Origin of the sequence: Luteimonas abyssi (genome assembly GCF_001482195.1) — a bacterium.
In the GTDB taxonomy this organism is placed as follows: domain Bacteria; phylum Pseudomonadota; class Gammaproteobacteria; order Xanthomonadales; family Xanthomonadaceae; genus Luteimonas; species Luteimonas abyssi.
Genome location: NZ_KQ759763.1, coordinates 2,444,636 through 2,502,306 on the forward strand (window position 1 = coordinate 2,444,636; position 57,671 = coordinate 2,502,306).

The 57,671-nt window shown below is 68.3% G+C and carries 44 protein-coding genes and 9 tRNA genes (1 of these 53 cut by a window edge); 21 read left to right on the plus strand and 32 right to left on the minus strand.

From position 1 onward, the window contains the following. From RG19_RS17895 to tig, 9 genes are all read right to left on the minus strand, one after another. The coding region (locus RG19_RS17895) for a SurA N-terminal domain-containing protein (protein WP_162267067.1) at window positions 1–189 on the minus strand (189 nt) is incomplete at its 3' end. A gap of 113 nt (window positions 190–302) precedes the next feature. Further along, window positions 303–379: transfer RNA gene (locus tag RG19_RS10445), tRNA-Asp, on the minus strand. Between the two features lie 109 nt (window positions 380–488). Then, window positions 489–565, minus strand: a tRNA-Asp gene (locus tag RG19_RS10450). A gap of 26 nt (window positions 566–591) precedes the next feature. Further along, window positions 592–666, minus strand: a tRNA-Val gene (locus RG19_RS10455). 13 nt (window positions 667–679) lie between these two features. Further along, the gene (locus tag RG19_RS10460; RefSeq protein WP_058835220.1) at window positions 680–952 is read right to left on the minus strand and encodes an HU family DNA-binding protein; all 273 of its coding nucleotides are present in this window, start codon (window positions 950–952) and stop codon (window positions 680–682) included. A 216-nt stretch (window positions 953–1,168) separates the two neighbouring features. Then, window positions 1,169–3,601, minus strand: a complete 2,433-nt coding sequence (gene lon / locus RG19_RS10465) for an endopeptidase La (protein ID WP_058835221.1) — start codon at window positions 3,599–3,601, stop codon at window positions 1,169–1,171. A gap of 221 nt (window positions 3,602–3,822) precedes the next feature. Next, window positions 3,823–5,106 carry an ATP-dependent Clp protease ATP-binding subunit ClpX gene (gene clpX / locus RG19_RS10470; protein WP_058835222.1) on the minus strand — a complete coding sequence of 428 codons (1,284 nt, stop codon included), beginning with the start codon at window positions 5,104–5,106 and terminating at the stop codon, window positions 3,823–3,825. A 153-nt stretch (window positions 5,107–5,259) separates the two neighbouring features. Beyond that, window positions 5,260–5,886 carry an ATP-dependent Clp endopeptidase proteolytic subunit ClpP gene (clpP, locus tag RG19_RS10475; RefSeq protein ID WP_058835223.1) on the minus strand — a complete coding sequence of 209 codons (627 nt, stop codon included), beginning with the start codon at window positions 5,884–5,886 and terminating at the stop codon, window positions 5,260–5,262. 118 nt (window positions 5,887–6,004) lie between these two features. Further along, on the minus strand, window positions 6,005–7,309 hold the full coding sequence (tig, locus tag RG19_RS10480; protein ID WP_058835224.1) for a trigger factor: 1,305 nt from the start codon (window positions 7,307–7,309) through the stop codon (window positions 6,005–6,007). 291 nt (window positions 7,310–7,600) lie between these two features. Between tig and RG19_RS10485 the strand changes: the two genes are divergently transcribed. Then, window positions 7,601–7,685: transfer RNA gene (locus RG19_RS10485), tRNA-Leu, on the plus strand. 408 nt (window positions 7,686–8,093) lie between these two features. On the opposite strand, the gene RG19_RS10490 is transcribed toward RG19_RS10485, so the two are convergent. The 4 genes from RG19_RS10490 to RG19_RS10505 all read right to left on the minus strand — a co-directional run bounded on the left by RG19_RS10490 (window position 8,094) and on the right by RG19_RS10505 (window position 8,623). Beyond that, a tRNA-Lys gene (locus tag RG19_RS10490) sits at window positions 8,094–8,169 on the minus strand. An 80-nt stretch (window positions 8,170–8,249) separates the two neighbouring features. Next, a tRNA-His gene (locus RG19_RS10495) sits at window positions 8,250–8,326 on the minus strand. A 104-nt stretch (window positions 8,327–8,430) separates the two neighbouring features. After that, window positions 8,431–8,507, minus strand: a tRNA-Arg gene (locus RG19_RS10500). 39 nt (window positions 8,508–8,546) lie between these two features. Then, a tRNA-Pro gene (locus RG19_RS10505) sits at window positions 8,547–8,623 on the minus strand. A 302-nt stretch (window positions 8,624–8,925) separates the two neighbouring features. Between RG19_RS10505 and RG19_RS10510 the strand changes: the two genes are divergently transcribed. Continuing rightward, window positions 8,926–9,690, plus strand: a complete 765-nt coding sequence (locus RG19_RS10510; protein ID WP_082672607.1) for a Bax inhibitor-1/YccA family protein — start codon at window positions 8,926–8,928, stop codon at window positions 9,688–9,690. A gap of 106 nt (window positions 9,691–9,796) precedes the next feature. Here RG19_RS10510 and RG19_RS10515 read toward each other — a convergent pair whose 3' ends face one another. The 4 genes from RG19_RS10515 to grxC all read right to left on the minus strand — a co-directional run bounded on the left by RG19_RS10515 (window position 9,797) and on the right by grxC (window position 13,139). Further along, a complete protein-coding gene (locus RG19_RS10515) occupies window positions 9,797–11,146 on the minus strand; it encodes a Na+/H+ antiporter NhaC family protein (RefSeq protein WP_058835225.1) in 1,350 nt (449 codons plus the stop codon). Between the two features lie 179 nt (window positions 11,147–11,325). Next, entirely contained in the window at window positions 11,326–12,333 is a 1,008-nt protein-coding gene (locus RG19_RS10520; protein ID WP_058835226.1) for an isocitrate dehydrogenase, read from the minus strand. Window positions 12,334–12,459: 126 nt separating this feature from the next. Then, entirely contained in the window at window positions 12,460–12,873 is a 414-nt protein-coding gene (locus tag RG19_RS10525; RefSeq protein WP_058835227.1) for a carboxymuconolactone decarboxylase family protein, read from the minus strand. Then, the gene (gene grxC, locus RG19_RS10530) at window positions 12,870–13,139 is read right to left on the minus strand and encodes a glutaredoxin 3 (protein ID WP_058835228.1); all 270 of its coding nucleotides are present in this window, start codon (window positions 13,137–13,139) and stop codon (window positions 12,870–12,872) included. Before grxC ends, RG19_RS10525 begins: the two co-directional genes overlap by 4 nt. A gap of 202 nt (window positions 13,140–13,341) precedes the next feature. Here grxC and RG19_RS10535 point away from each other — a divergent pair, with 202 nt between their 5' ends. The 10 genes from RG19_RS10535 to dxs all read left to right on the plus strand — a co-directional run bounded on the left by RG19_RS10535 (window position 13,342) and on the right by dxs (window position 27,302). After that, the gene (locus RG19_RS10535) at window positions 13,342–14,991 is read left to right on the plus strand and encodes a M48 family metalloprotease (protein WP_058835229.1); all 1,650 of its coding nucleotides are present in this window, start codon (window positions 13,342–13,344) and stop codon (window positions 14,989–14,991) included. A gap of 83 nt (window positions 14,992–15,074) precedes the next feature. After that, window positions 15,075–15,764 (plus strand): phosphate regulon transcriptional regulator PhoB, encoded by a 690-nt coding sequence (gene phoB, locus RG19_RS10540; protein ID WP_058835230.1) that lies wholly within the window; start codon window positions 15,075–15,077, stop codon window positions 15,762–15,764. Between the two features lie 92 nt (window positions 15,765–15,856). Further along, window positions 15,857–17,218, plus strand: a complete 1,362-nt coding sequence (phoR, locus tag RG19_RS10545; RefSeq protein ID WP_058835231.1) for a phosphate regulon sensor histidine kinase PhoR — start codon at window positions 15,857–15,859, stop codon at window positions 17,216–17,218. A 40-nt stretch (window positions 17,219–17,258) separates the two neighbouring features. Then, window positions 17,259–19,322, plus strand: coding sequence for a polyphosphate kinase 1 (gene ppk1, locus RG19_RS10550; RefSeq protein WP_202905388.1), 2,064 nt, complete (start codon window positions 17,259–17,261; stop codon window positions 19,320–19,322). Window positions 19,323–19,413: 91 nt separating this feature from the next. Then, on the plus strand, window positions 19,414–20,922 hold the full coding sequence (gene ppx / locus RG19_RS10555; protein WP_058836550.1) for an exopolyphosphatase: 1,509 nt from the start codon (window positions 19,414–19,416) through the stop codon (window positions 20,920–20,922). Between the two features lie 57 nt (window positions 20,923–20,979). Further along, window positions 20,980–21,459 (plus strand): LEA/WHy family protein, encoded by a 480-nt coding sequence (locus RG19_RS10560; RefSeq protein WP_058835232.1) that lies wholly within the window; start codon window positions 20,980–20,982, stop codon window positions 21,457–21,459. A gap of 111 nt (window positions 21,460–21,570) precedes the next feature. Then, on the plus strand, window positions 21,571–23,361 hold the full coding sequence (locus RG19_RS10565; RefSeq protein WP_058835233.1) for an acyl-CoA dehydrogenase C-terminal domain-containing protein: 1,791 nt from the start codon (window positions 21,571–21,573) through the stop codon (window positions 23,359–23,361). A 116-nt stretch (window positions 23,362–23,477) separates the two neighbouring features. Beyond that, window positions 23,478–24,152 (plus strand): HNH endonuclease, encoded by a 675-nt coding sequence (locus RG19_RS10570; RefSeq protein WP_058835234.1) that lies wholly within the window; start codon window positions 23,478–23,480, stop codon window positions 24,150–24,152. Between the two features lie 89 nt (window positions 24,153–24,241). Further along, window positions 24,242–25,324, plus strand: a complete 1,083-nt coding sequence (locus tag RG19_RS10575) for a hypothetical protein (protein ID WP_157515237.1) — start codon at window positions 24,242–24,244, stop codon at window positions 25,322–25,324. Window positions 25,325–25,388: 64 nt separating this feature from the next. Beyond that, window positions 25,389–27,302: a 1-deoxy-D-xylulose-5-phosphate synthase gene (dxs, locus tag RG19_RS10580; RefSeq protein ID WP_058835236.1), complete on the plus strand. Its 1,914-nt coding sequence runs from the start codon at window positions 25,389–25,391 to the stop codon at window positions 27,300–27,302. 109 nt (window positions 27,303–27,411) lie between these two features. Here dxs and RG19_RS10585 read toward each other — a convergent pair whose 3' ends face one another. From RG19_RS10585 to thrS, 11 genes are all read right to left on the minus strand, one after another. Beyond that, window positions 27,412–28,512 (minus strand): TraB/GumN family protein, encoded by a 1,101-nt coding sequence (locus tag RG19_RS10585; protein WP_238376621.1) that lies wholly within the window; start codon window positions 28,510–28,512, stop codon window positions 27,412–27,414. Window positions 28,513–28,732: 220 nt separating this feature from the next. Then, window positions 28,733–29,095, minus strand: coding sequence for a hypothetical protein (locus RG19_RS10590; RefSeq protein ID WP_058835238.1), 363 nt, complete (start codon window positions 29,093–29,095; stop codon window positions 28,733–28,735). 163 nt (window positions 29,096–29,258) lie between these two features. Further along, window positions 29,259–29,335: transfer RNA gene (locus RG19_RS10595), tRNA-Pro, on the minus strand. Between the two features lie 130 nt (window positions 29,336–29,465). Further along, window positions 29,466–29,822, minus strand: a complete 357-nt coding sequence (locus tag RG19_RS10600; protein ID WP_058836551.1) for a MerR family transcriptional regulator — start codon at window positions 29,820–29,822, stop codon at window positions 29,466–29,468. After that, the gene (locus RG19_RS10605; protein WP_058835239.1) at window positions 29,815–30,114 is read right to left on the minus strand and encodes an integration host factor subunit alpha; all 300 of its coding nucleotides are present in this window, start codon (window positions 30,112–30,114) and stop codon (window positions 29,815–29,817) included. Before RG19_RS10605 ends, RG19_RS10600 begins: the two co-directional genes overlap by 8 nt. Window positions 30,115–30,127: 13 nt before the next feature. After that, window positions 30,128–32,506: a phenylalanine--tRNA ligase subunit beta gene (gene pheT / locus RG19_RS10610; protein ID WP_058835240.1), complete on the minus strand. Its 2,379-nt coding sequence runs from the start codon at window positions 32,504–32,506 to the stop codon at window positions 30,128–30,130. Window positions 32,507–32,621: 115 nt separating this feature from the next. After that, window positions 32,622–33,665 carry a phenylalanine--tRNA ligase subunit alpha gene (gene pheS, locus RG19_RS10615; RefSeq protein ID WP_058835241.1) on the minus strand — a complete coding sequence of 348 codons (1,044 nt, stop codon included), beginning with the start codon at window positions 33,663–33,665 and terminating at the stop codon, window positions 32,622–32,624. 238 nt (window positions 33,666–33,903) lie between these two features. Then, window positions 33,904–34,263: a 50S ribosomal protein L20 gene (gene rplT / locus RG19_RS10620; protein ID WP_058835242.1), complete on the minus strand. Its 360-nt coding sequence runs from the start codon at window positions 34,261–34,263 to the stop codon at window positions 33,904–33,906. 13 nt (window positions 34,264–34,276) lie between these two features. Beyond that, entirely contained in the window at window positions 34,277–34,474 is a 198-nt protein-coding gene (gene rpmI / locus RG19_RS10625; protein ID WP_055249161.1) for a 50S ribosomal protein L35, read from the minus strand. A gap of 444 nt (window positions 34,475–34,918) precedes the next feature. Beyond that, complete coding sequence (gene infC, locus RG19_RS10630) at window positions 34,919–35,440, minus strand: translation initiation factor IF-3 (protein WP_058836552.1); 522 nt, start codon at window positions 35,438–35,440, stop codon at window positions 34,919–34,921. Window positions 35,441–35,573: 133 nt separating this feature from the next. Beyond that, window positions 35,574–37,481 (minus strand): threonine--tRNA ligase, encoded by a 1,908-nt coding sequence (gene thrS, locus RG19_RS10635; RefSeq protein WP_058835243.1) that lies wholly within the window; start codon window positions 37,479–37,481, stop codon window positions 35,574–35,576. A gap of 387 nt (window positions 37,482–37,868) precedes the next feature. On the opposite strand from thrS, the gene RG19_RS10640 reads away from it, so the two are divergent. Then, a complete protein-coding gene (locus RG19_RS10640; RefSeq protein ID WP_058835244.1) occupies window positions 37,869–38,897 on the plus strand; it encodes a LacI family DNA-binding transcriptional regulator in 1,029 nt (342 codons plus the stop codon). Between the two features lie 188 nt (window positions 38,898–39,085). Then, on the plus strand, window positions 39,086–41,233 hold the full coding sequence (locus tag RG19_RS10645) for a TonB-dependent siderophore receptor (protein ID WP_058835245.1): 2,148 nt from the start codon (window positions 39,086–39,088) through the stop codon (window positions 41,231–41,233). 132 nt (window positions 41,234–41,365) lie between these two features. Here RG19_RS10645 and RG19_RS10650 read toward each other — a convergent pair whose 3' ends face one another. Both RG19_RS10650 and RG19_RS10655 read right to left on the minus strand, forming a co-directional pair. After that, the gene (locus RG19_RS10650; RefSeq protein ID WP_202905375.1) at window positions 41,366–43,147 is read right to left on the minus strand and encodes an alpha-amylase family glycosyl hydrolase; all 1,782 of its coding nucleotides are present in this window, start codon (window positions 43,145–43,147) and stop codon (window positions 41,366–41,368) included. A gap of 14 nt (window positions 43,148–43,161) precedes the next feature. Beyond that, entirely contained in the window at window positions 43,162–44,646 is a 1,485-nt protein-coding gene (locus RG19_RS10655; RefSeq protein ID WP_058835246.1) for an MFS transporter, read from the minus strand. A 213-nt stretch (window positions 44,647–44,859) separates the two neighbouring features. On the opposite strand from RG19_RS10655, the gene RG19_RS10660 reads away from it, so the two are divergent. Next, on the plus strand, window positions 44,860–46,485 hold the full coding sequence (locus RG19_RS10660) for an alpha-glucosidase family protein (RefSeq protein WP_058835247.1): 1,626 nt from the start codon (window positions 44,860–44,862) through the stop codon (window positions 46,483–46,485). Window positions 46,486–46,550: 65 nt separating this feature from the next. On the opposite strand, the gene RG19_RS10665 is transcribed toward RG19_RS10660, so the two are convergent. Continuing rightward, window positions 46,551–47,585 (minus strand): oxygenase MpaB family protein, encoded by a 1,035-nt coding sequence (locus RG19_RS10665; RefSeq protein WP_425599698.1) that lies wholly within the window; start codon window positions 47,583–47,585, stop codon window positions 46,551–46,553. Between the two features lie 313 nt (window positions 47,586–47,898). Between RG19_RS10665 and RG19_RS10670 the strand changes: the two genes are divergently transcribed. Then, window positions 47,899–50,670, plus strand: a complete 2,772-nt coding sequence (locus RG19_RS10670) for a TonB-dependent receptor (RefSeq protein ID WP_058835249.1) — start codon at window positions 47,899–47,901, stop codon at window positions 50,668–50,670. 797 nt (window positions 50,671–51,467) lie between these two features. On the opposite strand, the gene RG19_RS10675 is transcribed toward RG19_RS10670, so the two are convergent. Next, entirely contained in the window at window positions 51,468–52,781 is a 1,314-nt protein-coding gene (locus RG19_RS10675) for an MFS transporter (protein ID WP_058835250.1), read from the minus strand. Window positions 52,782–52,954: 173 nt separating this feature from the next. Between RG19_RS10675 and cyoA the strand changes: the two genes are divergently transcribed. The 5 genes in view from cyoA to RG19_RS10700 are tightly spaced (at most 42 nt apart) and all read left to right on the plus strand, a layout consistent with a single transcriptional unit that may run on beyond the window. After that, on the plus strand, window positions 52,955–54,013 hold the full coding sequence (cyoA, locus tag RG19_RS10680; RefSeq protein WP_058835251.1) for a ubiquinol oxidase subunit II: 1,059 nt from the start codon (window positions 52,955–52,957) through the stop codon (window positions 54,011–54,013). A 42-nt stretch (window positions 54,014–54,055) separates the two neighbouring features. Then, window positions 54,056–56,071 (plus strand): cytochrome o ubiquinol oxidase subunit I, encoded by a 2,016-nt coding sequence (cyoB, locus tag RG19_RS10685; protein ID WP_058835252.1) that lies wholly within the window; start codon window positions 54,056–54,058, stop codon window positions 56,069–56,071. Next, window positions 56,064–56,693, plus strand: coding sequence for a cytochrome o ubiquinol oxidase subunit III (gene cyoC / locus RG19_RS10690; RefSeq protein WP_058835253.1), 630 nt, complete (start codon window positions 56,064–56,066; stop codon window positions 56,691–56,693). The genes cyoB and cyoC overlap by 8 nt, the downstream gene beginning before the upstream one ends. Further along, window positions 56,690–57,121 carry a cytochrome o ubiquinol oxidase subunit IV gene (gene cyoD, locus RG19_RS10695; RefSeq protein ID WP_058835254.1) on the plus strand — a complete coding sequence of 144 codons (432 nt, stop codon included), beginning with the start codon at window positions 56,690–56,692 and terminating at the stop codon, window positions 57,119–57,121. Before cyoC ends, cyoD begins: the two co-directional genes overlap by 4 nt. Then, window positions 57,121–57,671, plus strand: the 5' portion of a protein-coding gene (locus RG19_RS10700) for an SURF1 family protein (RefSeq protein WP_058835255.1). 253 nt of this gene lie beyond the right edge of the window; 551 of the gene's 804 nt are visible here — the first part of the coding sequence; it begins with the start codon at window positions 57,121–57,123; the stop codon falls past the right edge of the window. The genes cyoD and RG19_RS10700 overlap by 1 nt, the downstream gene beginning before the upstream one ends.

A 57,671-nucleotide genomic window follows, 5' to 3' on the forward strand; every position in this document is an offset into this window, starting at 1 on the left:
GAATCTGCGCACCAGCCACCAGTCCGGCGCACCACGCCACCACGACGGCGGCGCCTCCACCCGTGCGACCTGGCTGCCGCCCTGGAACAGGAACTGCTCACTCCCGAAGAACGCGAACGGAATCGCCAGCAGGACCACGATGACCACCGCGATCCAACCGCTCGTTTTTTCTCTCAGGGCTTGCAGCATGGCGACGACCGACGTTTTGACGTAGCCGCGCAGTTTAACCGGATTGCGGCCCGGCGGCAGCGGCCGGCCCGGACAAAGAAAAAGGCGCCACGAGGGCGCCTTCTTCGGGACGATGGCGGAGCGGACGGGACTCGAACCCGCGACCTCCGGCGTGACAGGCCAGCATTCTAACCAACTGAACTACCGCTCCAATGTCCTTGCCCATGCAGCCTGGCCGCATGGCGGATTGGGTCACGGAACAACTGACCCGACCCTTTGCAGAAAAGAAGGGCACCGTTCCCGGTGCCCTTCAGAGTTCGTGGCGGAGCGGACGGGACTCGAACCCGCGACCTCCGGCGTGACAGGCCAGCATTCTAACCAACTGAACTACCGCTCCACGTGCAACTCTTCAAACCTGTGGCTTGGTGGGTGCTGAGGGTTTCGAACCCCCGACCCTCGCCTTGTAAGGGCGACGCTCTACCACTGAGCTAAGCACCCCCGAAGGAGCCGCTTAATTTACACCGTCCTTGAGCGCTTTGCCAGCCTTGAACGCAGGATTCTTGGTGGCCGGAATCTGGATCTCTTCGCCGGTGCGCGGGTTGCGACCGGTACGGGCGGCGCGCTCACGGACTTCGAAGGTACCGAAACCGGCGATGGCGACGTCCTCGCCCTGACGCAGACCGTCGGCGATGGCATCGAACACGGCGTCGACGGCGCACGTGGCCTGGGCCTTGGTGAGGTCGCACTTCTCGGCGACGACGGAGATCATGTCGGATTTCTTCATTGAGAGACGCTCCTGGGCGACGGATGTGTCGCGAAAAAAATGGCGGCCGGCCAAGCGCTCGAATTGATGTTCTGCCAGCCGGTCCGGAAGGCGCGATGTGCGACCGAGGTCGCGCATCGCGAGTGCGGGCTTTATACCAGCCGCGGCCCTGCACACGCAAGAAAAAGCGCATAAGGGCGCGGTTTTTCTGCCGTTAACGCAGTGACCGCGAGACTGTCAATGCTTGACGCCGGCCTGCGTGCCCGACTTGCGCGTGCGCGACTTCGGAACGACCTCGCCGACGTCCTTCTTCGCCGCCTTCGGGGCCAGGGGACGCTCGAGCGCGAGATCGAGAACCTCGTCGACCCACTTCACCGGCACGATCTTGATGTGCTGGGTCACGGTCTTCGGAATGTCGGTCAGGTCCTTGCGGTTCTCCTCCGGGATGATCACCGTGCGGATGCCGCCACGCATCGCCGCCAGCAGCTTCTCCTTCAGTCCGCCGATCGCGGTGACCCGTCCGCGCAGGGTGATCTCGCCGGTCATCGCCACATCGGCGCGCACCGGGATCTTGGTCAGCGTCGACACCAGCGCCGTGGTCATCGCGATGCCGGCGCTCGGACCGTCTTTCGGCGTGGCGCCATCGGGCACGTGGACATGGACGTCGTGCTTCTGCAGGAAGTCGATCTCCATGCCGAGGCGCTCCGCGCGCGCGCGCACCACCGACAGCGCCGCCGACGCCGACTCCTTCATCACGTCGCCGAGCTGGCCGGTCAGGATCAGCTGGCCCTTGCCGGGCACGAGGGTGGATTCGATCTGCAGCAGGTCGCCACCGACCTCGGTCCAGGCCAGCCCGGTGACCAGACCGATCTCGTTGTCCTCCTCGGCGCGACCGAAGTCGTAACGGCGCACGCCCAGATACTTGTCGAGATTCTTCTCGCCCACTGACACCGCCTTGGCCTTCTTGGCCTGCGGGCCGGCCAGCGCGATTTCCTTGACCACCTTGCGGCAGATCTTGGAGATCTCGCGCTCCAGGTTGCGCACGCCGGATTCGCGCGTGTAGAAGCGCACGATGTCACGGATCGCGGCCTCGGCGATCTTCAGTTCCTCGGGCTTGAGCCCGTTGGCCTTGAGCTGCTTGGGCACCAAGTAACGGGTGGCGATGTTGAGCTTCTCTTCCTCGGTGTAGCCGGGAATGCGGATGACCTCCATCCGGTCGAGCAGCGGCCCCGGGATGTTGAGCGAGTTGGACGTCGCCACGAACATCACCTCGGACAGGTCGAGGTCGACCTCGAGATAGTGATCGTTGAACGCGTTGTTCTGCTCCGGATCGAGTACCTCCAGCAACGCCGAGGACGGGTCGCCGCGGAAATCCATCGACATCTTGTCGATCTCGTCGAGCACGAACAGCGGATTCTTGGTGCCGGCCTTGTTGAGGTTCTGCACGATCCGCCCCGGCATCGAACCGACGTAGGTACGGCGATGGCCCCGGATCTCGGCCTCGTCGCGCACGCCACCCAGGCTCATGCGCACGAACTTGCGGTTGGTGGCCTTGGCGATCGACTGCCCCAGCGAGGTCTTGCCGACGCCGGGCGGCCCGACCAGACACAGGATCGGGCCGCGCAGTTGCTTCACCCGCGCCTGCACCGCGAGGTACTCGAGGATGCGTTCCTTGACCTTCTCCAGGCCGTAGTGATCGGCGTCCAGTGTTTCCTCGGCCACCTTCAGATCCTTGCGCACCTTGCTGCGCTTCTTCCACGGCACGCCGAGAATCCACTCCAGATAATTGCGCACGACCGCGGCCTCGGCCGACATCGGCGACATCTGCTTGAGCTTGCTGAACTCGCTCTTGGCCTTGGCCTCCACCGGCTTGGGCATCCCGGCCTCGGCGATCTTGCGCGCGACCTCCTCGATGTCGTTGGGCGCATCGTCCATCTCGCCCAGTTCTTTCTGGATCGCCTTCATCTGCTCGTTGAGGTAGTACTCGCGCTGCGACTTCTCCATCTGCGACTTGACCCGACCGCGGATGCGCTTCTCCATCTGCTGCACGTCGATCTCGCCGTCGACGAAGCCGACCAGCAGCTCCAGCCGATCGCCGGTCTCGAAGGTTTCCAGCAGTTTCTGCTTGTCGGCCAGGCGCACGCCCAGGTGCGCGGCGATGGTGTCGCCCAGGCGCCCCGGCTCGTCGATGCCGGCGAGCGTCTGCAGCAGTTCGGGCGGCAGCTTGCGGCTGGTCTTGACGTACTGCTCGAACAGGCTCATCAGCGAACGCGCCACGGCCTCGATCTCGCGCTCGCCGCGACCGTCGCTCGATTCGATTTCGTGTCCGCGCGCGCTCAGGGTGTCGCCCTTCTCTTCCACGGCTTCGACGCGCGCGCGCGACACACCCTCGACCAGCACCTTGATGGTGCCGTCGGGGAGTTTCAGCAGTTGCAGCAGTTGCGCCACGGTGCCGACCTGGTAGAGATCGTCGGCCTTGGGATCGTCGGTCTCGGCGGACTTCTGCGCGACCAGCAGGATCCGCTTGTCGCCCTCCATCGCCTGATCGAGTGCGCGAATGGATTTTTCGCGGCCGACGAACAGTGGAATGACCATATGCGGAAACACCACGACATCGCGCAGCGGCAATACCGGCAGGTCGAACGTGGCGGACTCGGGGGAAGCGGTCATCGGAACTCCGGATGCATGCGCCGCCCGGCGGCGACGCGTGAAGACATGGCTCCGTTATGGGGCTCTCGCGCAGTGCTTGCAAGCGGACACTGCGTGCCGCCCGCGCAGCGGGTTCAGGCGCACCGGGAATCAGGGACTTGGAAACGAAACTGCCCGCGACCTGTCAGGTCGCGGGCAGCGTTGATTCATCCGTGCGCGCCTGATGGCGCGACGCTTGTTTGTCACTCGCCCGAGGCGACCTTCGGCGTCGCTGGCGTCTGGTAGATCAGATACGGCTCGGACTTGTGCTCGATCACCGACTCGTCGACGACCACCTTGCTCACGTTCTCCTGCGAGGGCAGGTCGTACATGGTGTCGAGCAGCACCGATTCGACGATGGTGCGCAGTCCGCGCGCACCCGTCTTGCGCTTGATCGCCTTGCGCGCGATCGCCAGCAGGGCGTCCTCACGGAACTCCAGCTCGACCTCTTCCATCTCGAACAGGCGCTTGAACTGCTTGGTGATCGCGTTCTTCGGCTCGGTGAGGATCTTCACCAGCGCGGCCTCGTCGAGTTCCTCCAGCGTGGCGACCACCGGCAGGCGACCGACGAACTCGGGGATCAGGCCGAACTTGATCAGGTCTTCCGGCTCGACGTCGGCCAGTACCTTGCCGGTCTCGGCCTTGCGTTCGGTGCTCTTGAGCTTGGCGCCGAAGCCGATGCCGCCGGCATCCGCGCTGCGCTGCTGGATGATCTTGTCCAACCCGGCGAACGCGCCGCCGACGATGAAGAGAATGTTGCGCGTGTCGACCTGCAGGAACTCCTGCTGCGGGTGCTTGCGCCCGCCCTGCGGTGGCACGCTCGCCATCGTGCCTTCGATGAGCTTCAGCAGTGCCTGCTGCACACCCTCGCCGGACACGTCGCGGGTGATCGACGGGTTCTCGCTCTTGCGCGAGATCTTGTCGATCTCGTCGATGTAGACGATGCCCTGCTGCGCTTTCTCGACGTCGTAGTCGCACTTCTGCAGCAGCTTCTGGATGATGTTCTCGACGTCCTCGCCGACATAGCCGGCTTCGGTGAGGGTCGTCGCATCGGCCATGGTGAACGGCACGTTGAGCAGCCGCGCCAGCGTTTCGGCCAGCAGCGTCTTGCCAGAGCCGGTCGGTCCGACCAGCAGGATGTTCGACTTCGCCAGCTCGACCTCGTCGCTCTTCTGCCGGCTCTCGATGCGCTTGTAGTGGTTGTAGACCGCCACCGCCAGTGTGCGCTTGGCGCGCGGCTGGCCGATCACGTACTGGTCGAGAACCTCGAGGATCTCCTTCGGCTTGGGCAGCGAGCTGCGTGCCGACTGGGCCTTTTCCTCGAGTTCCTCGCGGATGATGTCGTTGCACAGCTCCACGCATTCATCGCAGATGAACACGCTGGGGCCGGCGATCAGCTTGCGGACCTCGTGCTGGCTCTTTCCGCAGAACGAGCAGTACAGGATCTTGTTGCTGTCACCGGAACGGCCCTGGGAGTCTTTGCTCATGTGTTTCGGTTACCAGATGAAACGGACCGCCAAAAGCGGTGGGACGGCCCGAGAATAGCATAGCGGCGACAGGGTGCCATGGCACCCGTCGCCGACGTCAAAAGGCAAGCAGATTCAATCGCTTGCCCCGATTTTCAGCCCCTCATCGGATGATCAAGCGGGCTGGATGGAATCTTCCGGACGGCGCTGGAGCACATCGTCGATCAGCCCGTACTCCTTGGCGCCCTCGGCGCTGAGGAAGCGGTCGCGCTCCATGTCGCGCTCGATCTGCTCGATCGGCTGACCGGTGTGGTCGGCGTAGAGCTGGTTCAGGCGCTGACGCAGATAGAGGATCTCGCGCGCGTGGATCTCGATGTCGGTGGCCTGGCCCTGGGCGCCGCCCGACGGCTGATGGATCATCACCCGCGAGTTCGGCAGCGCGTAGCGCTTGCCCTTGGCACCGGCCATCAGCAGCATCGAGCCGGCACTGGCCGCCTGGCCGATGCACATCGTGCTGACGTCGGGCTTGATGAACTGCATCGTGTCGTAGATCGCCAGGCCCGCGGTCACCACGCCACCGGGCGAATTGATGTACAGGCTGATGTCCTTCTCGGGATTTTCCGCCTCGAGGAACAGCATCTGCGCGACCACGACATTCGCGACATGGTCGTCGATGGGGCCGACCAGGAAGATGATCCGCTCCTTGAGCAGACGCGAGTAGATGTCGTACGCGCGCTCACCGCGGCTGGTCTGCTCGACCACCATCGGCACCATGTTCAGGGCTTTGGTCACTTGGTCCACGCGCGGATCTCCTGCTTGGATGGAATCGTGCTGGGGGTAACGCCGACCGCGGGGGACCTTCGGCACCCGCCGGCCGGCAAACCGGCGCGAAGGAGACTCCCCTTCACACCGGCAATCGTCACTGCTGCTGCGAGATGGCGTCCTGGAAGCTCACCGACTTTTCGGTGTGCTGGGCGCGCTCGGCGATCCAGTCGATCACCTGCTCCTCCATCACGCGGTTCTGCAGTCCCGACATCAGCTGGGGATCGTTGCGGTACAACTCAATGACCTGGTCCGGCTCCTCGTAGGTGGAGGCGATGAGACGCAGCGTCTCGTTCAGACGCTTGGGGTCGAGCTGCAGCGCGTTGATCCGGGCGACTTCGCCCACCAGCAGGCCCATCAGCACGCGCTTGCGCGCGCCGTCCATGAAACCGAGATGCGCATCGGCCGGCACGTCGATCTGGCGGCCCTGACGGCGCGCCTGCTCGGCGGTCTGGGCCACCATGGCACGGGCCTCGTTCTCGACCAGCTTGGGCGGCAGCTCGACGTCGGCCCAGGTCGTGGTCAGTTGCTCGCCGACTTCACGGCGCAGGCGGTTCATCAGCGCGCCCTTGAGCTCGCGCTCCAGATTGCTGCGGATTTCCTTGCGGAAGGTGTCGGGGTCGCCGTCCTTCACGCCGAAGCTCTTGATGAAGGCGGCATCGGCCTCAGGCAGAACCTGCTCGGACACGCGCTCGACCGCCAGGTGCACCTGCGCCTTCTGGCCGGCCAGGCGGGTCACGCGCCAGTCGGCGGGAAACTCGACGTCGACGGTCTTCTCGTCACCGGCGGACATGCCGTCCAGTGCGGCCTCCAGTGCCGGCAGCATCGCGCCGCTGCCGAGCACGGCGGTGCCGTCCTCGGCGCCTTCGGCAGGCACGCGCTCGTCGCCGATCTGCGACCAGGTCTTGAGGTCGACCGCATCGCCCTGCTGGGCGGCGCGGGTGACCGCACTCCAGCTGCGGCGCTGCAGGCGCAGGTTCTCGATCATCCGATCGATGTCCTCGTCGGCGACCTCGGCGGTGTGCCGCACGACGGTCAGCTTGGACATGTCCAGCTCGCCGAACTCGGGCACGACCTCGAAGGTCGCGACGTAGGCGAATTCCTCGCCACCTTCGGACTCCGGCTCGATGCGCGGAGCACCGGCGATGCGCAGTTCGTTCTCGCGCACGGCCTGGTCGAACCCCTCGCGGAGCAGGCGATCGAGCACCTCGGCACGCACCTGCTCGCCGAAGCGCTGCTCGATCACCTTGGCCGGCACCTTGCCGGGGCGGAAGCCCTTGATGCGGGCCGTGCGCGCGATCTCGCGCAGACGGCCGCCGACGCCGCTTTCCAGGCGCTCGGCCGGGAGCCGGAACGTCATCCGACGCTCGAGATTGCCAACGGATTCGACCGAAACTTGCATATCCACTCCTGCGGTCGCGGCCTGGCCGCGAGCGATGTTCTCTTTGAAAGGGGTTGCTGGGGCGAGCACCGGCCGATCGACCGCCACCCTCCTGGCACCGGCCGCGCCGGCGGCAGAACGGGATATTCTGGCGGATTCCGTGCGGTGCCGCCAGCGTGGCGGCCCGTGCCGACACCGCGAGCCGGGCGCGCCCTCGTCCGGCGGCGGCACGCCCTGCTCGCCCCGCCCGCCGCGCAAGCCGCCCCGACCGGCCCCTCCGGTCGGAACTCGCACTAGAATGGCGAGCTGCCGGCGGAAGTGGCGGAATTGGTAGACGCACCAGATTTAGGTTCTGACGCCGCGAGGCGTGGGGGTTCGAGTCCCCCCTTCCGCACCAGCCCACCCGGGCAGGGAATCGCTCCCCGACCTTCGCGAACGGGCGTTCGCGAGCTCGCCCGGCCGATCAGACAGGCTCCGCCGCGGCGCTCCGGCGCCCGCGCCTGCGAGGTTGCGACCCGCCCATCCCGCAGCGATCGGCGCCTCGTTCGTGACCAAAGGCGAGACCGGCCGGACTGCCGGCCGAACTCGGGAGCCGACCTCACCGCGCGCAGCATGCTCCAGCCGGCCTCGACGCCCAGCCAGGGAACCTGCGACCGGATGTCGCCGCGCAGGTGCCAATGTCACTGGACACGCCACCCATCACCGGATGCACGCCGGCGACGCACGAGCCGTGCGGCCGGCACGCGCGAAAGCGCCCGGGGCCCGAAACGAACAACGCCCGGCAAGCCGGGCGTTGTTCGCGAAATGGTGGGCCGTCAAGGATTCGAACCTTGGACCTACTGATTAAGAGTCAGCTGCTCTACCAACTGAGCTAACGGCCCGATGAAGCGGGCGCGCAGTGTACAGAACCCGCGCGCTGCGGGCAATCGTTCTGCGGAACAAAACGACGCACCGCGAAAGATGGGGTGGCTGAGGGGACTCGAACCCCCGACCACTGGAATCACAATCCAGAACTCTAACCAACTGAGCTACAGCCACCATCGATCGATATCGCCGGGCACGTTTCACTGCACCCTGCCCTCGCCTCCTGCGAAGGACTTGGGAAACCGCTCCGCGGCTTCCTTACTCGACGCCTGCCGAGCTGGCGCGCCCGGCAGGACTCGAACCTGCAACCACCGGCTTAGAAGGCCGGTGCTCTATCCGGTTGAGCTACGGGCGCTCGGTACCGAATCGCGACGCCGGACCCGAGGGAACGGGATGGTCGGGGTAGAGGGATTCGAACCCCCGACATCCTGCTCCCAAAGCAGGCGCGCTACCAGACTGCGCTATACCCCGCCGACGTCGTACGGTTCGCCTCCCCGCCATTCAGCGCGAAGGGCGGTCATTGTCCGGAGCCGGTGCGCTGCTGTCAATTCATTTTCCGGATCGGGACGACAGATCTCCCCTCGCTCGAAGACGAGCGCAGGGCGGGCGGGCCCCGGCTGCGGGGAACACCTCGTTTCGCGCGCGCGACAGGGGCCTACGCTGGCCGGACGCGTTCATGCCGGCGTCATCTCGCCGACCCGTCCACGCCATCTCGCCACATTGGGCAAGGTATATTCGCGGACAGACTCGAAACGACTACAGGGGACACCCGGATGATGCGCAGCGCCAATCCTGCCCTCAAGGATTCCACCTTTCTCGATCTCGGCAGCGGCACCGTGGTGTCGCGAAGTGACGAGGCGATGACCCTCAACGGGACCGTCAACAAGACAGGCTTTCTGTTGCTGCTGTCGGTCCTGACCGCCGCATTCGCATGGAGCCAGACCATCGGCGCGGATGGCCAGCCCACGAGCAGCGCCGGCTTCTACATGTGGGGCGGGCTGATCGGCGGCCTCGTCATCGCCGTGATCACCATCCTCAAAAAGGCCTGGGCCCCGGTCACCGCACCGCTCTACGCGCTGGTCGAGGGCTTCTTCCTCGGCGCGATCTCGGCGATGTTCAACGCCATGTACGAAGGCATCGTGATGCAGGCGGTGATGCTCACCTTCGGCACCCTGTTCGCGATGCTGTTCGCCTACCGCAGCGGTCTGATCAAGGCTACCGAGAACTTCAAGCTCGGCGTGGTCGCGGCCACGGGCGGCATCATGCTGGTGTATCTGGCGTCGATCGTGCTGAACATGTTCGGCAGCGGCATTCCGTTGATCCACGAAAGCGGCCTGATCGGCATCGGCTTCAGCCTGTTCGTGCTGGTGATCGCCGCACTGAATCTGGTGCTGGACTTCGACTTCATCGAAACCGGCGTCGAACAGGGCGCACCGAAGTACATGGAGTGGTACGGCGCGTTCGGCCTGATGGTCACACTGGTGTGGCTGTACATCGAATTCCTGCGCCTGCTGGCCAAGCTGCAGGGACGCGACTGAACCGACCGCGGCACCTGCCGCTCTCGGAACTCCGGACAGGGCGCCTTCGGGCGCCCTGTTGCATTCGTGTCGACCGCCCGACACCCGGCAAACGGTCCGTCACCCATCAGTCCCGCACGGGCGACGCGCCGCCCGCGGCCACCTCCGCACGCACCGGCCATAACATGAAGCCGATCGCCACAGCCGCCAGCAGCCAGCAGTAGTAGACGCTGCCGGCCAACGCCAACGGCGACACAGCAGCCAGCGAGGCCGCGAGCAGGATCTGCGCGCCGTAGGGAATCACGCCCTGCACCACACAGGCGAAGATGTCGAGCACGCTGGCCGCACGCCGCGGGCTGATGCCGTGGCGGATCGCGATATCCCGGGCGACACTGCCACTGACCAGGATCGCGACGGTGTTGTTGGCGGTGAACGCATCCGCGCTCGCCGACAGGGCCGCGATGCTGAATTCCCCGCTGCGCCGGCCACGCCGCCCGCCGGCCACGCGCGCGATCGCGCCCGCCAGCCAATCGAGCCCACCACTGGCCTTCATCATGGCGCCGAGGCCTCCGATCAGCAGCGACAGCAGCAGGATCTCGGTCATGCCCTCGAACCCGATCCAGATATCGCCCGCCAACTGCACCACGTCGTAGTCGCCGCCGAAGGCGAGCCCGAAGCCCCCGGCCAGCGCCAGCCCGATGCCCAGCACGAGCAGCACATCCAGGCCCGCCAGCGCGAGCCCCAGCACGATCACGTACGGCAGCGCCAACCAGGCCGAAGCGGACTCCTCGGTCGCCACCGGTGCGGATTCGCCCAGCCACAGCAGCAGGCCGATGGTCGCCAACGCCGCCGGCATCGCGATCTTGAAGTTCTCGCGGAACTTGTCGCGCATCTGCGCGCCCTGGGTGCGCGTGGACGCGATCGTCGTGTCCGAGATCACCGACAGGTTGTCGCCGAACATCGCCCCGCCGATCACCGTCCCGACCACCAACGCACGATCCAGGCCGGCCGCATCGGCCACGCCCAGCGCGATCGGCACGACCGCGGCAATGGTGCCCATCGAGCTGCCGATCGCCAGCGAAATGAACGACGCCAGCACGAAAAGGCCCGGCAGGATCAACGCCGCGGGCAGGTGCCCCACGCCCATCGCCACCACCGCGTCCACCGCGCCGATCGCACTGGAGACGTGCGCGAACGCGCCGGCGAGCAGGAAGATCAGGCACATCAGGACGATGTTCGGATCGCCCATGCCGCGCAGCAGGATCTCGCCAGGCTTCATCCCGGCCCGATGCACCAGCCAGGCGCCGAGTGCCAGCGCCGGCAGGATCGCGACCGGCGCACGCAACTGGTAGAAGCCCATCGCCTCGCCCTGCAGGGTGAAATACAGGCCTGCGCCGAAGAACAGCGCGAGGAAGAGCAGCAGCGGCAGCAGCGCGAGCGCACTGGGGCGGGCGGCGGGCGGGGTTTCGGTGGGCATGGCATCGGGGCTCGGGCGCGACCGGCCATTCTGCTGCGGGCTATCGGCCCCCGTCATGTCCGCTTGTGGGACGGTCGCATCGCACCGACGGGACGCTGCCCAACGAAAACGCCCGCCTTGCGGCGGGCGTTCGTATCACGCGGATCCGGCCGCGCTGGCAGGGCGGCCGGCCCATCGGATCAGATACGGCTGGCGATGGCCTCGGCAAAACTCATCGTGTTGCCGCTGCCGCCGAGATCGGGCGTCAGTTGGTCGCCGGCTTCCAGTGTGGCGACGATCGCCTTGCGCAGGCGGCTCGCGTCGTCCGGCTTGCCGAGGTGGTCGAGCATCTGCGCTGCGGCCAGCAGCAGCGCGCAGGGGTTCGCCTTGCCCTGACCGGCGATGTCGGGCGCGGTGCCGTGCACGGCCTCGAAGATCGCCGCGTCCTTGCCGATGTTGGCGCCGGGCGCCAGGCCCAGGCCGCCGACCAGCCCCGCACACAGGTCGGAAATGATGTCGCCGAACAGGTTGGTGGTCACGATGATGTCGAACTGCTCCGGACGCATCACCAGCTGCATGCAGGTGTTGTCCACGATCATCTCGTTGGCCTCGATGTCCGGATACTCGGCGGCGACTTCACGCGCCACCTTCAGGAACAGGCCCGAGGTGCTCTTGAGGATGTTCGCCTTGTGGACGATGGTGACCTTCTTGCGCCCGGTGCTGCGCGCCAGCTCGAACGCGTAGCGCACGATGCGGTCGGAGCCCTTGCGGGTGATGCGGGTGATCGACACCGCGCTCTCGCCGTCGGCCGAGGTTTCCTGGCCTTCGCTGATGTAAGAGCCTTCGGTGTTCTCGCGGATGGTGATCAGATCCACGCCGCTGGCGAAGCGCGAGCGGGTGTTCGGGAACGAGCTGGCCGGGCGCACGTTGGCGTAGAGGTCGAACTTGCGGCGCAGTTCCACGTTGATCGAGCTGAAGCCACCGCCGACCGGGGTGCTCAACGGGCTCTTGAGTGCGATGCGGTTGCGGCGGATCGAATCCACCGTCGCCTCGGGCAGCAACTCGCCGTGCTTCTCCAGCGCGACCACGCCGGCGTCGGCATCTTCGTACTGCAGGCCGAGCTGCATGCTGTCGAGGACATGGAGGGTCGCATCCATGATTTCCGGGCCGATGCCGTCGCCGCGGATGACCGTGATCGTCTGGGTCATGAGGGGGTGTCCGTGCAGGTCGGCGCCGCGCGTGCACGGCGCCGATGGGGAAAGGGAGCTCGCTATTATGCCGCAGATGGCTGCGGGCCGCCCCGCACCGGACGCCCCGGGCACCGGGGCCGCGCGTCAGTCGTGCGAATGCTCGGCCGGGCTGCCGGCGCTGCCCTGCTCCAGCCGGTCGAGGAAATCGACGGCGCGACGCATGTGCGGAATGACGATCGAGCCGCCCACCACCAGTCCCACCGAGAACGTCTCGAACATTTCCTCGCGGGTCACACCGGCGTCGCGACACTGCGCGACGTGATAGCTGATGCAATCGTCGCAACGCAGCACCAGCGAGGCCACCAGGCCCAGCAGTTCCTTGGTCTTCACGTCCAGCGCGCCGGCCTGGTAGGTCTGGGTGTCGAGCGCGAAAAAGCGCCGGACCACCTGGTTCGGCTCGGCCAGGATCCGCTCGTTCATCCGTTTGCGGAACTCGGTGAAGGCACGGACGCGATCGGCCTCCGATTCCGCATCGCGCCCGGTCTCCGGCGCGCTCATGCGGCGCCGCCGCCCAGCAACGGCTCGAACCCGCCCGCGCGGTGCAGCGCCATCATGTCGTCGTAGCCGCCCACATGGGTGTCGCCGACGAAGATCTGCGGCACCGAGGTGCGCTTCGTCGTCGCCACCATGCGCTGGCGCGCCTCGGCATCGAGATCGATGCGGACTTCAGTCCAGTCCAGGCCCTTGCTCTTGAGGAAGGTCTTGGCGGCGACGCAGTAGCCGCACATCGCGCTGGTGTAGAGAGTGATTTCTGGGACGCTCACATCGTGACTCCGGAAACTTCGGGGACGGTCTCGGGTCGAAGTGTGGGCACGCGGGCCCTGCTTTTCCAGCCCGCTGCGGCGGAACGCCGCGTCCTGTCGCGCATCGCGCCCGGACCGGCACCGCACAACGGATTAACTGCCTATTCACGTCCGCGCCTCGTGCGCGCCTCATGCTCCGGTCGAGCCGGTTACGATGCCCCGTATGCGCAACGCCCTGATCGCCTGCCTGCTTGCCCTGTGTGTGGCGGGACCGCACCTGTCGGCCCAGGAACGCCTGCCCGACATCGGGTCGTCGGCGGGCACCCTGCTCAGCCCGGTGCGGCAGGAGGAGTACGGGCAGATGCTGCTGGCCCAGTTGCGCCATTACGACATGGTCCTCGAGGACCCGCTGGTCGACGAGTGGCTGCGCGCCACCGGCAGCCGCCTGGCCGCGGCCAGCGATCAACCGCGCCAGTCCTACACGTTCTTCACCATGCGCGATCGCGGCGTCAACGCGTTCGCGACCCTGGGCGGTTACATCGGCCTCAACGTGGGGCTGGTGCTCACCGCGCACACCGAGGACGAAGTGGCCGCGGTGCTCGCCCACGAGGTCGCCCACGTCACCCAGAACCACGTGCTGCGCGGTGTCGAGCGCGCCCAGCGCGACAGCGTGCCGATGCTGCTCGCCATGCTCGGCGCCATCGCGGTGGCCGCCAGCACCGACAGCAACTCGTCGGGCGACGCGGCGATGGCCGCCATCGCCGGCGCCCAGGGCTGGGCGATCCAGCGCCAGATCGACTACACCCGCTCCAACGAATCCGAAGCCGACCGGCTCGGCATCCGGACCCTCGCCCGCGCCGGCTACAACGTCGACGGCATGGCCACCATGTTCGAGCGCATGCAGGCGCTGTCGCGCACCAACCAGGGCGGCGAGCGCGAGCGCCTGCCCGACTACCTGCGCACCCACCCGGTCACCACCACCCGCATCAGCGAAGCCCGCCAGCGCGCCGAGCAGATCGCCCGCGAGAGCGGCACCATCGTCGGCACCACCTCCACGCCCGAAGGCGGCAGCCGCAGCGAACAGATCGTCGCGGCACCCGGCCCGCGCCCCATCGGCACGGGCTTCGGCAATCCGCTGCTGCCGCTCAACCTGCGCCTGCCGGCCGGCGCCGGCGCCAGCACCGGCGGCGACCCGGTCGTCTTCGGCTGGACCCGCGAACGCATGCGTGTCCTCAGTGCCAACACCGCCGCCTCGGCCATCCGCGAATACGAGGCCATGGCGCGCAGCGCCCCCCTCCGCGACGACCAGCGCTACGGCCTGGCCCTGGCGCGCATGCGCAACAGCGAGTACGCCGCCGCGGCCACCGCATTCGCAGAGCTGCTGCAGGCGTATCCGGAGGACCTGTGGCTGGACGTCTCGCTGGCCGAGGCGCAGACCCGCAGCGGCCGTGCCGAGGCCGGCGATGCCCGCTTCGAGGATCTGATCCGGCGCTACCCCAACAACCGCGCCGTGGCGCTCACCTATACCGGCCTGCTGACCGAACGCAACACCGCCGAAGCCGGCCGTCGCGCCCAGGAGTTGCTGCGCCCGCTGCTGCGCAGCGCGTCCGACGACCCCATCTTCCAGCGTACGTTCGCCCGGGTCAGCGAAATCGCCGGCGACCCGGTCCGCGCCGGCGAAGCGCACGCCGAAGCCGCGTTCCTCAGCGGTCGCGCCGAACAGGCCCTGGTCCAGCTGAACACGTTGCGGCGACGTGACGATCTCGATTACTACGCCCGCGCCCGCATCGATGCCCGGATCGCGACGATCACCCCGATGGTGCTGGAACTTCGCCGACAGGGCATGCGCGACGAGGATCTGCGACGTCGCTGAGCGCCTGTCCGGCGCGGCGATCCGTGTCACGCAAGTGTCATGAATCTGTCGTCTAATGCGTTCAACTGGCCTGGGTCCGGACCATGCAGAAACGCATCCTCATCGTCGACGACGAACCCGCCATCCGCGAGATGGTCGCCTTCGCCCTGCGCAAGGGTGACTTCGAGCCGACGCACGCCGGCGACGCCCGCGAGGCGCAGAACGCCATCGCCGACCGGGTGCCGGACCTGATCCTGCTCGACTGGATGCTGCCCGGGACCAGCGGCCTGGATCTGGCCCGGCGCTGGCGCCGCGATGCGCTGACCCGCGAAATCCCGATCATCATGCTGACCGCGCGCGGCGAGGAGAACGACCGCGTCGGTGGGCTCGAGGCCGGCGTGGACGACTACGTCGTCAAACCGTTCTCCGCCCGCGAACTGCTGGCGCGCATCCGCGCCGTCATGCGGCGCGCCCGCGACGACGAGGAAGACGGCAGCGTGCAGGTCGGCAGCCTTCGCATCGACGGCGCCGCCCATCGCGTGTTCGCCGGCGACGCGCCGGTGAGCATCGGGCCGACCGAGTACCGCCTGCTGCATTTCTTCATGACCCATCCCGAGCGGGTCTACTCCCGGACCCAGTTGCTCGACCATGTCTGGGGCGGCAGCGTCTACGTCGAAGAACGCACCGTGGACGTGCACATCCGGCGGTTGCGCAAGACCCTCGAACCCGTCGGCCTGGACGGCATGGTGCAGACGGTACGCGGCGCAGGCTACCGTTTCTCGGCCTCCATGTGACCGGATCCGAAGCCCCGATGCCCGCAGGATTCCCTCGCGTCGCCACACGCCGCGCACTGTCCCGGGCGCCCCGGGACCGGGCTGCCTGAGCCATGCCGCCGCGTCTGGCCGTGGGCTGGAGCCGCACCCTCGGCCGCCAATGCCTGATCCTGCTCGGCGCACTCGCGCTCGGCCTGCTGGTGGGCCACCCCTGGCCCGCCCTGGCCCTGGCGGCCCTGTGCATCGTGATCTGGCAGCAGTGGCGTCTGCGCCGCCTGCTGCTGCGCCTGCAGGCCCGCCGGCATCTGCCGCCCGCCCGCGGCACCGGCGCCTGGAACGAACTCGACCGCCTGCTGCACCAGAGCCAGGACGACACCCGCAGCCGCAAGCGCCGGCTGGTGGAGATGTTGCGTGCCTACCGCGCCGCCGCGGCGGCACTGCCCGATGCGGTCGTGGTGCTCGACCGCAACAGCCAGCGCGTGCAGTGGTTCAACGAAGCGTCGACGCGGTTGCTCGGCCTGCAGTATCCAGCCGATCTCGAGGCCTCTGTCGGCGACCGACTGCAACCGCTGCCGATCTCGCACTGGCTCGCCAGCGGTCGCCATGCCGAACCGCTGCTCGACGCGCCCTCGCCGCTGGACCCCGCGGTCCGGCTCAGCCTCAAGCTGATCCCCTACTCCGAAAACCTGTGGTTGCTGGTCGCCCGCGACGTCAGCAAGCTGATGCGGCTGGAGCAGGTCCGCCGCGACTTCGTCGCCAACGTTTCGCACGAGCTGCGCACGCCGCTGACGGTGATCCACGGCTACCTCGACATGCTCGACCCGGAGGAGCAGCCCGACTGGGCACCGATCCTGTCGGAAATGCGCCTGCAGTCCCAGCGCATGACCCAGTTGGTCGAGGACCTGCTGACGCTGTCCAGGCTGGAGGCGCAAGAGGCGACCGCCGACGAGGCGGTGCCGATGTCGTCGCTGCTGGCCACCTTGCGTCGCGAAGCGGAAGCGCTGAGCCTGGGCCGGCATACGGTCACCGTGGAGCAATCCGACGATGCCGACCTCTGGGGCTCGACCAAGGAGCTGCACAGCGCGTTCTCGAACCTGGTCGCCAACGCGGTCCGCTACACCCCCGCCGGCGGCCACATCGACGTCGGCTTCCGGCGCGACGCGGACGGCGGCGCCGTGCTGACCGTACGCGACACCGGCTACGGCATCCCGGCCGCGCATCTGCCGCGGATCACCGAGCGCTTCTACCGGGTTTCCACCAGCCGCTCGCGCGAACTCGGCGGCACTGGGCTGGGCCTGGCGATCGTCAAACATGTGCTCCAGCTGCACCAGGCGCGGCTGGAGATCGAAAGCGAAGTCGGACGCGGCAGTGTGTTCTCCTGTCACTTCCCGCCCGACCGCGTCCACCCCAACCACGAATCCAGACAGGGAGCCAAGCGTGACCAAGCGCGTCCCCCGGCCAGCCGCGCGGGCTGAGCGTTCGCGGGCAGCCGCCCTCCTGCCGACACCGGAGTCGGTGGCCAGCGACGACCCGCTCAACGACCCCGGGCTGTATTTCAACCGCGAGCTTTCGCAGCTCGACTTCAATTTCCGCGTGCTCGCGCAGGCGCAGGACGAATCCGTCCCGCTGCTCGAGCGCCTGCGCTTCCTGTGCATCTCCTGCACGAATCTCGACGAGTTCTTCGAGATCCGCGCCGCGACCGTCCGCCACGCGCAGGACTTCCCGCTGGTCACGCCGCCCGACGGCCTGTCGCCCGGCACCGTCCTGCGCCGCATCCACGATCGTGCCGCCGCCCTGGTGGCGGCGCAGTACCAGTGCTGGAACGACGTGCTGCGTCCGGCGCTCGCCGATGCCGGCGTGCGGATCATCGGTCGCGAGCGCTGGAACGCGCGCCAGAAGCGCTGGCTGCGTGCGTACTTCCGCGACGAGATCATGCCGGTGCTGTCGCCACTGGGCCTGGACCCCGCGCATCCGTTCCCGAAGATCCTCAACAAGTCGCTCAACATCGTCGTCGTGCTCAAGGGCAAGGACGCGTTCGGCCGCAGCGGCCACCTGGCGATCGTGCGCGCGCCGCGCTCGCTGCCACGCATCATCCAGTTGCCCGAACGGGTGTCCGGCGGCGAATCGGACTTCGTGTTCCTGTCGTCGGTGCTGTCGGAGTTCGTCGACGAGCTGTTCCCCGGCATGTCGGTCAAGGGCGCCTATCAGTTCCGGGTGACCCGCAACTCCGAGGTGATCGTCGACGAGGACGAGGTCGAGAACCTGGCCCTGGCCCTGCGCGACGAACTCGCCGGTCGCGGCTATCTGCGCGCGATGCGGCTCGAGATCGCGGCCAACTGCCCGCGCGCCATCGTCTCGACGCTGCTGAAGAACTTCGACCTGCCCGAAAACGCGGTCTACCGGATCGACGGACCGGTCAACCTCAACCGGGTCATCCAGGTCTACGACCTCGTGCAGCGGCCGGACCTGAAGTTTCCGCCGTTCCAGCCCCGCCAGCTGCGTGGCATCGACGACCTGTTCGAACGCGTCGCCGAGCGCGACGTGCTGCTGCATCATCCCTTCGACGCCTTCACCCCGGTACTGGAGCTGCTCAAGCAGGCCGCCGAGGACCCGAATGTCCTGGCGATCAAGCAGACCCTGTATCGCACCGGCAAGGATTCGGCGATCGTCGAGCACCTGGTGCAGGCCGCGCGCAACGGCAAGGACGTCACCGTGGTGATCGAGCTGCGCGCGCGCTTCGACGAGGACGCCAACCTGGGGGTCGCCGACCGCCTGCAGGAGGCCGGCGTGCAGGTCGTCTACGGCGTGGTCGGCTTCAAGACCCACGCCAAGATGCTGCTGATCGTGCGCCGCGAGGGCCGCAAGTTGCGCCGCTACGCGCACCTCGGCACCGGCAACTATCACTCCGGGACCGCACGCGCCTATACCGATGTCGGCCTGATCACCGCCAACCCGGCCATCGGTGCCGATGTCCACCAGATCTTCCAGCAGTTGTCGGGCCTGGCCCCGGCCGTCGCCCTGCAGCATCTTCTGCAGTCGCCCTTCACCCTGCATCGCGGCGTGATCGACCGCATCGATCGCGAGGCCGCGCACGCGCGTGCCGGACGGCCGGCACGCATCGTGGCCAAGATGAACGCGATCAACGAGCCGCAGGTGATCCGCGCGCTCTATCGGGCCTCGCAGGCCGGTGTCCAGATCGACCTGATCATCCGCAGCGCCTGCACCCTGCGGCCGGGCGTGGAAGGGGTATCGGAGACCATCCGCGTACGGTCCATCGTCGGTCGTTTCCTCGAGCACCACCGCGTGTACTGGTTCGCCAACGACGGCGCGCCGGAACTGTTCGGTGCGAGTGCGGACTGGCTGGAGCGCAACCTGCTGCACCGCGTCGAGACCTGCTTCCCGTTCCTCGATCCCGATATCGCCGCGCAGGTGAAGGAAGAGGTGATCGACAACTACCTCGCCGACAACACCCAGGCCTGGCTGCTGCAGCCCGACGGCACCTACGTGCAGGCGCAGCCGGAAGGTGACGCCATGCCGCATTCGGCACAGTCGTGGCTGCTGGGGCGGATCGGGGGTTGAGGCCCGGGTTACACTGCGACCCCGTCGCGGCCGGTGCCGCTCCAGCGAAAGGCCGATGAGTCCGAACGAAGCGCTCGCGCTCGCCGAAACCATGACCCCGCCGCTGGCCGACGGGGACATGCTCGCCGCGATCGACCTCGGCTCCAACAGTTTTCACATGGTCGTGGCCCGTTACACGATGGACCAGTTGCGGATCGTCGACCGCCTGCGCGAGACGGTTCGCCTCGGCGAGGGACTCGACGGCAAGGGCGGCCTGCGCGCCGATGTGCGCCAGCGCGCGCTCGAATGCCTGGCGCGGTTCGGCCAGCGCATCCGCGACATTCCGCCGACCCGGGTCCGTGCGCTCGCGACCAATGCGGTGCGCCAGCTGGCCGCCCCGCAGGCGTTCCTGGTGCCGGCCGAAACCGCACTCGGACACGCCATCGAGGTGATCTCCGGACGCGAGGAGGCACGCCTGATCTATCTGGGCGTGGCGCATGCGCAACCGCCCAAGCCCGAACAGCGTCGTCTGGTCATCGACATCGGCGGCGGCTCGACCGAATTCATCATCGGCCACGGCATGGAAGCACTGCAGCGCGAGAGCCTGCAGGTCGGCTGCATCTCCAGCACCCGGCGCTTCTTTCCCAACGGCCGCCTGTCGCGCAAACGCTGGCGCGATGCGCTGACCGAGATCGAAGCCGAGTTCCAGCAGTTCTCCAACGCGTTCCGCGGCCTGGGCTGGCACGAGGCGCTCGGCGCCTCGGGGACAAACAAGGCCATCGGCGAAATCTGCGCGGCGATGAAACTGACCAAGGGCGCGGTGCTCGCCGAAGCGTTGCCGCCGCTGCGCGACCGGTTGCTGCAGGCCTCGCACATCGACGACATCGATCTGCCGGGCCTGTCGGGCGACCGCCGCCCGATCATCGCCGGCGGCGTGCTGGTGCTCGAAGCGGCGTTCAACAGTCTGGGCCTGGAGCGGATGGCGGTCAGCAAGGCGGCCATGCGCGAAGGCGTGCTCTACGACATGCTCGGCCGCGGCGGCGAGGACGACCCACGCGAGGGTGCGATCTCGGGCTTCATGCTGCGCTACGGCATCGACGCCGAACAGGCCGGCCGCGTGGAACGGACTGCGGTGCGGCTGTTCGATCAGGTCGCACGCGCATGGCAGCTGTCTGCGGACGACCTGCTGATGCTCGGCTGGGCCGCGCGCCTGCACGAGATCGGCCTGACCATCGCGCACAGCGGCTACCACCTGCACGGCGCGTACGTGATCGAGCACTCCGACATCGCCGGCTTCTCCCGCCAGGAGCAGCAGTTCCTCGCCGCGATGGTGCGCAGCCATCGGCGCAAGATCGGCAAGTCCACCTTCGATGTGCTTCCCGATCGCCTGCTGGGCTCCGCCCGACGGCTGAGCCTGCTGCTGCGACTGGCGGTGCTGCTCAATCGTGCGCACGAGACCGAAACGATCCCGCGTCTCGAAGCGCAGGCGCAGGGCGATGTCCTCACCCTGCGTCTCGAACGACGCTGGCTGGAGCCACGTCCGCTGTTGCGCGCCGATCTCGACGGCGAGGCCGGCGACATCGACGCGCTCGGGCTGCGCCTGAGGTTCGAGGCGGACTGACGCCTCGCCCCCGGCTTCACGTAACATCCCGGAATCAACGACCTTCGGAGTTGCGGCATGAAGCGATGGCTGATCCTGTCCACCCTGTGCGCGCTCGTGCTCGCCGCCTGTACTTCCGGCGGCCCGGTTCGCCGCATCTCCGAACCGGCGGCGAGCATCCAGCAACTCAGCGTGGGCGTGGATGGCAACTGGACCGTCGAGTTGCGCCTGCAGAACTACAGCAGCATCCCGATGCGCTTCGATCGCCTGCGCCTCGACCTGCGCATCGGCGAGGTCGCTGCCGGTACGCTCGACGCCGCACCCGCCCTGCAGATCGGCGGCGAGCGCCCCGACATCCTCTCGGTCACCCTGGTGCCCGCAGCGGACGCACGGCTGCAGATGGCCGACGCCCTCGCGACCGGCCGTACCGTGGCCTACGCGCTCGAGGGCACGATCACCGCCGCGCCGACGGATCGCGGCAATGCGCGCGACTACGCGATCCGCCGCAGCAACGGCGTGCTGAGCCCGGTGCCGGGACTGCCCGGCGTGCTGCGCTGAGTCCGGCCGCCGCACCCCCGACCGTCGTCGGCCCCTCGAGGCCGGCCGCCACACAACGTCCACCGCCCGACCGCCGCCACCGGCCGGGCCGACCGCATCGGAGCCTCTCGCATGAGCCAGTACCGGGTCCCCCTGACCGACATCCGTTTCGCCCTGCACGACGTGCTCGACGCCGGCACCTTGTTCGCGCGCCTCGGGTTGGACGACGCCAGCCGCGACATCGTCGATGCCGTGCTCGACGAAGGCGCGCGGTTCGCCGAGACGGTGCTGGCTCCGCTCAACCGCGTCGGCGACGAAATCGGCTGCGCGCACGACAAGGCCACCGGCGCGGTCACCACGCCGCCGGGGTTTCGCGACGCCTACGCGCAGTACGTGGACGGCGGCTGGTCCGGGCTGACCGCCGAGCCTGCCTACGGCGGCCAGGGCCTGCCGCACCTGCTCGGCACCACGATCAAGGAAATGATCGACGCCGCGAACCTCGCCTGGGGCAACTTCCCGCTGCTGTCGCACGGCGCGGTCGAGGCGTTGCTGCACCATGGCGAGGACTGGCAGCGCGAAGCGTTCCTCAAACCCCTGGTGGACGGGCGATGGACCGGCACCATGTGCCTGACCGAGCCGCACGCCGGCACCGACCTCGGCCTGCTGCGCACACGTGCAGTGCCTCGCGAGGACGGCAGTTACGCCATCAGCGGCACCAAGATCTTCATCACCGCTGGCGAGCACGACATGACCGAGAACATCGTGCATCTCGTGCTGGCCAAGCTGCCGGATGCACCGGCCGGCAGCCGCGGCATCTCGCTGTTCGTGGTGCCCAAACGCCGCGTCGCCCGCGACGGCCGCCTCGGCGATGTCAATGCGGTGCACTGCGGGGCGATCGAGCACAAGATGGGCATCCACGGTTCCGCCACCTGCGTGCTGAACTTCGACGACGCCGAAGGCTTTCTGGTCGGCGCGCCGAACAAGGGCCTGATGGCGATGTTCACCATGATGAACTCCGCCCGCCTGGCGGTCGGCCTGCAGGGTCTGGGCCTGTCCGACCGCGCACTGCAGAACGCAGCCCGCTACGCCAACGAGCGCCTGCAGTCGCGTGCCCCGGCAGGCCCCGCGTTTCCCGACAAGGTCGCCGACCCGATCATCGTCCACCCCGATGTCCGCCGCATGCTGCTCACCTGCAAGGCGCTGGTGGAGGGTGGACGCCTGCTCGGCTACCACGCCGCGTCGTTGCTCGACGTCCTCGGCCACGCCCAGGACACGGACGAGCGCGCCGATGCCGATGCGCTGCTCGGTTTCCTGACCCCGATCGTCAAGGCCTGCCTGACCGAGTGGGGTGTGGAGTGCACCTACCATGCGCTGCAGTGTTTCGGCGGTCACGGCTACATCCACGAGCACGGCATGGAGCAGCTCGCACGCGATGCGCGCATCACCACGCTCTACGAAGGCACCACGGGCATCCAGGCGCTCGACCTGGTCGGCCGCAAGCTGCTGCAGCTGCAGGGCGCGGGTCTCAAGGTCTTCCTCGGCATGGTGCACACGTTCTGCCGGACCCATGCCGAAGACGACACCCTGCGCGAGTTCGTCGGCCCGCTGGCCGCGGCGGCCGCCGAGTGGCAGACGCTCAGTGGGGACATCGCCCAGCGAGCGCAACGCGATCCCGACGAAGCCGGCGCCGCCAGCGTCGACTACCTGTTCTATTCCGGCTACGTCGCCCTCGCCTACTGGTGGGCGCGCAGCGTCGCCGCGGCCGAGGCCTCGACGCATCCGGAAGCGTTCAAGACCGCGAAGCGCGAGACGGCGCGCTTCTACTACGCCCGCATCCTGCCGCGCACGCTCGCCCACCGCGCCGCGATCCAGAGCGGCGCGGCCTCGTTGATGACGCTCGATGCGGAGGCGTTCGGCGCCTGAGCGCGGGTCGTTGCGATCGCCTGACGCGGCGCCACGCGATCCGCGCAGTGCGATCCGGCGCCTGTGGCAGGGCGCATATGCAAACCGTCACGCTTCCGGTATAAGCTGTTTTCCCGATGAGGGACGACAGAGCACCGCTCCGTTTGATCCGCACCGGCTCCGGACAGGCGCCGGTCTCCGGGAGTCCTTTCGCGCACGCCGACGATGGCCCATCGCCTCTTCGTCTCGATCACGTCCGCCTGCTCTCCCTGGATGCCCACGGCCGGGTCCTCGACTGGATGAGCTGGCAGGATGCCGTCTGCCTGTACGCACGCGGCGCGGTCGCCTGGACCCTGGGCGATCCTTGCCTGCACGTGCATGGCGGCGTCAACCGCTTCAGTGGCGAGCGCAGCGTGCTGGCCCTTCATCCGATCGTGGCCGCACGCGGGCACGTGCGCACCAAGCGTTTCGACCCGACGCCCGCGCTGAGCAACACCGCGCTGTTCGCACGTGACCAGCACCTGTGCCTGTACTGCGGCCAGACCTTCTCCCGGCAGGTGCTGACCCGCGACCATGTCAAACCGCTGTCGCAGGGCGGCCGCGACCGCTGGGAGAACGTGGTCAGTGCCTGCTTCCCATGCAATTCGCGCAAGGGCGGGCGTACGCCGACCCAGGCCGGCATGCCGCTGATCGCAGTGCCTTACCGGCCGAGCTGGGTCGAACACCTGATTCTTTCGAACCGCAACATTCTCGCGGACCAGATGGCGTTCCTGAAACACCACCTGCCGAAAAAGCACGCCCGCGACCGCTGAGCGCCGGGATGCAGGCCCGAGCCCCGAAAGCGGCGGCCGGGGCCGCGTTACACTCCGGCCTCCAACGACACGGCGGACGTCCCTCTTCCATGGCATTGACCATCGGCCTCACCAGCATGGACAAGGCGACCGAGACCGCGCTGCGCGCGGCGCTTCAGGCCGCCGAGCAGTCTCTGGGCATCGACACCCGGCTCACGTCCGAGAACGACGCCGATTACGTGATCGTCGATATGGACAGCATGTACGGCCCGATGGGCTGGCTGCGCCTGCACGCCGCCGGCAAGCAGGTCATCGGCCTCACGGCCGCGCCACGCACCCAGGCCGACTTCCGCCTCGGACGTCCGTTCGACACCGCTGCGACCGTGGATCTGCTGCAGGCGCTCGCCGCCCACGCACGCACGGCACCGCCGCCCTCGGATGCGCAGCCCGTCGACACCGCGCTGGAAACGCCCACGACCACAGCCGCGGCACCGGTCGACGCGGACACCGCACCGACACCGCCCCAGGCTCATGCCACCCCCATCGCCCCGGCACAGGCGCCGGCGCCGGACCTCTCGCCGGCAGCGTCGCTCCAGACCGCTGCCGCCTCCACGGACGCACCGCCCCCTGCCGATCCACGCCCTCTGGGCGACTGGCTGCAGCCGGGCTCGCTGCACGGCCGGGTGCGGCTGCAGCGTGAGGGCAGCCCGGCACTGTGGATCGATGCCGACGCCCGGACCTACGTCGGTCCCGCCCAGCTGAAGGCGCTGGACGCCTGTTTCGGCGAACCATTGGCGGCGTCGGACTTCGAACCCGTCGACACCGCCGCCTGGGACGCCGGCACCGTGGGCAGCGCGCCGCAGCCGCTGGTGCGGCTGTCCTGGTATTCGGGCCTGCTCGCCGGCAACGGCACGCTGTTGCCGGGTCACGACCCGGACGCCCGCTACCGGTTGCTCAAGTGGCCACAGACCGAGCGCGAGTTCCCGCGCCATTTCCGCATCGCCACGGCGATGATGAAAGGCCCGGCCACCCTGGCCGATATCGCCCGGGCCAGCGGCACGTCCGCCGACGAAGTCGCCGACTTCGTGAACGCCAGCCTGGTGACCGGCTTCGCCGAAGCCGGAGAGGAGTCGGCCCCGGAAACCGCGCCGCCACCCCGGCAGGGCCTGTTCAGTCGCTTCATCCGCAAGTAGCGATTCCCGCCCGCATCGATGCAGGTTTCTTGCCCCCCGCGACGGGGGGGAGGAAAATGCCGGAATGACCGATTCCACGCGCTATCCGCGGTTGTCCCGCATCGATTCTCCCGCTGACCTGCGCCGTTTCGACGAAGCCGAGTTGCCGGCCATCGCCGACGAACTGCGCGCCTACCTGATCGAGTCGGTGGGCCGCAGCGGCGGACACTTCGGCGCCGGACTGGGGGTGATCGAACTCACCACCGCCCTGCACTACCTCTACGACACCCCGAACGACCGCATCGTCTGGGACGTCGGCCACCAGTGCTATCCGCACAAGATCCTCACCGGCCGGCGCGACGCCATCCACACCGTCAAGCAGAAGGATGGCGTGGCGCCGTTCCCCAAGCGCGAGGAATCCGAGTACGACACCTTCGGCGTCGGCCATTCCAGCACCTCGATCTCCGCCGCGCTGGGCATGGCGATCGCCAACGCGCATGCCGGCAACGACCGCAAGGTGGTGGCGGTGATCGGCGACGGCGCGATGACCGCCGGCATGGCCTACGAGGCGCTCAACCATGCCGGCGGCATGGCCTCCGAGCCGGACCTGCTGGTGATCCTCAACGACAACCGCATGTCCATCAGCGAGGCGGTGGGTGGCCTGACCCGCATGCTCGGCCGCATGACCAGCAGCCAGACCCTCAACGCCCTGCGCGAGGGCGGCAAGAAGCTGCTCGGCGACAAGCGCAGCAGCGCGCCGGCGCGCTTCGTGCGGCGCTGGGAGGAACACTGGAAGGGCATGTTCGTCCCGTCCACCCTGTTCGAGGAAATGGGCTTCCACTACACCGGCCCCATCGACGGCAACGACGTCGAGGAGGTGGTCGGCGCGCTGAAGACGCTCAAGGGCCTGAAGGGTCCGCAGCTTCTGCACGTGATCACCACCAAGGGCAAGGGCTACGAGCGCGCCGAGGGCGACCAGATCGGCTACCACGCGGTGTCGCCGTTCGATCCGGTCCAAGGCGTGGTCGCCAAGGGTGGCGCCAAGAAACCCACCTACACGGACGTGTTCTCGGACTGGCTGTGCGACGCCGCCGCCGACGAACCGCGCCTGCTCGGCATCACCCCCGCGATGCGCGAGGGCTCCGGCCTGGTGCGGTTCTCGAAGGAATACCCTGAGCGCTACTTCGACGTCGCCATCGCCGAGCAGCATGCGGTGACGCTGGCTGCGGGCATGGCCGTCGAAGGGGCGAAACCCGTGGTCGCGATCTACTCGACCTTCCTGCAGCGCGGCTACGACCAGTTGGTCCACGACGTCGCGATTCAGAAGCTCGACGTGCTGTTCGCGATCGACCGTGCCGGCGTCGTCGGCCCCGACGGCGCCACCCATGCCGGCAATCTCGACCTGAGCTTCCTGCGCTGCGTGCCGCACATGGTGGTGATGGCGCCGGCCGACGAACGCGAGTGCCGGCAGATGCTCACCACCGGCCTCCGTTTCGAAGGCCCGGCTGCCGTGCGCTACCCGCGCGGCAGCGGCACCGGTGTGGCCGCCGGCCGCGATCTCGACACCCTGCCGATCGGCAAGGCCGACCTGCGCCGGCGTGGGCATCGGATCGCCCTGCTCGCGTTCGGCGCGCTGGTGCCGGCCGCGCAGGAAGTGGGCGAGGCGCTCGACGTCACCGTGGTCAACATGCGTTTCGTCAAGCCGCTCGACCGCGACCTGATCCTGCAACTGGCGCGCGACCACGACGGCTTCGTGACCCTGGAGGACAACGTGGTGATGGGCGGCGCCGGATCGGGCGTGGCCGAACTGCTCAACGCCGAGGACATCGCCCTGCCGATCCTGCATCTGGGTCTGCCCGACGCCTTCCAGCACCACGCCAGCCGCGAGGACCTGCTGGCCGAGGCCGGTCTCGACGCCGACGGCATCCGCACCGCGGTGCTGGCCCGCTGGCCCGACCTGGACGCGCCGTCCGCATCGCTGGCGGCCACCGGCAGCTGAAGATGCACAGACACCCGGCCGGGTGACACGGCTGGGTGGTGCCATCGCTCCAAAACCGGCGCATCGGAAAGGGCGGTCACCCAGACCGCCGAAGCGGCAGCCCGCAGGGTCACCGCGGCGCGGTCTGCCGCGTCCCCGAGGCGCCGCCATCTGCCGACGCCTCGGGCTCCGCGTCGCGGGCATCCGGTGACGGCCGAGGCGCTGTCGCCGCATCGTCGGGCTCCACGATCTCGTATCCCCGTTCGCGCAGCCGCGCCAGCAGACCGGTCCCGCCCCACAGCAGCGAGACCGGCAAGGCCGACACCGTCGACGCGTTGCGCGCCAACGCCGCCTCCGCCGCCTGCAACCACGCCTGCAACGCCCGTTCGTTCAGCGCGTCCAGACCGAGCCGCTGCCCGAGCGTGTGCGACGTGATCGCCTGCACGCAGGCCCGGTACTGGCTCTCGAATCCGGTCCGGCGCAGGTAACCGACATCGCCGAGCGCCCACGCATTGGCGCGGGCGCGCATGTTTTCCAGGTCCTGCTCGATGCGATCCAGCGTCAGGCTGAAACACGATCCGTCGTCGAGATCCGACTGCGAGAACTCGCGCAGCACGCCGCGCGGGTCCTCGATGTCCATCCGCACCACCGTCTCGGTCACCGGGACCTGGTGCCGCCTCGCCGCACGCCGCAGCACCGGCTCGACCACGCGCGCGTCGTCGAGGCCGGATTGTTCGATCGCGGCCTCGTACAAGGCGTGTGCAGCGAAGATGGGACGCCAGCGTTCGACACCCCGGTCCCGCCCCAGGTAGCGCGCCTTCAGCGGCAGCCAGCGTGCGTACTCGTCCTGTGGCACCCGCTCGGCCAGCGTGCGCCCGTCGGGATTGCGGCGCGCCCGCAACATCGCCGGGACCATGGTCAGCCCACGCAGGCGCCCCACGCCCGCATCCAGAACGTAGGCCGGCGGCAGCACCACTTCCTGCGACCGGGCGACCAGCCCCTCCACCTCGGCCGACATCCAGCGCAGCCGGCGCGGCAGGGGCTCCAGCGTGCCGACGATCCACAGCGTGTGCCCGCCCGACACCACCCGCCACAAGCCCGGGCCCGGCTGATCGCCGGACACCACCAGCGTGTCCAGATCGACGATGTCCGTCGAGGCCGCCGGGGCGGACGGCACGTCGGTGAGCGACCCGCCGCCCGCTGGAGGTGCCAGCGACGACGGTGCTGCCATGGCCTGGCCGACACACGACACGAGCACGAGGAGCCACGACGACAAGCGGAGCATCGGTTTCCGGCCAGGGCGGGACGCCCGCAGTATTGCCCAACGACAGCGGCGCGAGGACAGCGGCGCCGACCAGAAGCGATCCCGCGAGCAGATGGATCGACGACCTCCTGCGACCACAGCCCGCGCCAATGCCGTCCCGGTCGGGCTCGACGCGCCGGGCCGACGCCTAGATCTTGCGCTCGCGCGTCGGCCCGCTGGTCAGGCTGGGATCGTTCGATTCGCCGCTGGGGTTTTGATCGCGTGCGTACTGGCGCCCTTTCGAAGCCGCGCGATCACGCACCGCAGCGGCATCCTTGTCGTCCAGTTCGACACGCTCGCGTTCGCGCGTCTCGTCCCGGGCGCCATCGTCTCCGCCTCGGTCGTCGCGTGCGCTGTCGTCGTGGTCGCGACCCGGCTCATCCACCGGCGCGTGGTCGCGCCCCGGCGCGTTGGGATCGGGCGCGTTGTCGTGCGGCTCCCGGACGGGGGCCTTGTCGTCGTCGGGCTCTTCGTGCGGCGGCGGTGCGCCGCGTCCGCTCTGGGAGGTCATGGCGGCTCCTCGGACTGGGTTCGCCCCCATCCTCCCGGTTTCCATGTGAAGCGGGCGCCGCCGATGGCCACAAACGAAAAAGCGGCCACCGGACATGTCGGCAAGCCGCTCAGCGAACACCTGGACAAGCCGCGGAAACGGGCGGCTGGCTCCGGAAATGAGTTGGTCGGGGTAGCCGGATTCGAACCGACGACCACTTGTCCCCCAGACAAGTGCGCTACCAGGCTGCGCTATACCCCGACGCGGGGTGGAACATCCGCCGAGGCGGGCCGCCGAAGCGGATGGAACGCCCGCCGAAGCGGGCCGGCATTATAACGATTTCGCAGGCGCGCGTCGCGCTGTGGACGCGGCGTGCGGAAGGCCGCCTCCGTCAGCGCTTCAGCACCTGCAGCACCTCTTCCAGCTCCATCCGTACCTGGCGCACGACCTGCCCGGTCAGCGCCGATTCCTGCTTGGCGGTCTCGCCTTCCAGTCGCAGGCGGGCGCCACCGATGGTATAGCCCTGCTCGTACAGCAGCCCGCGGATCTGCCGCACCATCATCACGTCGTGGCGCTGGTAGTAGCGGCGGTTGCCACGGCGCTTGACCGGGCTCAGGCCGGGGAATTCGGTCTCCCAGTAGCGCAGCACGTGCGGCTTGACGTCGCACAGCTCGCTGACCTCACCGATGGTGAAGTAGCGCTTGGCGGGGATCGGCGGAAGTTCGCGATTGCTGCCGGGATCAAGCATGACGGCCTCCATAGGCCTCGACGCGTTCCTTGAGCTTCTGCCCCGGCCGGAACGTGACCACCGTGCGGGCGGAGATCGGAATCTCCTCGCCGGTCTTGGGGTTGCGGCCGGGCCGCTCGTTCTTGCGCCGCAGGTCGAAGTTGCCGAAGCCCGACAGCTTGACCTGCCGTCCGCCCTGCAGCGCCTCGCGCAGGGCGTCGAAGAAGGCGTCGACGAATTCCTTCGCCTCGCGCTTGTTCAGCCCCACTTCCTCGTAGAGGCGTTCGGCCATCTCTGCCTTGGTCAGTGCCATTGCCGGGCCTCGCTCAGCTGCGGATACGGACGCCGTGGGCGGTTTCGAGGGCGGCGGTCACGCGCGCCACCACATCGTCCACGTCGCGGTCGGTCAGAGTGCGCGATTTGTCCTGCAGAATCAATCCCGTAGCGAGGCTCTTGAACCCGCTTTCGACCCCCTTGCCCTGGTAGCGGTCGAACAACCGCACCTCGGTCAGGAGCGGGCCGGCAGCCTCGCGGATGACGTGCTCGATCGCGCCCCAGGCCACGTCCTCGGCCGCCAGCAGGGCCAGATCGCGACGAACCGACGGGAACCGGGTGAGCGCGCCCGCACGCGGCAGTGCGCGTGCGCGCAGCGGCGCGAGCTCCACCTCGAAACCCACCACGCGCTGATCCAGGCCCAGCCGCTTGAGCAGTGCGGGATGCAATTCGCCGATCCAGCCGATCCGCACGCCGTCGCGGTAAACGTCCGCGGAACGGCCGGGATGGCCGTGCGGGGCCTGCGACGGCTGGAACGTCAGGCGCGTTCGCGCCAGTCCGGCCAGGCTTTCCAGGTCGCCCTTGAGATCGTGGAAATCGACCTCCCGGGTGGCCTCACCCCACTGTTCGGCACGGACCGGCCCGATCGCCGCGGCCGCGATGCGCGGCGTCTCCACGGGCGCATCGCCCGGCCGTGCGGCGACGTGGAACCCCCGCCCCAGCTCGAACAGGCGCACACGCGGCTGCTGACGCGCGGCGTTGCGCGCCAGCGCATCCACCAGCCCCGGCAACAGGGCGGTCCGCATGACGCCGAGTTCGGCGCTGAGCGGATTCGCCAGCGGCACGCTGTCGGCGTCGAGCTGCCAGGCCTGCAGCAGTGCGGCGTCGACGAAGGCGTAATTCACCGCCTCCTGCCAGTCGCGCGCGACCAGCTGGCGGCGCAGCTCCGCATCGCCGAGCTGGCCCTCGGCCGGCGCACGCAGGCGCGTGGAGCCCGCGGGCAACGTGGTCGGCACGCGGTCGTAGCCGTGGATGCGCGCGACCTCCTCGATCAGGTCTTCCTCGATGGCGAGATCGAACCGGCGCGCCGGCGGCGTCACCGCCCAGCCGGCATCACTGTCGGCCACATCCAGACCCAGCGCGCGCAGGATCCGCGCGACCTCGGCATCGTCGACCCGCAAGCCCAGGACGCGCGCCAGGCGCTCGCGGCGCAGCGCGATCGGTTGCGGCTGCGGCAGATGCTCCGGCAACACCGCCTCGACCACCGCACCGGGCATGCCACCGGCGATGTCCAGGATCAGCCGGGTCGCCAGTTCGATCGCCTGACGCGGCAGTTCCGGATCCACACCGCGCTCGAAGCGATGCGAGGCATCGGTGTGCATGCCCAGCTTGCGCGCACGGCCGATGATCGCGGCCGGCGCGAAGTGCGCCGCCTCCAGAAACACGCTGCGGGTGGTATCGGTGACCCGAGTGTCGTGGCCGCCCATCACTCCGGCCAGCGCGACCGCGCGATCGGCATCGGTGATCACCAGGAACTGCGGATCGAGCGCGACTTCGCGCCCGTCGAGCAGGATCAATGTCTCGCCGTCGCGGGCGTGCCGCACGCCGACCGGGCCGGTCAGCAGGGCGCGGTCGAAGGCATGCATCGGCTGGCCGAGTTCCAGCATCACGTACTGGGTCACGTCGACCAGGAAGCTCACCGGACGGATGCCGCTGCGGCGCAGGCGCTCGGCCATCCACAGCGGCGTGCGTACCGACGCGTCGACGCCGTCGATCACCCGGCCGAGGTAGCGCGGCGCGTCCGCACCGGCCTGCAGGCCGACCTCCAGGCGCGCGTCGATCTGCGCCGGCACGGCTTCGGTCGCGTACGGAAGCACGGTCGTGCCGAAGGCCGCCGCGACGTCGAAGGCGATGCCGCGCACGCCGAAGCAGTCCGCGCGGTTGGGCGTGAGCTTCAGTTCGAACGTCGCATCGGGCAGGCCGAGGTAATCGGCCATCGCGGCGCCGACCGGGGCGTCGTCGGGCAGCTCGAGCAGACCCGACGCATCGGTATCGAGGCCCAGTTCCTTCGCCGAGCACAACATGCCGTTGGACGCGACGCCGCGCAGCTTGGCCGCCTTGATGGTCAGCTCGCCGACCCGGGCACCGACCGTCGCCAGCGGTGCGACCAGCCCCACCCGCGCATTCGGCGCACCGCACACGATCTGCAACGGCTCGCCCTGCCCGGCATCGACACGGCACACCTGCAGCCGGTCGGCCTCGGGGTGCTTCTCGCAGGCGACGATGCGTGCGACCACGATGCCGTCCAGCCCCTCGCCCAGGACGGTGGTCTCTTCGACCTCGAGCCCGATCGCGGTCAGCGTCTCGGCGAGCGCGTCGCGGGTGGCATCGGTCTGCACGTGCTGGCGGAGCCAGTTCTCGCTGAATTTCATAAGCGGCCGTGTCGTGTGGTTCGTGACGGAGAGTGGCGGCCCGGCCCGATGCCGGGTCCCGCCGATCGAGCCCGCATTCGCGCAGTCATGCGCGGGCGCCGGCGCGTGGTGCGCCTCAGGCGAACTGCCTGAGGAAACGCACGTCGTTGTCGAAGAAGGCGCGCAGGTCGTCCACGCCGTAGCGCAGCATCGCGAAACGCTCCACACCCATGCCGAAGGCGAAGCCGGTGTAGCGCTCCGGGTCGATGCCGACATTCTTCAACACGTTCGGATGCACCATGCCGCAGCCCAGGACCTCCAGCCAGCGCGTGCTGCCGTCGGCCTGCTGCCAGGCGATGTCCACTTCGGCCGACGGTTCGGTGAAGGGAAAGTAGCTCGGGCGGAAGCGCATCTCGAAATCGCGCTCGAAGAACGCGCGGACGAACTCGGCCAGGGTGCCCTTGAGGTCGGCGAAGCTGGCGTGCTCGTCGACCAGCAGGCCCTCGCACTGGTGGAACATCGGCGTGTGGGTCTGGTCGGAATCGCTGCGGTACACCTTGCCCAGCGCGATCATCCGCAACGGCCCGCCCTGGCCCGATGCGACGTGCTCGGCCATGTAGCGCACCTGCACGCCCGAAGTGTGGGTGCGCAGCAGGCGCGCGACACCGCTGCCGTCGCTGCTCCCGCGCCCGTCACTGGCCATGTAGAAGGTGTCGTGCATCGCCCGCGCCGGATGATGCGGCGGGAAGTTCAGGGCTTCGAAGTTGTGCCAGTCGTCCTCGATCTCGGGACCGTCGGCGAGGTCGTAGCCGAGGCGGCCGAAGATGTCGGCGATCCGTTCCAGCGTCCGGCTCACCGGATGCACCCCACCGTGGCCGGCATCGCGTCCGGGCAGGGTCACGTCGATCCGCTCGGCCCCCAGCCGGGCATCCAGCACCTGCGCCTCGAGCGTCGCCTTGCGCGCGGCCAGCGCCGTGCCGATGGCGTCGCGGGCGCGGTTGATCTCGGCGCCGGCCTGCTTGCGCGCATCCGGCTCCAGTTGGCCCAGCGCCTTCAGCCGTGCGGTGATGCTGCCGCTCTTGCCGAGCAGCGCGACCCGCAACGCCTCCAGCGCGTCCGGGGCGGTCGCTGCCTCGATATCCGCCAATGCCTGTGCGGTCGCCGTCTCGATCTCGCTCATTCGCCTGCCTGTCCTGGCCGAAACCCGTGTTGCGGGGCCCGGCATGCCATCCGGATGACCCGGTCCGGAGGGTAATCCGGATCCTTCGACCCGGAACACCCGTTCCCGCGCATCCGATCCGATGCGGTGGAGTCCGGACAAAAAAACAGGGAAGGGCTCGCGCCCTTCCCTGCATGATGCACCGGTGCTTCGCGGCGCGCGTCCGGTCAGACCGGATCGCGCGGACGAAGCGCCTGCGTTATGCCGCCAGAGCGCCCTTCGCCTTCTCGGCCAGCGCCGCAAAACCCGGCGCGTCGTGCACGGCGATGTCCGCCAGCACCTTGCGGTCCAGGGTGATGCCGGCCTTCAGCAGGCCGTTCATGAAACGGCTGTAGCTCAGGCCGTTGATGCGGGCAGCCGCGTTGATGCGGGTGATCCACAGCGAACGGAAGTTGCGCTTCTTCTGCTTGCGGCCGATGTAGGCGTACTGCTGCGCCTTGATGACCGCCTGCTTGGCGACGCGGAAGACCTTGTGCCGCGCGTTGTAGTAGCCCTTGGCGAGCTTCAGGACCTTCTTGTGACGACGGCGCGCCTGCACACCACGTTTGACTCGTGCCATTGTTCAGTCCTCCTCAGAGATACGGCAGCATGCGGTCGAGACGACCGCTGTCGCACGCCGGGATATGGTTCGTCTGACGGAGATTGCGCTTCCGCTTGGTGGCCTTCTTCGTGAGGATGTGGCTGCGGTTGGCGTGGCCCGCCTTGTACTTGCCGGAAGCGGTCTTCCGGAAGCGCTTGGCCGCGCCCCGATGCGTCTTGATCTTGGGCATTGCGATGTCCTTTTAGGATCTGTTGCGACTGGCTCGGCGGCGCACGAACGAGCGTGACGCGCTTTCCATCCTGCCGAAAACCGGTGATAAGCCATTGATTCCCGAGGAATCCCTGGCCGGTCCTGATGGCCTTGCGGCCGACCCCGGGCGAACCGGGCCGGACATTATGCCGACGCGGGGTTCGGCTTGCAAATCAGCAGGATGCAATCGCGGCGGCGAGCACCGACGCACCCCGCCACCCAGGCCGTTCGCCGCTCTCCCGCCTGCGGGACAGGGCCGGGGGCGAGGGCCTGAACGTGACGGCGCGCAGTCCGTTCCAACGCCCCCAACCTCTCTCCAGTCCTCCGCAAAAAAACAAGGGCGCCTCGCGGCGCCCCTGCCCTTCCCCTCGCCCTCTCCCGTGCACGGGAAAGGGGGGAGTCGGTGTCGCGCAGTGCGCGATGGTTACTTCTTCTTGGGGGCGATCATCATCACCATCTGACGCCCTTCCAGACGCGGGCGCGATTCGACGGTGATGTCCTCGCCCAGATCAGCCTCGATCCGGCCGGCCATCTGCCGGCCCAGCTCCTGATGGCTCATCTCGCGACCTCGGAAGCGGATGTTGACCTTGATCTTGTCGCCGTCCTCGATGAAACCGCGCATCTTGCGCAGCTTGATCTGGTAATCGCCCTCGTCGGTGACCGGCCGGAACTTCACTTCCTTGATCTCGACCTGCTTCGACTTCTTCTTGGCCTCGTTGGCCTTTTTCTGCTGGTCGAAACGGAACTTGCCGAAGTCCATGACCTTGCAGACCGGCGGGTCCGCGTTGGGCTGGATCTCGACCAGATCGAGGCCTTCGTCTTCGGCCAACTGCAGGGCTTCGTCGCGCGACAACACGCCGACCATTTCGCCATCGGCGCCGATCACGCGTACGCGCGGGACACGGATGTCCTGGTTCCTGCGATTCTGCTTTTCCGGGGTACTGATGTTGCGATCTCCAAAAGATTGAAAGTCAGGCCACGCGAGGCCGGGGGCTGCGGATCGAGCCGCAGGTACCGGCGGCTCGTCAGCCACCGGACCCGGCACGCGGACCTGCCGCGTACTGCCAAACTGCCAGAAACTATGCTACCGCGCGCTCGCCAGCGAGGCGTGAAACGAAGTCGGAAAGCGGCATGCTTCCCAGATCCTCCCCCGCCAGCGTACGCACCGACACCGCGCCGTTTTCCCGCTCGCGATCCCCCGCCACGAGCAGGTACGGAACGCGCTGCAACGTATGCTCGCGAATCTTACGGCCGATTTTTTCGTTCCGCAAATCCGCCTCCACCCGGACCCCTTGATTGATAAGGGTTTTCCGGACCTCGGCCACATAATCGGCCTGGGCATCGGTGATGTTCATCACCACGGCCTGCACCGGGGCCAGCCAGGCCGGGAAGCTGCCGGCGTGGTGCTCGATCAGGATGCCGAGGAAGCGCTCCATCGAGCCGACGATGGCCCGGTGCAGCATCACCGGGTGTCGGCGCTGGCTGTGCTCGTCCACGTACTCGGCGCCGAGGCGCTCGGGCATCATGAAATCGACCTGCATCGTGCCGAGCTGCCAGGTCCGGCCGATGGCGTCCTTGAGGTGGTACTCGATCTTGGGGCCGTAGAAGGCACCTTCGCCCGGCAGTTCCTGCCAGTCGACCCCGGATGCGCGCAGCGCCGAGCGCAATGCGTCCTCAGCCTTGTCCCAGGTGGCATCGTCGCCGAGGCGCGATTCCGGGCGCAGCGCGATCTTGATCTGGATGTCGTCGAAACCGAAGTCGGCGTAGACCTTCAGCGCCTGCTGGTGGAACGCCCGCACCTCGTCCTCGACCTGGGCGTCGGTGCAGAACACGTGGCCGTCGTCCTGGGTGAAACCGCGCACGCGCAGGATGCCGTGCAGCGCGCCCGAGGGCTCGTTGCGGTGGCAGGAGCCGAACTCGCCGTAACGGATCGGCAGGTCGCGATAGCTGTGCAGCCCCTGGTTGAACACCTGCACGTGGCCGGGACAGTTCATCGGCTTCACCGCGTAGGTCCGCTTTTCGGACTCGGTGAAGAACATGTTCTCCTTGTAGTTGTCCCAGTGGCCGGACTTCTTCCACAAGGTCACGTCGAGGATCTGCGGGCAGCGCACCTCGCCGTAGCCGCTGTCGCGGTAGACCTGGCGCATGTGCTGCTCCACCACCTGCCACAGCGCCCAGCCCTTCGGATGCCAGAACACCAGACCCGGCGCCTCCTCCTGCAGATGGAACAGGTGCTGGGCCTTGCCGATCCGGCGGTGGTCGCGCTTCTCCGCCTCCTCCATGCGCAGCACGTAGGCCTTGAGTTGCTTCTCGTCGGCCCAGGCGGTGCCGTAGATGCGTTGCAGTTGCTCGTTGGCGGCGTCGCCGCGCCAGTAGGCACCGGAGATGCGCAGCAGCTTGAACGCCTTGAGGAAGCGCGTGTTCGGCACATGCGGGCCGCGGCACATGTCCACGTACTCCTGGTGGTAGTACAGCCCCATGGCCCGGATGTCCTCGGGCATGTCCTCGATCAGGCGCAGCTTGTAATCCTCGCCGCGATCGCGGAAGACCTGGATCACCTCGGCGCGCGGGGTCATCCGCTTGATCACGTCGTAGTCCAGCGCGATCAGCTCGCGCATGCGCTGCTCGATCGCGGCCAGGTCGTCCGGGGTGAACGGGCGCTCGTGCCAGATGTCGTAGTAGAAGCCCTCCTCGATCACCGGGCCGATCACCATCTTGGCCTCGGGATAGAGCTGCTTGACCGCGTGCCCGACCAGGTGCGCACAGGAGTGGCGGATGATCTCCACGCCCTCGGCATCTTTCGGGGTGAGGATCTGCAGGCTGGCATCGTGGTCGATGAGGTCCGAGGCGTCGACCTGGCGGCCGTCGACCTTGCCGGCCACGGTGGCCTTGGCCAGGCCCGGGCCGATCGACTGGGCGACCTGCAGGACGGACACGGGGGCATCGAATTCGCGGCGGCTGCCGTCGGGAAGCGTGATCGTGATCATGGGATAGCCGGAATTGGTGGCTGCGGGCGGCATGGCCGCCCGCCGGGAGGGCGGGCACAAAAAAAGCGCCACACGGGCGCCTTCGCGGGATCGCCTGGTGGGGTCGTCAGCGGGGGATGCGGGTAGTCTCCATGTCGCACACTCGACCGGCGTCGCCGCGGGCCACCTGACTGTCGTGAGGAAGGCGCGATTCTAGCAGTCCCTGCCGCGTCAGTCCGCCCCCGCCGCGGCACGACGCGCCAACCATGCCCCGCCCCACGCGGGCCGATCCTCCGCATCGCCGGCCCCACCAGGCCCCGACACCCGGGGCTCGTCCTGCTGCGGCGCGTCAAGCCCGCCCCTGCAGCCGGTGCCATGATGCCCGCGTCATCCCGTCGCCCGGCGCCCATGACCGTCAAAGGCCGCCCCACCTCGCTCGACATCGCCCATCTGGCCGGCGTCTCGCAACCCACCGTCTCCCGCGCATTGCGCGGCAACCCGATGGTCAATGCGGACACCCGCCGCCGGATCCTGGCCATCGCCGACCAGCTCAACTACAAGGTCGACAAGAACGCCTCCAACCTGCGCTGCCAGCAGTCCGGCACGCTGGCACTGCTGTTCTTCGAGGATCCGGCACCCGACGACTCGCTGATCAATCCCTTCTTCCACTCGATGATGGGGTCGATCACCCGTGCCTGCGCCCGCCGTGGCTACGACCTGCTGGTGTCGTTCCAGCAGTTGTCCGACGACTGGCACGCCGATTACGAGGACAGCAAGAAGGCCGACGGGCTGATCCTGCTGGGGTACGGCGATTACCTGCAGGCACGGACGCGGCTCGAGCAACTGGTCCGCCAGGGCACCCACTTCGTGCGCTGGGGTGCGGCCCTGCCGGACCAGCCGGGCATCGCGATCGGCTGCGACAATTTCCAGGGCGGCCACGCCATGACCCGCCACCTGCTGGACGGCGGCCGACGCCGCATCGCCTTCCTCGGCGACGCATCGCCGCGCTATCCCGAATTCCGCGAGCGATACCGGGGACATGTCCAGGCGCTGCAGGACGCCGGCCTCGGCGCGGACGCCGGCCTGCAGGTGGACGCGATCTCGTCCGAGACCGCAGGCGGCGATGCCGTCCGCGCCCTGCTGGATGCCGGCGTCGGTTTCGACGCGGTGTTCGCGGCCAGCGACCTGATCGCGATCGGCGCCATGCGGGCGCTCGCGGCGCGGGGCCTGCAGATCCCGGCCGACGTGGCGGTCGGCGGGTTCGACGATATTCCGATGGCCGCCATGGTCGCCCCCGGGCTGACCACCGTGCAGCAGGACACCCGTGCCGCCGGCAGCCTGCTCGTGGACACCCTGATCGACGCCATCCGCGGACAGGCCTGCGGCCACCACAGCCTGCCCGTGCATCTGGTCGCCCGCGGCTCGACGACGACGTGAAGGCGGCCGGGCTTGCCGCCCTGCGGCGCACGGAAATAGAATTGATTCTCATTCTGTAACGTCAGCCGCGTTGCAGGAACCCTCAGCCATTCCGTCCCAGCGCGCCGCCACGCGCGCCCTCGGATAGCCAGCCCACATCGCGTCCGCAGCGCGCGCGTCCGTGCGCCTGTCTGGTTATCGAGGCATCCATGCCGAATCCACCGTTGCCGTCCGCCTTCCGCGGCCACCGCCTGCTGCCGCTCGCCATCGCCGCCGGCCTCGCGCTCCCCGCCGCCGTCCATGGCCAGGCCCCCGATCCCGCACGCACGCTGGACGCCGTGGTGGTCACCGCACCGATCGCGCGCGCGGCCGGCTCGGCCACCAAGACCGACACGCCGCTGCTGGAGATCCCGCAGTCGATCTCGGTGATCGACGCGCGCCAGATGCGCGACCGCGGCGTGCAGGGCATCGACGAGGCGGTGTGGTACACCGCCGGCACCCAGGGCGCCGCCTTCGGTCCCGATCCGCGCACCGACTGGCTGCTGGTGCGCGGCTTCGCGCCGGCACGCTACCTGGACGGCCTGGCCCTGCCGGACGGCTCCAGCACCGGCATCACCCGGATCGAACCCTACGGCCTGGAGCGGGTCGACGTGCTCAAGGGCCCGGCGTCGGTGAACTACGGCGCGATGCCGCCGGGCGGCATGCTCAACTACACCAGCAAGCGGCCGACGGCGGATGCGTTCGGCGAGGTCGAACTGCAGGGCGGCAGCCACGACATGCGCCAGGCCGCGCTCGATCTCGGCGGCCCACTGGATGCCGACGGTGTCTGGCGCTACCGCCTGACCGGCCTGGCCCGCAACAGCGACGACGTGGTCGATTTCGTCCACGACGACCGTTACTACATCGCCCCGGCGCTCACCTGGCAGCCCGACGCCGACACTTCGCTGACCCTGCTGGGCCGCTGGCAGCACGCCGACACCATGGCCGGCGGCGGCTTCCTGCCGGCCGAAGGCACCCTGCTTCCCAACCCTAACGGGCCGATCCCGGTCAATCGCTACACCGGCGAGCCCGGCTGGAACCGTTACGACCGCACCGACGCCTCGTTCGGCTACGCGTTCGAGCACCACTTCGGCGACGGCACCCGCGTGCGCCAGAACCTCCGCTACGGCAGCAGCGAGGTGGCGCCGTCGACCACCGTCGGCGCGCTCGGCCTGCTCGAAGACCAGCGCAGCCTGTCGCGTTACCTGTGGGCGACCGCGGAGGCCTCGCGCACCTTCGGCGTTGACAACCAGATCGAGTTCTCGTTCGGCGACCGCGTCCAGCACACGGTGCTGGCCGGCCTCGATCACCGCCGCTCCCGCAATACCTACGCCTCGGCATTCGTGATCAGCGATGCCGACGGCAACCCCGCCGTCGCCCCGCTGGACCTGTTCGATCCTGTGTACGGCAGCCCGGTGGTGGTGCCCGACTACACCAGCGACGTGCGCCAGGTGCAGCGCCAGACAGGCCTCTACGTGCAGGACCAGATCCGCGCCGGCCGCTGGGTGCTGAGCATCGGCGGACGCCACGACTGGGTCGGCACCGACACCACCGAGCGCCTCGGTGCCGGCAGCCGCGCCCACCAGAGCGACGACCGCTTCTCCGGCCGTGTCGGCGTGAACTACGTATTCGACAACGGCTTCGCGCCTTACGTGGGCTATTCCGAATCGTTCCAGCCCACCATCGGCAACGAACATCCCGAGCGCGGCGGTCGCGCCTTCGTACCGACCACCGGTGCCCAGGTCGAGGCGGGGCTGAAGTACCAGCCGGCGCATGGCCGCGCGCTGGCGACGCTGGCGCTGTACGAGATCACCCAGGAGAACACCCTCACCGTCGATCCCGACCACACCTTCTTCCAGGTGCAGCAGGGCGAAACACGGGTCCGTGGCGTCGAACTGGAGACCCGCTGGAACGTGGCGCCGAACTTCAGCGTGCACGCCGCCTACGCCTACATCGACTCCGAGATCACCCGCAGCAACGAGGCGGCCGCACTCGGCGCCGAGATTCCGCTGCAGCCGCGAACGAGCGCATCGGCCGGCTTCGACTACACCTTCGTCAGCGGGCCGCTGACCGGCTTCGGCTTCGGCGGCGGCGTACGCTACGTCGGCGCCCACTACGGCGATCTGTACAACGAATGGCGCACGCCGAGCTACACCCTGTATGACGCGGCCCTGCATTACGACACCGGCCCGTGGCGCTTCCAGCTCAATGCGCAGAACCTCACCGATCGCGAGTACGTGAGCGCCTGCAGCAGCGCCGCGTGGTGTTACTACGGCTTCCCGCGCCGGGTCACCGCGAGCATCCGCTACCAGTGGTGAGACCCGCCGCGGGCACCGCAACGGTGTCCGCCGTACTGCACCGCCGCTGAGGCGACCGCGAGCGCCCGCCCCCGGACGGAACGTGTGTCTGCAGTCGCCCGGCGGGACGGGCGCTGCGCAGGCGCCGGACCCTCAGTCCACCGCTGCAGGTGCGGGCGTTGCACTGGCGCTGCCCTTCGCGGCCGCCTGCAAGCTCCGCAGCCGTCGCCGGCCGTCTGCATCCAGCGGCGTGTCGAGCAACAGCACACGCACGCCGTGCGCCGGGACGTCCAGGGTCGCGTCGTCGTCGAGCACCACATCGCCGGCGTCGAGTCCGTCGCGCCACGCGCCTGCCTGCAAGACCTGCCCGAGGGCGAGCGGGCGCGGCGTATCGCCCTTGTTGAGCGCGACCAGCGCGGTCTGCGCCACGCCGTCATGCTCGTAGACGCGGTAGAACACCGCGTCGTCTCCCGCCAGACGCACGTTCGCCTGCAGCCCACGCTGCAGGGCGATGCTGTCGCGGCGCAGCTGGCCGATCCGGGTGAGCTGGCGGTGGATGGCATGGGTCGGCGCGGCATCCACGCGTGCCTGACCGAAGTAGGCACGATTGCCCGCATGCTCGGCGCGCCCGCGCATGAAGCCGGTTTCCGAACCGTAGTAGATCACCGGGATACCGCGTGCGGTGAACAGCCAATGGTGCGCATCGATGAATCCGGCATCGCTGGCGTCCATGCGCGGCATGTCGTGGTTGTCGTAGAAGGTCGCCAGATCGTAGGGATTGGCGTACGGGCCTTCGTCGAGGTACAGCGGCTCGACCAGACGTTCGAAGCCCTCGCCCTCGGCGAACACCGCCTCCATCGCCGCCTTCATCGGAAAGTCCAGCACGCTGATGCCACCGTTTTCCGGCAGCGTGTGCTCGGCGATACGCGCGGCGTCGAAATCGAATGCCTCGCCGAACATGAAGAAGCCCGGTCGGCGCGCACGGATGCGATCGGCGAAGGCCTTCCAGAACGCATGCGGCATCCAGGCGATGGTGTCGATGCGAAAGGCATCCGCCCCCTGGTCGATCCACTGCTCGTAGGCGCCGGCGAGGTAGTCCAGCACCTCGGGATTGGCCGCATCGAAATCCGACAGCTGGGCCAGATTGCCGTCGAAGATCGAGCCCTGCTCGGCGTCGACGACGCCGGTCGGGTTGTAGAACGCATGCAGCGGATTGCCGGCGGGGTCGAGGTCCTGCGGCGCCAGGTTCTGGTGGTCGGCGATCAATCCCCCGTCGGCATCGAACACCTGGCCATAACCCGGCTGCGCGACCGGCATCGTCCACGATGGCGAGCCATGGTTGCCGACGATGTCGAGCACCGTCTTCAGGCCGGCCGCGCGCAGGCCGTCGGTAAGGCCGCGGAAGTCGAGATCGGCGCTGGGCAGGTGTTCGTCGACGCGATAGAAGTTGGTGCCCCAGTAGCCGTGGTAGCCGGTCTTGCCGCGGTCGGTCAGCGAGCTGCCGCAGCTGATCGGGTCGCCGCCGGTGAAGGCCTCGTCCGGGTTGTCGACGATCGGGGTGATCCAGACCGCGCCGAAGCCCATGTCGTGAATGTAGCCGGCGTTGTCGAGCAGGCCGCGGAAGTCGCCGCCGAGATACCCGACGTTGCCGTCGATGCCGTCTTCGCAGCGGATCGGCAGGTCGAAGGTCGGGTGCGCACCGCCCTGGTCGCGGTGGTCGTTGTCCGGATCGCCGTTGACGAAGCGGTCGGTGACCACGAAGTAGATCGCGTGCTCGGCGAACGGCTCCAGAGTGCCGTAGAGCGAACCCGCATCGGGGGCGCCCGGCGCACCTGCCGCAGCCGCCGTCTCCGTCGTTTCGCCCGTCCCCTGGCCGGGCGCGCCGCCGCAGGCCGACAGCGCGAGGGCCACGCACAGGCCCAGTGTCGCGCGCATCCGTCCGCGACGCGTCATGCCGCCGCCTCCGCATCGGCGCTCGGCTCCGGCACGCGCAGCACGCAGAGACCGGCGAGCACGAGGCTCGCGGCACCGAGCGCGAGCGCCATGATCGGCTGATTGCCGAACGCCAGCTTCAGCAGCACGCCCAGCACGCTGGCCGCGACCAACTGCGGCACCACGATGAAGAAATTGAAGATGCCCATGTAGATGCCCATTTTTTCGGCGGGAAGACTGTCGGACAGCAGCGCGTACGGCAGCGACAGGATCGAGGCCCAGGCGAAGCCCACGCCGACCATCGACAGCAGCAGCCACTGCGGATCGCGGATGAAGAGGAACGAGAGCAGGCCGGCTGCACCGAGCCAGACGTTGACCAGGTGACCGACGCGCAAGCCCACCCGGCGCACCACCCACGGGATGACGATCGCCGCCAGCGCCGCGAATCCGTTATAGGCGGCGAACAGCACGCCGACCCAGTTGGCGCCGTCGTTGTAGGCGGCCGACTGCGGATCGCTGCTGCCGAAGTGGGTGGCCGCCACCGCCGGCCCGGCATAGATCCACATCGCGAACAGCGCGAACCACGAGAAGAACTGCACCAGCGCCAGCCGTCGCATGGCGCCGGGCATCGCCTGCAGGTCGCCGAGGATGGTGGTGACCATGCCGTCGGCGCCCGGACGCGCGAACACCAGCAGCGCCAGCCCGTAGGCGACGGCCACGCCGGCCAGGATGTACAGCTGCGGGTCGAGCGAGAAGCCGGCGATCGCCAGCGCGGCCAGCGTGCCGGTCGCGCTCCAGGCCATGCCGTTGCGGCGGCTGCGCACACGGTCCAGCGGCGCCTGCCGCAACGGCGGCGCGGTGTCGTGCGCGCGCAACACCTCGGGCGGGTACTCGCGCGTACGCAGCACGGTCCAGCCGATCGCCAGGAACATCACCCCGCCGCCCAGATAGAACGCGTACTTCACCGTGTCGGGCACCTCGCCCGCCGCGGCGGTGTTGGCGACACCGGCATGCGCCAGCAGCCAGGGCAGCATGCTGGCGATCACCGAGCCGATCCCGATGAAGAAGCTCTGCATCGCGAAGCCCATCGGCCGTTGCCGCGGCGGCAGCTGGTCGCCGACGAAGGCACGGAACGGTTCCATCGACACGTTGATCGACGCATCCAGGATCCACAGCGTGCCGGCGGCGATCCACAGCGCCGGCGAGTTGGGCATCACGAACAATGCCAGCGAGGCGAAGATCGCACCGAACAGGAAGTACGGCCGGCGCCTGCCCAGCGGCGTCCAGGTGCGGTCGGAGAGATAGCCGACGATGGGCTGCACGATCAGCCCGGTCAGCGGCGCGGCGATCCACAGCAGCGGAATCTGCTCGATCTCCGCGCCCAGGGTCTGGAAGATCCGGCTGACGTTGGCGTTCTGCAACGCGAAGCCGAACTGGATGCCGAGAAAACCGAAGCACATGTTCCAGATCTGCCAGAACGTGAGCTGGGGTTTCGGACTCATGCGTCGGGCACTCCGGGTGCGATACGGATGGGGGCGACGAAGCCGATCGCCGCGGTCACGTCATCCTAGTGGGCGGTGCGGGTGCAGCACCGCACCCGCATACGTATTCATGCCGTCGGCACCGCCGCGGGCGTCGTCAGCAGCAGGCCGCGCATGAAATAGTGGCGCCCCCGACATCCGGGCACGACGCCCCAGCAGCAGGCCGAGGACACGATGACCACACCCTGGTGGCGCGGCGCGGTGATCTACCAGATCTACCCGCGCAGCTTCCGCGATACCGACGGCGACGGCGTGGGCGACCTGCCGGGCATCGTCGAGCGGCTCGACCACATCGCCTCGCTGGGGGTGGACGCGATCTGGGTCTCGCCGTTCTTCCGTTCGCCGATGCACGACTTCGGCTACGACATCGCCGACCAACGCGACGTCGATCCGATGTTCGGCACCCTGGCCGACTTCGACGCGCTGCTGGCCAGGGCGCACGCGCTCGGCCTGAAGGTGATGATCGACCAGGTCTTCAGCCACACCGCCGCCGAGCATCCCTGGTTCCTGGAAAGCCGCGCCTCGCGCGACAACCCCAAGGCCGACTGGTACGTGTGGGCCGACGCCCGCGACGACGGCACCCCGCCCAACAACTGGCTGTCGATCTTCGGTGGCCCGGCCTGGCAGTGGGAACCGCGCCGCGGCCAGTACTACCTGCACAACTTTCTCGCCAGCCAACCCGACCTGGATTTCCACAACCCCGCCGTCCAGGACGCCACGCTCGACTACGTGCGCTTCTGGCTCGACCGCGGCGTCGACGGCTTCCGCCTGGATTCGATCAATTTCTGCTTCCAGGATCGGCAGTTGCGCGACAACCCGCCCAAGCCCCCGGCGCTGCGTACCGGCCGCGGCTTCAGCGCCGACAACCCCTACGCGTTCCAGTACCACTGGTACAACAACACCCAGCCGGAGAACCTGCCGTTCCTGGAGCGCCTGCGCACCCTGCTCGATGCTTATGGCGACAGCTGCGCGCTGGGCGAGATCTCGTCGGAGGACTCGCTGGCGACCACCGCCGAATACACCCGGCCCGGCCGTCTGCACATGGGCTACAGCTTCGAGCTGCTGACCGACGACTTCAGCGCCGGCTACATCCGCGACACCGTGCAGCGGCTGGAAGACGCCATGGGCGACGGCTGGCCGTGCTGGGCGATCTCCAACCACGACGTGGTCCGCGCGGTCACGCGCTGGGGCGGCGCCGATGCCGACGACGCCTTCGCCCGGCAGATGGTCGCGCTGGTGTGCACGTTGCGTGGCTCGGTCTGCCTGTACCAGGGCGAGGAGTTGGGCCTGCCGGAAGCCGACGTGCCCTACGAAGCGCTGCGCGACCCGTACGGGCTGGCGTTCTGGCCCAACTTCAAGGGCCGCGACGGCTGCCGCACCCCGATGCCGTGGACGGGCGACCCGGATGCCGGGTTCTCCAGCGGCACGCCGTGGCTGCCGGTCCCCGAGGCACACCGCGCGCGCAGTGTGGCCGCACAGGAGGCGGACCCGCATTCGGTGCTCGCGCATACGCGCCGCTTCCTGCAGTGGCGGCGCACACAGCCGGCACTGCGCCTGGGCGACATCGTCTTCCTCGATGCGCCGGAACCTGTGCTGGCGTTCGAACGCCGCACGCATGAGGCCACATGGCTGATCGTCTTCAATCTCTCCCCCGTCTCCGTCGCCTGGGCGCCGACGGAAATCGCGGGTCTCGCGGCCGTCGACGGTCACGGCCTGCCGATGGGCGACATCGACGGCGCATCGCTGCGTCTGCCACCGCACGGGCTGTACATCGCGCGGCGCTCGGTGCAACCGGGCTGAGCCGGATTCGCTGGGCGCGCTCGCCGCTCACGGGCCGGGCCGGATTCGCGGCGACCGGATGACGGTCAACGGCCGGAACGACCTTTGCTGTCGCAGCGGCGGTCGGCGCTGATCGGGGGTGATATCGCCGTCACCGTCGCCGGCTCCATGGGCCAGCGCTGCATCCGTGCAGGCGCGACCCCGACGCGACGGCACGCGTGCGCGCACGCGCCATCCGGCAGCGCCGCGCGGAACACCGGCGCCAGGCGCCCCAACGACCAGGCACCGAGGCGATGCCGGCCACGCCGTATCGGCCCGAACCCGAGCATCGCCTCCGCCCACGGCGGCAACAGCGCCGCACCCGCTCCGATGAACAGGCCACGCAACGCCACCGCCCCCGGCACCGGAAGCCGGATGCGCCGCAGCACGGCCAGCACCTCCCGCGAACGCGCATCGACGCGCAGCGTCGGCCTCACCTGCTCGAAATACGCGTCGACCGCGGCGCGATCGCCGGGCACATCGCGCGCACCCAGCGCTTCGGCGACGCGACGCACCTCGTCGTAATAGCGGTCCGCCATCGCATCGGGCACCTCGATGCCGCCGTAGGCCCGGAACCCGTGCAGGAACGCATAGGCCTCGGTCGTGTGCACCCAGGTCAGTAGATCGGGATCGTCGGCGGCATAGGGCTCGCCGTCGGCCGTGCATCCGCGCACCTGCGCGTGGATCGCCGCGACCCGCGCGATCAAGCGGTCCGCCTCGGCGCGTCCCGCATACGTGGTGCCGGCGATGAAGGCAGTGGTGCGGCGCAGGCGACCGACCATGTCGCGACGGAAATCGGAATGGTCCCAGACACCGGCCAGCGCGCGCGGGTGCAGGGTCTGCATCATCAGCGCGCACAGCCCACCGGCGAGCATGCCCGGGAAGTCCCCGTGGATGCGCCAGGTCGCACTGTCCGGCCCGAACAGGCCGGGATCGCCCCCCGGCCGGTCGTAGTCGATGCCGCTCTGGCCGCGCGGGAACACGCGCAGCACCGCGGCCCGCGCGGCGGCGCTGAAGGGAGTGGCGCCACGTCCGGATCCGGAGCCCATGGCCCATGCTAGCGCGCCGTGGTCGCGGATCATGGCGCCGAGGCGTCGCCACACTCGCGCACACCGCTTCGCATGCCCTGGTTCCGACGCGCGTGAAATACCTTCATGTGCGTCCCGGAGGCCCTTACGCCCGCCGGGCACGGCTGCACCCCTGCCGCCCCCCGACGGAAGCGCGTCCGGGGCGGCGCCCGGTCCCTCCGCACCGCATGCATGCCATGAATACGTATGCAGCGCGCGCTGCATGCGCGCACCCCGCTCTACCATGGCCGCGCACCATCGGCTGCAGGCCCGACACACCAGACCAAAGCGGTCGCCGCCGTTCGGACATCACCTTCGGGAGGGGGATATGCGCAAGCTCGATCGCAAGCTGCTGTGCGTGGCGTTGTCGTCGGCCATGTGGATGGTCGCGGCACAGGCCCAGGAAACACCCACGACGTCCGACGCACTACCTCCGGCCGGACCCGCGAGTGCAGCGGACGCCGACATGCAGGAGCTCGACCGCGTGCAGGTGACCGGCATCCGCCGCGGCATCGAGAACGCCATCGCGGTCAAGCGCGACAGCAGCTCGATCGTCGAGGCGGTCTCGGCCGAGGACATCGGCAAGCTGCCGGACGTGAGCATCGCCGAATCCATCGCCCGCCTGCCCGGCCTGTCCGCGCAGCGCGTGGCCGGCCGTGCCCAGGTGATCAGCGTGCGCGGCCTGTCGCCGGATTTCGCGACCACGCTGCTCAATGGCCGCGAGATGGTCAGCACCGGCGACAACCGCAGCGTGGAGTTCGACCAGTATCCGTCCGAGCTGGTCAGCGGCGTCACCGTCTACAAGACGCCCGACGCCGGCCTGATCGGCCAGGGCCTGTCCGGCACGCTGGACATGCAGACCGCACGTCCGCTGAGTTTCGACGAGCGCGTGATCGCGGTCAGCGGCCGTCTGCAGCACAACTCGCTGGGCTCGGCCGCCGGTACCGATGCGATGGGCCACCGCATCAACGCCAGCTACATCGACCAGTCCGCCGACCGGCGCTTCGGATTCTCGATCGGCTATTCGCATTCCGACATGCCCCTGCACGAAGAGCAGGTCGGCCTGTACGAGCCGTGGCAGGCGGTGGGCGCGGGCGAGCGCCCGGGTGTGGCCGAGGGCACCTATTTCGCCGACGGCATCAAGGCGTTGCGGCGGGTCGGCAACATCCGCCGCGACGGTGTGATGGCGACGCTGCAGTTCCGCCCCTCCAACGCCTGGACCAGCACCCTCGACCTGTTCCACTCCGAAGCCGAGCAGACCGACACCGCCCATCAGTTCGAAGTGAATCTCGGCGACTACAACGGCGGCTACACGCCCGGCCTGCAGATCACCGATCCGGAGGTCAACGACAACGGCAGTTTCACCGGCGGCGTGGCCAGCGGCGTCTATCCGTTGGTGCGCGGCATGTACAACGAGCGCAAGGACGAGATCAACGCCTTCGGCTGGGGCAACGAATTCAACCTCGGCCAGGTGCGGTTGCTGGCCGACGTGAGCTGGTCCAAGGCGCGGCGCAACGAACTCGGCCTGGAGAACAACACCCAGCTGGCGCCGATGCCGCAGCTCGACACGGTCGGGCTGCACTATCGCCGCGACGGCTTCTCGCAGATCAGGCCCGGGCTGGACTACTCCAACGCGGACACGCTGTTCCTCACCGAGACGATCTACGGCTCCGGCTACGGCAAGACACCGAGCGTGGTGGACGAACTCGCCGGCCTGCGGCTGGCCGCCTCGCTGCCCGCGCCGCAGGCGACGGGCTGGCTGTCGGACATCGATATCGGCATCAACTACGCCGACCGCAGCAAGACCAAGCGCCAGCCCGAGGGCAACATCCTGCTCGGTGCCCAGGGCGACACCACCATCGGCCCGGACCTGCAGCTCGGCCATGTCGATCTCGGCTTCGCCGGCATCGGCCTGATCCCGGCCTGGAACGTACCCGGCGCGGTCGGCCGCTACATGCTCTTCGATCCGGTCGACGACCTGTCCTATCTGGTGCCCAAGGCCTGGCGCGTGAACGAGGAGATCGCCACCGGCTTCCTGCGCGCCAACATCGACACCCAGTGGGGCACGGTGCCGGTGACCGGCAACATCGGCGTGCAGGTCCAGCGCGTGGATCAGTCCTCACGTGCGAACTACTGGGACGGCACCCAGCCCGAGGGCAGCAACGTGCAGCCGTTCGAGGACGGCAAGCGGTACACCGAGGTGCTGCCCAGCCTGAACCTGGCGTTCCAGTTCGCCCACGACCAGACCTTGCGTGTGGCGGCCGCCCAGCAGGTGGCCCGTCCGCGTGTGGATCAGTTGCGCGCGGCATTGGAGTTCGGAGTGGACACGTCGACCGGTCGCCCCGGCGGCGCCGGCGGCAACCCGCAGCTCGATCCGTGGCGCGCGAATGCGTTCGACATTTCCTACGAGAAGTATTTCGACGGCCAGGCGTATGTGGCGGCGGCATTCTTCTACAAGGATCTGAAGAGCTACATCTACACCCAGACCCGCGACGGCTACGACTTCTCCGATCTGCTCGCCGACTTCGAGCCGCAGCCGGGCTCGGCCCCGGTGCAGGCCATCGGCGATTTCAGCGCGCCCTACAACGGCAATGGCGGCACCTTGCGAGGCCTGGAGCTGACGGCGTCGCTGCCGTTCGAGCTGTTCAGCGAACGCGTGCGCGGCTTCGGCATCGTCGCCAGCGCGAGTTTCAACGATTCCGACATCAGCATCCGCGATCCGGAAAGCGCGTCGAGCGTGGGCGACGGCGACATCAGCCTGCCCGGCCTGTCCGACCGGGTCTACAGCCTGACCGCGTATTACGAGCGGGGTGGCTTCGAGGCCCGTGTGAGCCAGCGCCGGCGCTCGGACTTCATCGGCGAGATCGGCAACTTCGACGGCAACCGTACGCTGCGCTACGTGGTCGGCGAGAACATCACCGATGCGCAGATCGGCTACACCTTCGCCGACACAGGCGCGTGGTCCGGCCTGAGCCTGCTGCTGCAGGTCAGCAATCTCACCGACGAGGCCTACCAGACCTACGCCGGCACCCGCGACCGCCCGCTGGAGTACCTGAAATGGGGCCGGACCTATCTGCTGGGGCTCAACTACCGGTTCTGAGGGGGCGCTTCATCGGGGTGATTGCGGCACGCAGGCGCAGCGCGTCGGTCTTCTGGCGATTCGCTCATTCGGCATCGGGCGTTTGCACCAAGGCAGCCCTCGGCGGGAGCATGACCTTTGGCTGGCCCGGCGACGGAAGAGAGAACCGCGCTCGTTGCAGGGGGGCATGCTCCCCGCAGCGCTTCGCAACGACGTGACCTGAGGGGCCTCGCCGGAACCGGCAGCCTCCTCGCGCGAATGTCCCCCGGCCGCCGCCATGCGGCGACGGCCTCCTCCTTGATTTCGCCGAGAAGGCCGCCGGTTCCGACGAAGCTTCGGCGTGCGGAACGAGGCGGACACCGCTGTTTCATGCGCTGCCGGGAATGTGTTCCGGCGGGGGGCCTGGACGACCGTGAAAGTGACCGGCTTTCAGGCGCCAGCCGATATCGAAGAACGTACGGCGCGAGTCGAGTCGCCTGGCATGACGACTGCCACTCCCCAACCCCGCATGATTCCCAGACGTTCAAGAATCGAAGCGCGGGCGACCCGGCGACGGTACCCGCTGGATCCGCAAGCCCACCCCCGTCGTGGCCGGTGGGCCATTGCGCGACATCAAGGAGGAGGCCATCGCCGGATGGCGGTGACCGGGGAACATTCGCAGCAAGGGCCTGCCGGCTACGACGGGGCCCATCAGGTCGCGACGCAGAAAAACGAAGCGACACATCCAGGCATTCGCCGTCGCCACCCCGTCGGGAGAAGCACAAAAAACGGCGGCCCAGAGGCCGCCGTCATTCTCCGCAACCGGGCGCTGCGCGCGATCAGGTCCGGTAATTCTGCTTGCGGTTGATCGCCAGCGCGATCGCGGTGCACACCGCACCCGACAGCAGATACGCGCCCAGCCATGCCAGCCCGTAGTTCACGCACAGCCACAGCGCCACCAGCGGGGCGAAGGCCGCGCCGATCAGCCACGCCAGGTCGGAGGTCAGCGCCGCACCCGTGTAGCGGTAGCGGCGACCGAAGTTGGCCGTCACCGCACCGGCCGCCTGACCGTAGGACAGGCCCAGCAGCACGAAACCGATCAGCACGAACGCCGACTGCCCCACATTGCCCGCATCCAGCAGCGTTGGCGCGAAGCCGCTGAACATCGCGATGGCCAGCGCCAGACCGCCCAGCGTGCGCGCGCGGCCCACCTTGTCGGCGATGTAGCCCGAAGCGATCACCGCGCCGGCCGCCAGGAACGCCCCGACGATCTGCACCATCAGGAAGCTCGAGATCGACTGGTCTGAGAACATCACGATCCACGACAGTGGGAAGATCGTCACGATGTGGAACAGCGCGTAGCTGGCCAGCGCGGCGAATGCACCGATGAAGACGTGCCGGCCCTTTTCGCGGAACAACTCGCGCACCGGTGTCGGCGCCAGTTCGAGCTGGCCCATCTGGCTCTGGTACTCGTCGGCCATCACCAGCCGCAACCGCGCGAACAGCGCCACCACGTTGATCGCGAACGCCACGAAGAACGGATAACGCCAGCCCCAGTTGAGCAGGTCTTCCTCGTTCAGGCTCACGTACAGGAACGCGAAGACCGATGCGGCGATGATGAAACCGACCGGCGCACCGAGCTGTCCCAGCATCGAATACCAGCCCCGGCGCTCCTTCGGCGCATTCAGCGCGAGCAGCGACGGCAGCCCGTCCCAGGAACCGCCCAGGGCCACGCCCTGCAGCGAACGGAACACGCCCAGCAGCACGATGGCCGTGGCGCCCAGCGTCGCGTAACCCGGCAGGAACGCGATGCCGGCCGTGGCGGTGCCCAGCAGGAACAGCGCGACGGTCAGCTTGACGCCCTGCCCCCAGCGCGTCTGGATCTTCATGAACAACACCGTACCCAGCGGCCGCGCCAGGAACGCCAGCGCGAAGATCGCGAACGAGGCCAGCGTGGCCTCGAAGCGGTCCAGGAACGGGAAGAAGATCGCCGGGAAGATCAGCGCCGAGGCGATGCCGTAGACGAAGAAGTCGAAGTACTCGGAGGCGCGGCCGATCACCACGCCCACGGCGATCTCGCCGGGCGCGATGTCGTGGCCCGCCTTGGTACCGTGGTCGTGGTCGGACAGGGTGGCGTCTGGATGTACGGACATCGGCTCGGTTTCGGCTTGCAGGAAAACGGGAGGACGGCGGGTGCAGTCCCGCCAGCGTCGGCAAGTGTCGCAGTCCCGGCGCGCGCGCGCGATGGGACAAAACGTCCAATCGCCCCCGGGGCCGCTCGACACTAAAGTCCCGGGGATTCGTGTCATCCGGCCGCTAGACCCTCATGACCCTTCCCAGGACCCTCCTGCGTATCGTCTCCGCCCTCGGGCTGGCCGCGCTGCTGGCAGGCTGCAATCTCCTCGTCTTGTCCCCGCCCGGCGATATCGCCGCGCAACAGGGCAACCTGATCATCGTGTCCACGGTGTTGATGCTCATCGTCATCGTGCCGGTGATCTTCCTGACCTTCTGGTTCGCCTGGCGTTACCGGGCCTCCAACCGCAAGGCCAAGTACACCCCGGACTGGGACCACTCCACCCAGCTGGAGCTGGTGATCTGGGGCGTGCCGCTGCTGATCATCATCGCGCTGGGCGCGGTGACCTGGATCAGCACCCACCTGCTCGACCCCTACCGGCCGCTGGACCGCATCGACGCCAACCGGCCGGTGCCCGCGGAAATGGAGCCGCTGGAGATCCAGGTGGTGGCACTGGACTGGAAGTGGCTGTTCATCTATCCGGAATACGGCGTGGCCTCGCTGAACGAGGCGGCGGCCCCGATCGACCGCCCGATCAAGTTCAGCATCACCTCGTCGTCGGTCATGAACGCGTTCTACGTGCCCGCCCTGGCCGGCATGATCTACGGCATGCCGGGCATGCAGACCACCCTGCATGCGGTGATGAACAAGCCCGGTGACTACGAAGGCTTCTCGGCCAACTACAGCGGCGCCGGCTTCTCGCACATGCGCTTCCGCTTCCACGGCCTGGAAGAGGGCGATTTCGACAACTGGGTCGCGCAGGCGCGCGAAGAAGGCACCAGCCTCGGCCGCACCGAGTACCTGGAACTCGAGAAGCCCAGCCAGCGCGAGGCCGCGCGTCATTTCGCCAGCGTGGACAGCAGCCTGTTCGATGCCATCGTCAACCGCTGCGTCGACATCGACCGCCTGTGCATGGACCAGATCATGGCGCTCGACGCCGCCGGCGGCCTCGGCCTGCGCGGCCTGGACGCGCTCGCACTGCCCAGCCAGGGCGATGCCCGCTCCGGCCCGTACATCACCGCGGGCGTGTGCACGGTGGAAACCGTCGCCCCGCTGCTGTCGTCCGTCGTCGGCGGTCTGCAGGCGCCCTGACGCCCGCACCCGTCGCCCTTAAGCGTTACCCGGAACTCCTCGATGTCTTCTGATTACGGCGCATTGCCCCACTCCCCCGTCCTGGGCCGCATCGGCTGGGATTCGATTCCCATGCTGCACGACCCCATCGTCATGGCCGCCTTCGTCGGCACCGTGATCGCCGGCGTCGCCATGCTCGCGGTGATCACCAAGTACCGCCTGTGGGGCACCTTGTGGAAGGACTGGTTCACCAGCATCGACCACAAGAAGATCGGCATCATGTACATGGTGCTGGGCCTGGTGATGCTGCTGCGCGGCTTCGCCGACGCGCTGATGATGCGCCTGCAGCAGGCGATGGCGTTCGGCGACAACATGGGCTACCTGCCGCCGCACCACTACGATCAGATCTTCACCGCCCACGGCGTGATCATGATCTTCTTCGTGGCGATGCCGCTGGTCACCGGCCTGATGAACTACCTGGTGCCGCTGCAGATCGGCGCGCGCGACGTCGCGTTCCCGTTCCTCAACAACTTCAGCTTCTGGATGACCACCGCCGGCGCGATGCTGGTGATGGTGTCGCTGTTCTTCGGCGAGTTCGCCGCCACCGGCTGGCTGGCCTACCCGCCGCTGTCGGGCATCGGCTTCAGTCCGGGTGTGGGTGTCGATTACTACATATGGGCGCTACAGATCGCCGGTGTCGGCACATTGCTATCGGGCGTCAACCTGCTGGTGACCATCATCAAGATGCGCGCACCGGGCATGGATCTGATGAAGATGCCGGTGTTCACCTGGACCTCGCTGTGCACCAACGTGCTGATCGTGGTGTCGTTCCCGGTGCTGACCGCGGTGCTGGCGCTGCTGACCTGCGATCGCTATCTGGGCACCAACTTCTTCACCGCTGATCTTGGCGGCAACGCCATGATGTACGTCAATCTGATCTGGATCTGGGGCCACCCGGAGGTCTACATCCTGATCCTGCCGCTGTTCGGCGTGTTCTCCGAGATCGTGTCCACCTACTCCGGCAAGCGCCTGTTCGGCTACTCGTCGATGGTGTACGCGACGGTGGTGATCACCATCCTGTCCTACCTGGTGTGGCTGCACCACTTCTTCACCATGGGCTCGGGCGCCAGCGTCAACTCGTTCTTCGGCATCACCACGATGATCATCTCGATCCCGACGGGCGCGAAGATCTTCAACTGGCTGTTCACCATGTACCGCGGGCGCATCCGCTTCGAGGTGCCGATGCTGTGGACGCTGGGCTTCATGGTGACGTTCGTCGTCGGCGGCATGACCGGCGTGCTGCTCGCCGTGCCGCCGGCCGATTTCGTCCTGCACAACAGCCTGTTCCTGGTCGCGCACTTCCACAACGTGATCATCGGCGGCGTGGTGTTCGGCCTGTTCGCGGCCATGACCCACTGGTTCCCGAAGGCGTTCGGCTTCAAGCTCGACGACTTCTGGGGCAAGGTCTCGTTCTGGTTCTGGCTCACCGGCTACTGGTTCGCCTTCACCCCGCTCTACGTGCTGGGTCTGATGGGCGTGACCCGCCGCATGAGCCACTTCGAGGACCAGTCGCTGCAGATCTGGTTCGTCATCGCCGCGTTCGGCGCGGTGCTGGTCGCCATCGGCATCGCCGCGTTCCTGTTCTGCATCTACATCAGCTTCCGCCGTCGCGAGCAGCTGCGCGACCACACCGGCGATCCGTGGGACGGCCGCACGCTGGAATGGTCCACCTCGTCGCCGCCGCCGGATTACAACTTCGCGTTCACTCCGGTCGTGCACGACAACGACGCCTGGTCGGACATGAAGGCGCGCGGGTTCGAGCGGCCCACCAGCGGGTTCAAGCCGATCCACATGCCCAAGAACACCCCGGCGGGCGTGGTGCTGTCGCTGCTGAGCACGATCTGCGGCTTCGCCCTGATCTGGCACGTGTGGTGGCTGGCGGGCGTGGCGCTGGTGGCGATCGTGGGCTACACGATCTGGCACAGCTTCGATTACAAGCGTGACTACTACATCCCGGTCGAAGAGGTCGCCGCCACCGAGCAAGCGCGCACCGAGCAACTGAGCAAAGCCCATGTCTGAGCCCATCGCCCTGACCCGTGAGGACGGCACGCCCGTCTTCCTGGACACCGAGAACAAGCACCACCCCGAGAACGCCACGCTGCTGGGCTTCTGGCTGTACCTGCTCAGCGATCTGATGATCTTCGCCTGCCTGTTCGCCACCTACGGCGTGCTCGGTCGCAACTACGCGGCCGGCCCCTCGGGTGCGGACCTGTTCGATCTCAATCTGATCGCGGTCGCCACCGCGGTGCTGCTGATCTCGTCGATCACCTACGGCTTCGCGATGATCGCGATGCAGAACCGCCGGAAGAAGGCGGTGATCGGCTGGCTGGCGCTCACCGGCCTGCTCGGCGTGGGCTTCCTGGCCATCGAGATCTACGAGTTCATGCACCTGATCCACCTGGGTGCGGGCCCGCAGCGCAGCGCGTTCCTGTCGGCGTTCTTCGCCCTGGTCGGCACCCACGGCCTGCACGTGCTGTTCGGTGTCGTCTGGCTGGTGGTGTTGTGCGTGCAGGTCAACAAGTACGGCCTGACCCGCGCCAATACCCGCCGCATCGCCTGCCTGTCGATGTTCTGGCACTTCCTCGACGTCGTGTGGATCGGCGTCTTCACCTTCGTCTACCTGATGGGAGTCCTGCCATGAGTGCGCACAGCGGACACGGCGGAAGCGACCACGGCACCCTGGACCCGCCCGAGAACCACCACGACCACCTCGAAGACGGCATCCCGCACGCCTCGGCCAAGGACTACATGGCCGGCTTTATTCTGTCGGTGGTGCTCACCGTCATCCCGTTCTGGCTGGTCATGGCCGACGTGGTGCCCAACTCCACCGTCGCCGCGGTGGTGCTGCTGAGCTTCGCCGCCGTGCAGGTGGTGGTGCACATGGTCTACTTCCTGCACATGAACGCGAAGTCCGAGGGCGGCTGGAACCTGCTCGCGCTGATCTTCACCGTGGTACTGGTGGTCATCGTGCTGGCGGGCTCGTTGTGGGTGATGCACCACCTCAACACCAACATGATGCCCGAGGCGCACGACATGGAAGAGATGCTGCGCAACCTGCAGCAGCAGTGATGACGGGACCGGCCGCCCCCGCCGTGGATGCACGGCCGCGCCGGCCGGTCCTGCGTATCGTGTTCGCCGCGGCACTGGCCGCGGCCTTCGTGGGGTTCGTCGCGCTGGGGATCTGGCAGGTGCAGCGGCTGGCCTGGAAGCAGGACCTGATCGAACGTGTGGACGCCCGCATCCACGCCGCGCCCGAGGCGCCCCCGCCACGCTCGGCCTGGGCGGCGCTCGATGAAGACGACGCCTACCGCCGCGTGCACCTGCGCGGCGAGTACCTGCCCGTCGACGAGGCGCGCACCCAGGCGGTGACCGAGATCGACGGCGGCTGGTGGCTGCTCGCCCCGTTGCGCACCGAAGACGGCGATATCGTGCTGGTCAACCGCGGCTTCGTGCCGCTGGGCGAGGACGCCGCACCGCCGCCTGCGGGGCCTGTGGAGGTCACCGGTCTGCTGCGCATCACCGAGCCCGGTGGCGGCTTCCTGCGCAGCAATGACCCGGCCGAAGACCGCTGGCACTCGCGCGACGTCGCCGCCATCGGTCAGGCGCGCGGGCTGGACGC

Excerpts from the sequence above, each read along its gene's own strand:
- cyoC (WP_058835253.1), top strand. The coding sequence starts at position 56,064 with ATGTCTGAGCCCATCGCCCTGACCCGTGAGGACGGCACGCCCGTCTTC.
- cyoA (WP_058835251.1), top strand. The coding sequence starts at position 52,955 with ATGACCCTTCCCAGGACCCTCCTGCGTATCGTCTCCGCCCTCGGGCTG.
- rplT (WP_058835242.1), bottom strand. The coding sequence starts at position 34,263 with ATGGCACGAGTCAAACGTGGTGTGCAGGCGCGCCGTCGTCACAAGAAG.
- RG19_RS10650 (WP_202905375.1), bottom strand. The coding sequence starts at position 43,147 with ATGCGCGCGACACTGGGCCTGTGCGTGGCCCTCGCGCTGTCGGCCTGC.
- ppx (WP_058836550.1), top strand. The coding sequence starts at position 19,414 with ATGACCCCGCCGCTGGCCGACGGGGACATGCTCGCCGCGATCGACCTC.
- RG19_RS10575 (WP_157515237.1), top strand. The coding sequence starts at position 24,242 with ATGGCATTGACCATCGGCCTCACCAGCATGGACAAGGCGACCGAGACC.
- pheT (WP_058835240.1), bottom strand. The coding sequence starts at position 32,506 with ATGAAATTCAGCGAGAACTGGCTCCGCCAGCACGTGCAGACCGATGCC.
- RG19_RS10585 (WP_238376621.1), bottom strand. The coding sequence starts at position 28,512 with ATGGCAGCACCGTCGTCGCTGGCACCTCCAGCGGGCGGCGGGTCGCTC.
- RG19_RS10565 (WP_058835233.1), top strand. The coding sequence starts at position 21,571 with ATGAGCCAGTACCGGGTCCCCCTGACCGACATCCGTTTCGCCCTGCAC.
- dxs (WP_058835236.1), top strand. The coding sequence starts at position 25,389 with ATGACCGATTCCACGCGCTATCCGCGGTTGTCCCGCATCGATTCTCCC.
- RG19_RS10600 (WP_058836551.1), bottom strand. The coding sequence starts at position 29,822 with ATGCTTGATCCCGGCAGCAATCGCGAACTTCCGCCGATCCCCGCCAAG.
- RG19_RS10515 (WP_058835225.1), bottom strand. The coding sequence starts at position 11,146 with ATGCCCACCGAAACCCCGCCCGCCGCCCGCCCCAGTGCGCTCGCGCTG.
- RG19_RS10670 (WP_058835249.1), top strand. The coding sequence starts at position 47,899 with ATGCGCAAGCTCGATCGCAAGCTGCTGTGCGTGGCGTTGTCGTCGGCC.
- pheS (WP_058835241.1), bottom strand. The coding sequence starts at position 33,665 with ATGAGCGAGATCGAGACGGCGACCGCACAGGCATTGGCGGATATCGAG.
- RG19_RS10560 (WP_058835232.1), top strand. The coding sequence starts at position 20,980 with ATGAAGCGATGGCTGATCCTGTCCACCCTGTGCGCGCTCGTGCTCGCC.
- RG19_RS10645 (WP_058835245.1), top strand. The coding sequence starts at position 39,086 with ATGCCGAATCCACCGTTGCCGTCCGCCTTCCGCGGCCACCGCCTGCTG.
- phoR (WP_058835231.1), top strand. The coding sequence starts at position 15,857 with ATGCCGCCGCGTCTGGCCGTGGGCTGGAGCCGCACCCTCGGCCGCCAA.
- RG19_RS10525 (WP_058835227.1), bottom strand. The coding sequence starts at position 12,873 with ATGAGCGCGCCGGAGACCGGGCGCGATGCGGAATCGGAGGCCGATCGC.
- RG19_RS10655 (WP_058835246.1), bottom strand. The coding sequence starts at position 44,646 with ATGAGTCCGAAACCCCAGCTCACGTTCTGGCAGATCTGGAACATGTGC.
- clpX (WP_058835222.1), bottom strand. The coding sequence starts at position 5,106 with ATGAGCAAAGACTCCCAGGGCCGTTCCGGTGACAGCAACAAGATCCTG.
- RG19_RS10510 (WP_082672607.1), top strand. The coding sequence starts at position 8,926 with ATGATGCGCAGCGCCAATCCTGCCCTCAAGGATTCCACCTTTCTCGAT.
- thrS (WP_058835243.1), bottom strand. The coding sequence starts at position 37,481 with ATGATCACGATCACGCTTCCCGACGGCAGCCGCCGCGAATTCGATGCC.
- tig (WP_058835224.1), bottom strand. The coding sequence starts at position 7,309 with ATGCAAGTTTCGGTCGAATCCGTTGGCAATCTCGAGCGTCGGATGACG.
- RG19_RS10590 (WP_058835238.1), bottom strand. The coding sequence starts at position 29,095 with ATGACCTCCCAGAGCGGACGCGGCGCACCGCCGCCGCACGAAGAGCCC.
- RG19_RS10660 (WP_058835247.1), top strand. The coding sequence starts at position 44,860 with ATGACCACACCCTGGTGGCGCGGCGCGGTGATCTACCAGATCTACCCG.
- RG19_RS10460 (WP_058835220.1), bottom strand. The coding sequence starts at position 952 with ATGAAGAAATCCGACATGATCTCCGTCGTCGCCGAGAAGTGCGACCTC.
- RG19_RS10535 (WP_058835229.1), top strand. The coding sequence starts at position 13,342 with ATGCGCAACGCCCTGATCGCCTGCCTGCTTGCCCTGTGTGTGGCGGGA.
- cyoD (WP_058835254.1), top strand. The coding sequence starts at position 56,690 with ATGAGTGCGCACAGCGGACACGGCGGAAGCGACCACGGCACCCTGGAC.
- phoB (WP_058835230.1), top strand. The coding sequence starts at position 15,075 with ATGCAGAAACGCATCCTCATCGTCGACGACGAACCCGCCATCCGCGAG.
- RG19_RS10570 (WP_058835234.1), top strand. The coding sequence starts at position 23,478 with ATGAGGGACGACAGAGCACCGCTCCGTTTGATCCGCACCGGCTCCGGA.
- RG19_RS10520 (WP_058835226.1), bottom strand. The coding sequence starts at position 12,333 with ATGACCCAGACGATCACGGTCATCCGCGGCGACGGCATCGGCCCGGAA.
- cyoB (WP_058835252.1), top strand. The coding sequence starts at position 54,056 with ATGTCTTCTGATTACGGCGCATTGCCCCACTCCCCCGTCCTGGGCCGC.
- RG19_RS10605 (WP_058835239.1), bottom strand. The coding sequence starts at position 30,114 with ATGGCACTGACCAAGGCAGAGATGGCCGAACGCCTCTACGAGGAAGTG.
- RG19_RS10675 (WP_058835250.1), bottom strand. The coding sequence starts at position 52,781 with ATGTCCGTACATCCAGACGCCACCCTGTCCGACCACGACCACGGTACC.
- RG19_RS10665 (WP_425599698.1), bottom strand. The coding sequence starts at position 47,585 with ATGATCCGCGACCACGGCGCGCTAGCATGGGCCATGGGCTCCGGATCC.
- rpmI (WP_055249161.1), bottom strand. The coding sequence starts at position 34,474 with ATGCCCAAGATCAAGACGCATCGGGGCGCGGCCAAGCGCTTCCGGAAG.
- RG19_RS10640 (WP_058835244.1), top strand. The coding sequence starts at position 37,869 with ATGACCGTCAAAGGCCGCCCCACCTCGCTCGACATCGCCCATCTGGCC.
- lon (WP_058835221.1), bottom strand. The coding sequence starts at position 3,601 with ATGACCGCTTCCCCCGAGTCCGCCACGTTCGACCTGCCGGTATTGCCG.